This is a genomic window from Terriglobia bacterium (assembly GCA_020073185.1).
Classification (GTDB): Bacteria; Acidobacteriota; Terriglobia; order Terriglobales; family Acidobacteriaceae; genus JAIQGF01.
In genome coordinates, this window is the sequence record JAIQFT010000009.1 from 1 (window position 1) to 57,671 (window position 57,671).

The window sequence follows — 57,671 nt, forward strand, 5'->3', positions numbered from 1 at the left end:
GTAGGGGCGAGAACGACGCGCCTCGGCTTGGGCGAGCGGATCAAGGGATCAGAAAACCCTGAGAGTCACTGGAATTCCTCTGAACCACTTGCTTTCAGCTCAGCATCTGCCCAGAAAGCGGCGCTTATTCAGAGATTCCTTAGGGCCAAGCGGTTCAGGTAAGACCACGCTGCTGACGTCCATCTGCTGTATCAACGAGCCGACGCACGGCCGGATCGAGCTGGATGGCGTCTGCGTTTTTGACGAGGGCTGGACGAACGTTGACGTGCGCGCCGTCCGCCGCGAGAAAATGGGGGTGATTTTCCGGGCGTATAACCTCATCCCATTCCTGACGGTACTGGAGAATGTCGAGCTTATCCTCACGCTCAATCAGGTGCCGCGCGAGGAGGCGCAGGCCCGCGCAATAGAATTGCTAGAATACCTGGAAATCGCTCATCGCTGGCATCACTATCCCGCCGAGATTTCCGGTGGCGAGCAGCAGCGCGTGGCAATTGCCCGTGCGCTCGCAAATAATCCCAAGGTCCTTCTTGCCGACGAACCCACGGCGGCTCTGGATACCGGGCGCGGAAAGATTGTCATGGGTTTACTGCGCAAGTTGAGCAGGGAGAAGAATGCAGCCGTTATCGTGGTTACGCACGATGTCCGAATGGTAGAGGGCTTCGATCGGGTCTACCACATCGCCGACGGCAGAATTCAAAACTGAGCTGCTGAGGGCTAACTGGGCGTTCAAAAGCTGTACTTGAATTGCCCAAACAAATTTCTGCCCGGTTCCGGGACTTTGACGCCGGAGCTAAACGGGTCTCGATAGTAAGAAAGATGCTCGTAATAGAAGCGGTTGAGCAGGTTGTCCACCGCCAGGCTGACGTTCAGCTTTCGGTACGTCACACCCAACTTCAGGTTCATCAGCCCGTATCCCGCTGTCGGGGTTTCCTTCAGGTCGCGGTCCACCAGGCTCTGCCGGGCGACTCCGGTTCCGCCCACCTCGGCGAAGAGATATTTGTAAGCGTAACGCAGCGCAGCCCAGGTGCGCAGCGGCGGCATTTCGGGGAGGTTGGTTGACATCACGCCCGCCTCGGGTTTGCGGTCGTTCATTCCCCTTGAATACGAACCTCCACCAGTCTTAGAGAATCCAACAGGCAGGCCGAGGGCATAGCTCAGTTCGCCTCCGTAAATGCGTGCATCGACGTTCGTGTAGGACCGTGCTGTTGCGGGACCCATAGCCATCGATAATCGCGGTTGGTTGTTCACCAGAATGTAGTCACTGACATTCGAATAAAACAGCGTGGGCTTCACATAAGAAGAGCCGTGATGGAAAACCAGACCCACTGTTCGCTCGGTGTTGCGGACGATCGGCAGGTTCGGGTTGCCGACGTTCACACTGTTCATCAAGGCACGGTTGATATACCGCTCCTCAGCGTCGGGTACGCGGCCCGTGGTGCCAATCCCGGCGAACAGTTCAACGTGTTTCGGCAACGTGTACGCCAAGTGGAGGTTGCCGGAGGCGTAATTGTCGGCCGTGCTGGTGCTGCGGGTGCCCTGGTAAGTGAAGTAGGCATTGGTGTTCAGATTCGCCGTATTCGCCCCCATGGAGTCGTGGTCGAAACGTAAGCCACCACTGAGCTTCAGACGGTCGGTAATCGCGTGGTGATAATCGGCGAAAACGCCAAGCGCGGTGGTCCCCACGTCGGGCAGCGACAGCTTGGCCGAGAGCATGCCCGCCATCCTCATGTAGCCCATCATGTTCCAATTGCGGTAGTAGCTCTCAAAGCCGAAAGTAAAATCTTTTCCCGCGTCCGCTTCAATGCGTCCTCCAATCGCCCGCGAGTAAGCATTGGCGGCCATCATCCAGGAGCCCGGGCACGGCGCAGGCATGGGCAGAGAGCAAGGGGATGAATGATTTTCCGTTCAGCCCGATCTTTGCCATGCCGCGATCCGCAATCACAGCAGCGCGCGCCAGATAGCCGGAGTCCTCCAGGATTCCGATGGCCAGAAACAGAAACATAATCTGTGGCAGGAACACGAGCACCGCCGCCGTCCCATTCCATGCGCCATCGAACAGAATGGACTTCATCATCCCATCCGGGAACGCGGCCGCCGCGAGTCCACCTAAGTAATGCAGAACGCGCTGCAGAAGCCCCGACAATGGCTGTCCGACAAGGAAGATCGATTGAAAGAGCGTGAAAATGGTGAGCAAGAAAAGAACCGGTCCCCAGACGCGGTGCAGCAGCACGCTATCTAGACGTCGAGTCCAGCGCGAAGGCAGAGGGCGTCGGTATCCAGCGGACTCGCCGACTCGCCCAGCCCAGCGCTGACACGCCGGAATGTCCTGCAAAATCGGCAAACTGAGCGGTGCCGGAGCGGCGGCTGGAGAGGACAGAAACCGCAGAATCGCGGTCATGCCCTCACCGGTCGCCGCACTTGCCAACACGACCGGTGTGCCAAGTTCTTTCGCCAATGCCAAGGGATCGACATGGCCGCCCTGCGAGCGAAGAGAATCCGCCATGTTCAGAATCACCAATGTGGGCAGACCGAGGCCAATAATGTGGGCAGCCAAGGAGAGCTGGCGTCCGAGGTTGGTGGCGTCCAACTCCAGCAGAACGCTGTCGGGTTCTGGTACACCGGGAAAACGGCCGTGCAGCACCTCAATCGTGGTGCGGGTATCCTCCGAACGGGGCGAGAGGCTGTATACGCCAGGTAGATCAATGAGTGTGAGTTTTTCGCCGGAGTCTGTCGTCACATACCCACGGTGCTGCTCAACTGTTACGCCCGGGTAGTTGGCGACCTTCTGGCGCAGGCCCGTCAGACGATTGAAAAGCGTCGTCTTGCCCGAGTTGGGCGCGCCAACCAGGGCCACCACGCGGGACGGTGCCGCTGTTGTCTCGGGCACGGCATGTGGCCCGGAGTGCACCGACACCGTCATGCGTCATTCCTCTTCTTGTTTCCCCGCAATTCTCACCTCGATCTGGTAAGCCGCCTCGCGCCGTAACGCCACCAAGCTTCCTTCCAACCGATAGACACGAGGATCTCCGCCCAGTCCGCTGTATGCAGGCGTCACATGCGCCCCGGGAATGAATCCCAAGTCCATCAGCTCCGCGGCGGACGCGTTCACAACGGCAATTACACCGGAACTGCCGGTAAGTATCCTCCGGCAGAGCCGGAGGCTTTACGGGTCGCGGGCCCCTCAAAGGGGCCTGATCGCGACCCAAAGTCAAAACCGCTCGCTCCAGGCAGTACGGGTGAAAGCTGTGCGCTTGCAAAACCGCCACGCACATCCCGGAACTGTCAAACTTTGGGAGCCTCCCCGGCAGAGCCGGGGGAACTCCTAGTTGCATTAGGGAGATCGGCGAGAGGTATGAGAGTGGTATTCACGGCCCTGACCGAGGCGCCTCGCATCGAAGCGGAAATCCAGCGAGAGCGCGGGTTCAGGATAGCGCTCGCGCATCACGCACCGTCAGTACGATGGTCACATGGCCATGTGATCGCTTGCGGGCTCCTGCGGTGAAAACGGGAGACCGTGCGTCATGCCGAATCGCTGTCTGAATCGCCGATACTGAATTCCCAAGCACAAAATTCGCCGTCGGCGGCATCTGGCGGACAGCGCAAGCAGGTTGTCCGGATGCGAGGATCAACAGTGCGCGCAAACGTATGGAATTCGACCATGCCGACTGTCTTGCACGGAAAATCGGGCAGACCTTTACGACGGCGCGTCTCCTGGACGCGGCACACGTCCATGTAAAAACGCAACCGGCTTCTGTCCCCTGACCACTCAATGTGTTGGGCGTTGATTACGCTGTACATTCGGAGTCCAAGGGCCTTCTCTAGGGCCGACAGCCCGCCGCCGGTCGCGATCTGAAAGGCGTCCATGATGCGGCGAGCCTCGGCGGCTGCGAACCGCTTCCAGGCACCTGCGTCGAGTTGGATGGCCGCTTCTATGCCAAGCCGTTCCTCGGCGGCCAGGAACCAGGAACCGTCATGTGCCAGCCAATTCTTCGCGAACATGACCAATGCGCGCATGAGTTCTTCACGGTCCATCAGCTCAAAAGGACTTGGTGTACACATCGTCAGTGCGCCTCATATTTGATTCAGGGTATCTGTAGCTGACCATCGTGCGGGCTTGCCACTTGCGCCAGCTCGATCGATGGCTCCAGCACAATCTCCGACTGAATCGAGCGCGAGATCAGGCAGGATTGAGGTTTTCCCACCCATGTCGCCCCGGGGTTGGCGCAACAGGGTAAGGCATTGCTGTCATGCGTTCCTCCCTGGCGGCGGGCAACTTCAGGATTTAGAGGCCTATCTGCCCGGCGTCCGCTGCATGGCGGCTCGTAGCCTATACCCGGTCAGATAGGCCGCGTCGGCCTTCTCCGTCATGCCCTTGGCCTGATACGCATTGGCCAGCCAGATCCACGCCTCGGCATCGCGCGGCGCCAGTTTCGTCTCGCGGGTGAACGCCTCCACCGCATCGTCGTAGCGTTTCAGGTTCATCGCAGCCAGCCCAAAGTTGAACCATGTCACCCGCTGGTTAGGCGCCAGCGATGTCGCGTTGCGGAAACTGGCCAGCGCGGCCTCGCGGTCGCCGAGTTCTGCCTGCACGAAGCCCAGCTTCAACTGTACATCAGCATCCTTCGGACTCAGTTGCGCCAGTCTCTGGTAGGTCGCCCTCGCCGACTCGTAACGCTTGCTGCGCAGGTAGAGTAATCCCAGTTGCTTCCACGCTACTGGATTGTCCGGCTGCAACTGCGCTGCACGCTGGAACGCGCCTTCCGCCTTGTCCGCCTCGCGATTGTGCGCGTACACCGTCCCCATCAGCGCCCACGCCGCGGCGTACTTCGGGCGCGCCTTTAGCACCTGGTTCAACTCGCGCATGGCAGCCGCGTTGTCACCGTTGCGCAAGTCCTGCTCCGCCTTGTCCAGCCGCACTACCGGCATGTGAACGTAGCGCACACCAAGGATGGCAACCAGCAGCAGCGCGGCAAAGGCGGGGAAGAGCATCGGCCTGCTGGCTGACGATCTCGGCGCCGGCCGCGGAAAATCCTTGCTCAACGCCGCTCCCAACAGGAGTCCTGAAACCAGCCCGCCGACGTGTGCGGCATTATCAATGCCGCCCTTGAAAAATCCATAGACAAGACTATAGCCGGCGAACACGATGAGACTGATCAGGCCCCATCGCAGTGCGGAGCGTGGGGTCGGAAGATGGGCCAAGTAGAGGGTTGCAATCAACGCGCCGGCAAGCCCGAAGATTGCGCCCGAGGCCCCCGCCCCCACCACCAGCGGATTCCGCCCTATGCTTACGACGCTCGCCGCCACTCCGGAAACCAGGTACAACGCCAGGAACGTCTTGGGGCCGTAAAGATATTCCGCGAGCATCCCCAGGTTCCATAGCGCCCACATGTTCAGCGCCAGGTGCGTGATGCCGATGTGCACGAACATCGCCGTCAGCAGACGCCACCACTGGCCCTGCAGCGTGAGCGAGCCGGAATTGGCGCCCCAACGAAGAAGCTGATCGGAGGTGGGCTGGGTCAGCGACACACCCTTCACTACCATCGCAATGAAGAGGAAAACGTTGATCCCCACCAGCAGCAGCGTGATCGGGACCGGCATGCGCGGGGTGAGAACAGGTCCGGCAGTACTCGGTTCCGCCGAAGGAGGTGCAATGGCGGCGCATTCTGGGCAGATGCTTGCTGCAGCGGCGCGAGACGGCTCCAGTTCCCGTCCGCATTGTGCGCAAACCGTCATTCGTGAAGGTGGGCCGGAGTCAAAGCTAACACAGGAGAGAAACTCGGGCGTGAACCAAGCGGGAACGACCATTGACGAATTGAAGAATTCACGAATTGTTCCGGCTCAGCGATGCAATACGAAAAATCGTAAATTCTTCAGTTCGCCAATTATTCCGGCTCCGTCATCCGCACGGTCAGCACCGGACACGGCGACTCGCCCACCACCTCGTACGCGGTCGCCCACTTCAGCCGGCGCACGAACCCTACCGGCTGCCGCACTCCCAGCACGATCAGCCCGGCCTTGCGCTGCTTGGCGGCTTGCAGGATGCGCTCCGCCGCCACCCCGAATTCCACAATCGTCTCTGGCGACGCCGCCAGTTGCGTGCCCGGCGGGATCAACGATCGCAGCCGCTGGTGAGCTTGCTGCGCAATCTGCTGCTGCTCCTGCTCCGGCACGGACGTTTCCTTGCTCACGTGCATGAGCAGCAACTGCGATCCCTGGTGCTGCGCCAGCGACAGCGCATAGCCTCCGGCCTTCAGCGAGTGCGCGCTGAACCCAGTGCAAAACAGGATGGGCTGGTCCGGCGTGCGCTCGCTGACGTGCCGCGCCCGCGGACCCACCATCAGCACCGGACAGGTCGCCTGACGAAAAATCGTCTCCGCCACCGAACCCAGGAGGAGCTTCCCCACGCGCCCTCTGGCGTGCGTTCCGATCACCAGAAGGCTGATGGACAGCTCTTCGATTCGCCGCGACAGCACTTCCCACACGTCGCCCTGCTCCACCAGCACCTGGTGATCCACGCCTTCCAGATGTCCGGCGATCAGCAAGTTGGTCATGTGGCGCTGCGCGGTGCGCCACGCATCTTCCAGCGCGCGCTGACGGGCATCGGGAGCCAGAAAATTGAACGGCTCGGGGGCCACCACGTGCATGAGGTAGATCTTGGAACCGTACCAGCGCGCAATCGCCAGCGAGTAAAGCAGGGCCGCCTCCGACACGGGATCGAAGTCGGTGGCCAGCATGATTCGCTGCATGGCAATGGGGGTGGAAGCGTCCAGGGTGGGCACGGCGGCAGGGAGATGGAGCGGCTTATCGGCCATGAGCGTCGCCCGCGAAGCCCTTAACCATAACACCGCAACTGAAGCCACTCAAGTGCGCCGCGCCGGTGCTGCTGGCCTGAATATGCCAGACGGGGGATGTCCCCCCGGCACGGCTGCAATCAGTACTGACTAACGTGCTCTTCGAGCCAAGCCGCGTGGGCGATTCGAAAGAGTCCACCAACAGCTCGGCGCGATCCAGTCGGCCGCGCCCTCTTCATTTGTACCGCGACACGGCTCGGGGTCGCCGACGACGAAAAACCTCATGCCGATTCCAGTTGCTCGTGGTTGGGCGGAGCGGCGATACCCAAGAAGACCAGAACTGCGCGATTCAGCCGCACCGTGTCCTCGTCAGCAAGCCTGCCGACACGCGCGCCGATCTTCGCCTTCGGAACGGTCGTGATCTTATCTACCATCAAGCGGCAGGCAGTACGCAGGCCGTTGTCCTCGCTGGGTTCGATAGGCAGCCGAAACAGAGGAGCATCAGTTGGGTCGGTAGTGAATGCGCACACTGTGACCGAATCCGTCATGTCGAAACGGTCGTCTTGAAGAATCACAACGGGACGGGGCTTGCCCGCGTAGTCCTTACCACCTGCAACAGTGCAAATCTCGCCGCGCTTCACATCCCGCCCCAATCGGAGACAGCATCGATAAAGTCCTGATCCTTCTTGGCGCGAGGACTCTTGGCGACCGCGAGGGACTGCCGGTGTGCCTCGGTCACAAAAGCAGGCGACCGCATGTCAGGTACCCAAATCTGGATCGGCCGCAAGCCCAGTTGGCGCAGCCGCTTGCGATGCGCTCTGACCTTATCTCGAGACGACTTGGATGGAGTCCGTGCTCTCAATTCCCACCTCAACGATAGGTTACATGTAACCTATCACAACTTCCTGTCGACATCCAGTCGTGCCCTGGCCCGTACCCCTGAAGCGTCTGACCGGGAAGTCCGGACCACCCGGTGGAACCCGCCCCTGCCACCCGCCGCTTCGGCGGGTGGCCGTCTTGCCGCTAGGCTCGCTGTGGTGTTCACTCGACTGGTGTTGGACCTGCCGGAACGAAAAATCGTGCCGCAGGTGCCCTCAATCCGCGGCGGCGACCTGGTATTGCTCCAGCTTGCCGTCGGGCATTTCGAAGGTCCAGGCGCGCAGCGCCTTGTCGGCGAATTTCACCTGGTAAACGCGCAGCATCATGCCGCCGCGCAGCGATTGGTTGGTCTGGGTGAATTCCTTGGGCGCGCCCAGCGGGCCGAGGCTGGAGGCAAAGTCCTTCAGCGCCTGCTCGCTGAAGTAGCTGTTGGCATTGTCGGTAAAGAGCGCGCGATTGATGGTCCCCTTCTGCAGCCCGGCAAAGATCTGTTGCGCCTGCTCCAGCTTGCGGGCAGTGTCGGCGTCCTGAAGCGCGAGCGTGGCCAGCTTCTTGGCAATGGTGCCGGATGCATTGGCCGCGTCCTGGTTGGTGAGCACGACGACGGCAACGCGATCGTCGGGAAAGACAGTGTTGGTGGCGGTGAAGCCGGAAACCTCGCCGCCGTGGGTGAGCGCGCGATGTCCGGACTCGGAACGCACGAAGACGCCCAGCCCGTACTGCGTGCCCAGGCCGTTGGCGAGCACGGTTTCGGTTTCGAACTGCTGGTACGACGCGGGGCTCATGATCTTGCGCTCGATGAGCGCGATGTCCCACCTGGCGAGATCCTCGGCGGTCATGGCGAGCTCGCCGGCGGCAAACATCCAGCCGGCGCCTTCGGCCGGCGCAACGCGCGCCGGGCCGAGTCCATAGCGCAGGTAGCCGGTGGGATCGGTCGGGGCAACGCCGTGCTGGTCGAAGTCAGCCACGCTGGTCATGTTCAGGGGCGTGAAGATGTGGTCGCGCAGGAATTGGAAGTAGGGCTTGCCGGTGACTTTCTCGATGATGGCGCCGGCGATGACGTAGCCGGTGTTGCTGTACTGCCAGCGCGTGCCGGGCTCGAAGTCGAGCGGCTTGCGCGCCCAGGTGTCCATGATCTGGGCGGCGGTGGTCGGCTTGAGCATCATCGGCATGACGTAGTCCTGCGGCCAGAAGTCCGAGTAGCCGGAAGTATGCGTGAGTACCTGGCGGATGGTGACGTCGCGGGCGCGGGTGAGGTTGGGGAGGAACTTGCCGACGGGATCGTCGAGCGAGAGCTTGCCTTGCTCCTGCAACAGAAGAAGCGCGACCGCGGTGAACTGCTTGCTGATGGAGCCGATGCTATAGCGCATGTCGGGACGCACGGGAGTGCGCGGCTCCAGGCGCGACTCGCCGTAGGTCTGGAGGTAAGCCATGCGGCCATCCTTGACTACCGCGATGGAAGCGCTGGGCACGCCGGTGTCGCGGAGAGTCTGGACGGCGGCGACGTCCATCTGGTAGCGGACATCGTTGGGAAACAGCGAGCGCGGCTGCTGGGCGTGGGCGGCGAGAGAGACGAGGAGGGTGAAAACGGCGATGCGTACGCGCATGGCGTGGCTCCGAAGAAACACGGCAGTGTAACAAAGTTGCGAGTTGGGAGCTGCGGGTTGGGAGCGAACCACAAAAGCGTAATTCGAAACTGCAATTCCAACAGCAACACTGAAACTGAAACCGAAACTAATGCGTTCCGGTAGGGCGTACGGGAGCGGCGTGGGAGGCAGGTTCGGCGGGAGGGCCGTGGCGGAGGCTGACGACGCGCCCGCTGGGGCCAAGGCGGTAGAGTTCGCCGCGCCAGGTGATAGTGCGTCCGGTGAAGCTGGCGAGCCAGAACAAAAATCCGAGCAGGTCACGGAGCGGGTAGTACCAGAGGAAGCGCCAGACTTCGGGATCGCGCGCCACGCCCCATCCGACGACTAAGGCCTGCAGCCAGCGGTTGACGATGCCCCAGGCAAGCAGCGCGAAGGCGAGCGTCCAGTGTCCCCAGACGGCGGCGACGAGGAAGCCGAGCAATGCGAACGGCGTGGCGAAGGTAAGGCCGTTGCCGATGTGACCGGCAGGACGCGAGGAGCGGGTGCAGCGCATCCAGCGGACCTGGCGGCTGATCATGGCGCGGTTGAGGGTGACGTGGTCGATGACGACGTGCGAGAGCAGGACGCGGTAGCCGGCGGCGTCCACCTGGCGTCCGATCTCGTAGTCTTCGGAGTGATAGTCGGCGAGCACGCCGAGGCCGCCGATCTGCGCCAGCACATCCTTGCGGGTGGCGGTGGTGGGGCCGAGAGCGAACTTCATGCCCTCGAGTAAGTCGGCAACCAGCACGCCGGAAGCGAATTCCACGGAGAAGCCGGCGGCTTCCAGGCGCGACCAAACGCCTCCGCTGGGCCGGCCGCGATACATGCAGGTGACCAGCCCGACGCGCGGGTCACGCAGGGGAGCGATGATGCTGCGCAGGTAGTTGCGGGGAACGCGCACGTCGCTGTCGCCCATGACGATGTAGTCGTGCCGGGCGGCGGCCAGCATCTTGTGTTCGGAGTACACGCGCGGGTTCGGCCAGGTGGGCTCGCCGGAGAAAATGCAGCGAGCCTTGACGTTGGGATAGCGATCGCGAAGCTGGTTGATCACGGCGATCGCGGGATCGTCGGGCGTGCGCGCGCCAAAGATCAGCTCGAAGGTGGGGTAGTCCTGCCGGAAAAAGCTTTCCAGATTTTCCGCCAGCATGGGTTCCAGGCCGCAGACGGGCTTGAGCACGCTGACCGGAGGAAAGTCGGTATCGCTGAACGCGGCGGCTGCAGCGGCGGCACTGCGCGCGCGCCTGCGGAAACGGCGCGCCGCCACCATCACCAGCAGGAGAAAGCCGGTCGAACTAACCAGCCCCAATAGCGCGACCAACAGCAGAAACTGAGGCATCGATGTCTATCCTAAGCCCATGCAAACCCGGCAGCAACGAAAAGGATTCTGAGAGTAACGGGGAAATTGTAAAGTTTTGTATGCACGCGAGGTTTCATGACCCGTTCAGTTTGGTGCGGCTGCTTGTTCGTTCGCTTGAACAGGGCGGACGATTTTGTTGTAGATCCACAATAGCATGGCGGTCGCGAGGCCGACGGCGGTCACGGCAAACCAGAAACGGTTGGGCTGGTGCGTGACTTCGCCGTAGTGGTGGGCGAGGCGTCCACCAAACCATCCGCCGATGAGTGACCCGATCCCGATGGGCAGGAAGGCGAAGCCCATATAGGTGCCTTGCTGGCCGGGCGGGGCAAGGCGGGAGATGTACTCGTAATAGCGCGGCGACTGGATGATCTCGCCCAGCGCGAGCACAAACAACGACAGCACCGCGCCCCACACGGTCGGGCGAAGGGCTAGGATCACCCAGGCCAGCGATGTGATCACCGTACCCACGATGACGGCATGGAACGCGGGAATTTTGCGCGTCGCGTAATTCACCGCCAGGGTGAGTGCGATGACGGTGAGGCCGTCGGTGATCAGGATCAGTTCGACATCGGCGTTGGCGTTGATGTAGCGGTGGATGTATCCCGGCAAGCTGATGTACTGCTGCCAGAAAACCACCCAGTATCCGGTGAACAGCACCAGGAACCACATGAAGCGGCTGATGCCGGCCAGCACCAGCACCAGCAGCGCGGTCCAGAGCCACCAGGGAATGGTGACACCCCACGGCAGGAAGAGTGAAAGAACGCCGAGGAGCAGGGCGACAAGCAATGCCGGCAAAACCAGCTTGTAGTTACCGAGGACGACGCAGAAATTGCCCGCGACTTCGGCAATGGAGGGTGGTGGCGCGTCGCCGGCTTTTCGTGGCTCGCGGAAAAAGATCAGCACGACGAAGAACATGGCGAAGACGCTGAGGGCGGCAACGCGATAGACGTTTTCCACGCCAAGGTGACGATGCGCCCAGGATGCGACATAGGGGCCGGCGGCGCCGCCGATATTCACCATCGTGTAGTAAATCGAGTAGCCGATGGAGCGCACGTTGTCCTTCGACGCGCGCGCCGTAGTACCGACCACACAGGGCTTCACCAGCGAGACGCCCAGCGCGGGAAGAATCAGGATGAAGCCGACGAACAGGCCGAGGGGCACGGCGTCACGCGCCGGCGCCAGCCAGGGCGCACCGATGGAGCCGATCAGGAAATATGCAGTCGCCAGAATAAAGTAGGCGATGGAGAGGGCGCGGCGGAATCCGAGGCGGTCGGCGGTAGCGCCGCCGAAGATGGCGAGAAACCAGACCATGCCGCCGAAAATGCCGGTGAGCGTGCCGGTCTGCTGGGTCGAAAAATTGAGTTTCTCCTGCAGGTAGAGGGCGAGCGAGGAGAAGGCGCCGTAGTAGGAAAGGCGCTCGAAAATTTCGGTGATGTTGGCGACCCAGAAGGGGCGCTCGAAGCCGGTGCGAATCTCGCGCAGGCGCTGCGCAAAGCTCAAGGGTGCTACCTCAGTTGCGAGTTGTGAGTTGTGAGTTGCGAGCCAAAGCGGCTGCTCGCAACCGTGACTCACGACTAAAGTGTTTACCTCAGGGGCTAAAGTGTATGCCTGAGAACTTCAATCGTGCCTACGGCACTGAGAAATCCTTCCCACTATGCCCCGCCACTGAAGTGGCGGGCTATTCTCAATCGCCCCGCTGGGGCTGCGATGTCGCGGTTACGTGCCACCGGCAGTCATGCGAGACCAGTTCTCACGCAGACACTAAAGCCCAATTTTTCTTGAGGCTGAAACGGCACGGCCCAAGCCTCTGCCCTTCCGAAGATTCTGAAATCAGTTTCACGCACTTGCCGGCAAAGCGCGGCGCAAGCGCGCTCCAACCTCGGCGGCGCTCACCCCGGCAATGCGAATCAGTTTATTACGACTGGATTGGCCCGCGGCTATGGTAATCGAGGAACGCGGCAGCTTCAAAAGATCGGCGAGAAATTCGATGCAGGCGTCGTTGGCGCGGCCCTCGACCGGCAGCGCAGTGAGGGAGATTTTGAGGGCGTCGCCGAGCGAGCCGGTGATGGCGTTCTTCTTGGCGCGCGGGTGGAGGCGGACAGCGAAGGTGGCACCGTGCGGGGTGTCGCTAATTTTCAACATTCCAGTTCACCACGGAGGCACGGAGAAAGCGAACAATCAATCCGGTCGCGGGGACGATGCCGAGTCTCTCATTTTCAACCGTCCTACCGGACTGACTGAGATTTGGGATCCACGTACCCAGCGATGAATCGCTGGGCTGCCATCAAGCGTCCTTGCGGGACGCGCGATCAAGTTGAGATAGCTACAAGTTACTGACTTAACCAAATTCCTAAATCCCTTCATGGACTCCGTGTCTCGGTGGTTATTTGGTAGTTCGTTCGCCAAAGATCGCGGTGCCTAGGCGGACGCAGGTGGAGCCTTCTTCGATGGCGACTCCGAAGTCGTGCGACATGCCCATGGAGAGCGTATCGAGGCGGATGGCGGGAAGATTGCGGCGGGCAATGTTGTCGCGGATTTCGCGCAGGCGGCGGAAGTAGGGGCGCGCGGCTTGGGGATCCTGAGAGAAGGGTGGAATCGTCATCAAGCCATGGAAAACGAGGTGTGTTAGGCACGGCACGGCTTCGAGCAATGCTCCGAATTCCTGCGATACGGGCGCGACACCGCTCTTCGACTCTTCTCCGCCGAGGTTGAGCTCGATCAGCACGGGAACGCTCTTGCCGAGTTTTTCGGCGGCGGCGTTGAGTTTTTCCGCCAGCTTCAGCGAATCCACCGAATCTACGGCGGAGAAAACTTCAACTGCTTTGGCGGCCTTGTTGGTTTGCAGGTGGCCGATCATGTGGAAGTCGGCGTCGGTGACATCGCGCAGCGCATCGACCTTACCGGCGAATTCCTGGACGCGGTTTTCGCCGAAGAGGCGCTGGCCGGCGTCGTAGGCGGCGCGGATGGCGTCGGGACCGAAAGTCTTGGTGACCGCCATGAGCGCGATGTCGCCGGGCGAACGCGAGGCACGGCGGGCGGCGGCGGCGATGCGCTCGCGGACCTCAGCGAGATTTTCGGCGATGGACATACGGAACGAAAAACACAGAGACGCAGAGGCACAAAGGCACAGGGCACAGAGGCCACAGAGAATAGCAGATCGAAAAAGCCTCTGTGTCTCTGTGGTTCTATGTTCGTCAGTTCTACATAATTGCCGTGGGCGGCGCGGGCTCGTCGGGGCTGCCGGCGTTGGCCAGCGGCAGCTTGATCATGACCGCGACCAGGATTGCCAGGCCGATCAAGCCGCTGATCCAGGCATTGCCGATCTTGATGTCGGGCATATTGTGACCGGTACCGACGATAGCGGCGATCACCAGCCCACAAAGCGCTTCGCCGGCGATCAGGCCGGAGGCGGTAAGTACACCGGCGTTTTCGACGCGCGCTTTCTGCGCGTCATTGAGGCCGCGGCGGTCACGCATGCCGTCGGTGATCCAGCGAATGACGCCGCCGACGAAAATGGCGAACGTGGTCTGCAGCGGCAGATACATGCCCACGGCAAACAGCATGGGGCTTTTGACTTGCACCATGATGAGCGCGAATCCCATGAAGATTCCGACCACCACCAGCGGCCACGCCATGTTGCCGCCAACGATGCCTTGGCCGAGCATGGCCATCAGTCCGGCTTGCGGCGCGGGCAAGGCAGCGCTGCCGAAGTGGTACGCCTTGTCGAGAATCATCAGCGGAAAGAAGAGCACGAGCGAGGCGACGATGACGCCGAACATGTCGCCGATCTGCATTCGTGAGGGTGTGCCACCAAGGATGTGCCCAACCTTGAGGTCCTGCAGCATTTCGCCGGCGACCGCGGATGAAACGCAGACCACGGCGGCGACGCCCAGCACCGCTGCGACTCCGCCGGCGCCGCCAACGCCGAGTGCGACCATCATGAGCGCGGCAACCACCAGCGTGCACAGCGTCAGGCCGGAGACAGGATTGTTAGACGAGCCGATCATGCCGCAAAGGTTTCCGGAAACGGCGGCGAAGAAAAAGCCGAGCACGATCATCACGGCGGCGGCGACCACCGCGCCGGTGATGATTTTGCCGCCTGGCATACTGCCCGCGCCGGAGATAAAGAAATAGTAGAGTGCGATCATGGCAAGCAGCACGACGGCGACGCCGAGGAAGACGACTTTGGCGCTAAGGTCTTTTTCGGTGCGGTCGGTGACTTCATGCGCTGCGGCGGACTTCTTCAGGTCGGAAACGGCGCGGCTCATGCCGACGCCGAGCTGCTTGCGCATGCGAAACAGCGTGAATCCCGCGCCCACCAACATGCCGCCGACGGCGATCGGTCGCACGATGGCAAACCACATGTTGTTGGCCAAGCCGGCCCAGTCCATGGTGGCGCCGGCAGGCAGGCTGGCCTGGATGCCAGGCCCGAGAAAATAAACTAGCAGCGGAACCAGCAGGCCCCAGGCGACCACGCCGCCGGCGAAATTCAGCGCCGCGAGGCGCGGCCCGATGATGTAGCCGACACCGAGATAGGCAGGGCTGATGGCGGGCGTGTCAAAGGTGGTCATGCCGCCTGTGGCGACCACGGGTGCGGTAGCGGAGCGGCCGACGCGCAGGCCGGCGGACATAGTGGGGATCTTCACTAGGATGGTGCGCACGTACCAGAACAGGTTGATCTGGCTGAGGAAGTACATGACGGCGCCGAATCCCATGTTGGCGAAGAGAACTTTCGCGGCCTTGGCGCCCTGCTGTCCCGCCTTGTGAATTTCCGAGGCAGCGACGGATTCGGGAAAGGGCAGCTCGGGGTCCTCGACCATCACCCGGCGCAGCAGGGTGACGAACAGAATTCCGAGCAGGCCGCCGATGATCATGAGTGCGACCGATTGCCAGTATTTGTCGGTGCCGAGTTCGGGCTTACCGGCATCATTGCGCCACAGGCCCGCCATCACGAAGGCCGGGATGGTGAACACCGCGCCAGCCGCGACGGATTCGCCGATGGAACCGACCGTACGGGCGATGTTTTCCTCGAGTATGGAGCCCTTCATCAGGCGAAGAATGGCCATGCTGATGACGGCCGCGGGATAAGTGGCGGCGATGGTCATGCCGGCGCGCAGGCCGAGATAAGCGTTGGCCGCGCCCAGAATGCCGGTCATGAGCAAGCCGAGTAAGACGGCGCGAAAGGTAAACTCGGACATCTGCATGGTGGGCGGTACGAAGGGCCGGAACTTTTTCGGCGGCGCCTGGTTGCTGGTCATGGTGCTCATGACATGAGTCCTCGATTCAGATTTCCAGCTTTAATCCCGCTTCATGAAGACCGCGCAAAGTAGCACGGCAGGGTTGTAATGACAACCCGAACGGTGATTTTACGCTGGCAGACTGGCGGGTGGGAAGCGCGCGGGGCGCATCAATGGCAGGGCTGCGTCTGGGGCGTTGATGGCTGAGGAGTAAGTGGCTATACTAAAAAGGCGATCAGGTGGCCGGCCCTGGGCCTCGGGTCGCGAGGAGGGTCGTCTTCAGCAGTAGCGGAGACCCAACCCGGTCGGTAGAGGATCCCGCCCACCGAGGGCATTCTTTTGTCTCGCGCGCAGCCGACGGATTGTTGTCGGTACTGTTTCCATCGTATTGCAGGCTGTGCCAGACGCCGCTGACGCGCCTATCGCGAGCGCCGGTGTGCGAGGCGTGCGTCGAGGCCATTCGGCCGATCATGGGACCGCGCTGCGCGGCCTGCGGCGAGCGGTTGATGAGTTCCCACCTAACGTCGGAGCGGGATGAGTCACCTTTGTGCCTGATGTGCATGCAGGACGAGCCGGCGTTTGCGCGCGCCTCGGCGTATGGCAGCTATGACGGCGGCCTGCGCGAGATGGTCCACCTGCTAAAGTACGACCGGGTGCGTCCGGCGGCAAATGTGCTGGGACGAATGCTGGCCGAGGTGGTCGCCGATCTGGCGGAAGCTTTCAGGCCGGCTCCGCCGGTGGTGATGGCGGTGCCGCTGCATGTCTCGAAGCTGCGGCAACGCGGGTTCAACCAGTCGGAGCTAATTGCGCGCGCCATGCTCAAGCTGAAGCTGGCGGCGCTGCACGTCAAGCTGAACACCACGGCGCTGGCACGACAACGGGCGACGGAATCGCAAACCGGATTGACCTCGCCGCAGCGGCGGGAAAACATGCGCGGAGCATTCAGAGTCCTGCGCAGCGACCAGATTGCCGGGCGCGACATCTTATTGATCGACGACGTGTTCACCACCGGGACAACGGTGTCGGAATGCGCGCGCGTGTTGCGCCGCGCAGGCGCAAACAGGGTGTTCGTGGCGACGGTAGCAAGAGTGTTGAAGCCGGAAGCGCAGCGGGTGGAGCCGGAGATTGAAGAGTCGCGAGTGATGGTGGCACATGCATGCGAGTCGGTCAGTCCATCAGTCTTTCGGTCGTCATGGTTTCGTGCTCACTGACTGATCGACTGACAGACTGATCGACTAAGAGACTAAGCAAGTTATGTCAGGCGGAAAGGGACACATACCGGGACATGCGCATCGCAAGCCGATGGTCGAGACGGCGCCTGTCCACGAGGGCAATAGTCATGGCGTGATGCACGCGCCGGTGCTGGTGCTGAACGCGTCGTACGAGCCGATCAACGTGTGCGCGGCGCGGCGGGCCATCGTGCTGGTGCTGAAGGGCGTCGCCATGACCGAGGAAGAAAACGGGCACTTCCTGCACGCGGCGCGCATTACCATCCGCGTGCCGTCGGTGATCCGGCTGCTGGAGTACCGGCGGATTCCGCACCAGACGCGGGCGCTGTCGCGCAAGAACATCCTGCTGCGCGACCGCAGCAGTTGCCAGTATTGCGGCGCGGTGCTGGGCTCCAGCGAGCTCACGCTGGACCATGTGGTGCCGCGCTCGCGCGGAGGACTGTCCACCTGGGAAAACCTGGTGGCGTGCTGCCATGGCTGCAACCGGAGCAAGGGCAACCAGCTTCCGATGGAGGCCAACATGAAGCTGATCCGCGAGCCGAGGGCATTCAATCTGCATACCAGCCGGCACATCATGCGGCTGCTGGGACATTCGGACGCGAAGTGGAGGAAGTACCTGTTCTACTGAAACAGGACTCTGCTTCAGCACGGATCAAGCCGTGCCCTTCCCGACGATGTAACGTCGCCTGCGTTCCGCCAGGCCTCTCAGGTCCGGCGACTAGAAACCAGAAACTCGAAACTGGGAACTAATTCTTCGGCGGCTTCTGTTGCTGCGCCTGCGGTTGCTGCTGGCCCGGCTGCGCCTCGCCCTGATTCTTGGGTAGTTCCTGGCCTTCGTAGGTGATCTTCACGTTGGCGCCGAAGCGCTTGTAGTTGGTGTACTTCACGATCTCGCGGATGTGCACGTCGCCGCCGGAAAAGTGAAGGTCATCGTCGGCCTTGGTGTAGGTCGGGAACCAGTAGCGGCCGTCCACCTGCTCACGCCAAGTGGTGAAGGCGGGGAACAGGTTTTCTTCGTTTTTCTTTTTACGGATGTCGGGCACGGTCTTGCCGTGGGTCTTGACGATCTGGAAATCGCGATCGTCCACCCAGATGCGGCCCTGGAAGTACCGCCTGTTGTTCTCGATGCGTTTGGGCGCGACGTCGAAAACGTAGCAGTGGAGTTCGTCTTCCTGCTGCTGGCCGACGTACAGGATGTCGTACTCGGGAATTTCGTCGGAGGTGAGCACGAAAGGCAGGCGGTGCTGGATGTCGTCGATGTCCTCCCGCGTCATCTGCACGCGCTGGAGCGAGGACTGCGGCGCGAAGACCACGTGCTCCTGGCGGCGACCCTTGTCGTCGAAGGTGACCTCCACCACTTGGTGATACTCGCCGTCCACCGTATTGCCGTCCACGGTCTGCACCTTTACGTCCTGGCGGTAGGTGTAGTTGTCGCGCGCCTGTTTGAATTCCTTTTCCTTGGCGGCAAAGCGCTGGATGATCTGGTCCACGGAGATGCCCTTGGGCTCGGCGGGATTGAGCGGGCCTTCCTGGGCGAGCGCGGGCAGGACAAGGGCAAGAGTGAGCAATGCGAGAACGGAATTTCGTTTCATATCGATGAGGAAAACCCAAGGGTAAACGGAAAAGTTGCGTTGGTATTCCGCTGAATTAGATGCGCGGGAGCGGCGCGGGGCGCGAAAAAGCTGTCGACGAGCCATGGCCGAAGTCCACGAGGTGAGCGGCAGCCGCGTGTGGCTGCCGTCACCATGACGAATCTAATGGACCGAGGCCAGAGTCTGCTGGAAGTTCTGGTTAATCGACTGGATGTAGGCGTCCCTCGGCATCAAGTCGCGGCTGACAATTTGCTGCGCTCTATCCGAAATGATGCCGTCGTGCACCAGTTGCCGGCCGGCTTCGCGGGCAGCGTCCAGCACGTCCTGCACGGGAGCGCCCATTTCCAGCATGGCGGCCAGCAGCGGGCCGGCGGGACGCAGCAGGGCCCCGGCAAATTCAAAGCCGATGACGCGGCATAGGGTTTGCAGTTGCGCCAGCACGGGATCGAAGTTGTCCATCTCCCAGAAGCCGCAGTTGGAGACGAGCACGATCTTGGCGCGCTTGGTGTCCGGGCGTAGCGGATGCGAGCAGTGGCCGTCGTTAATGGTGATGAACGGTTCGATCAGCGGAATTATGCGGTCCATCAGGTTCTTGAGCGGGCCGCTGACGCCCCAGACGTAAACCGGCGTGGCGAAGACCCAGGCGTCGGCTTCGCGCAGCTTGGGATGGACGAGCTGCATGTCGTCCTGCTGGTGGCATTTGCCCGGCGACTTGAGCCAGCAGTTGAAGTCGCCCTGGCAGGGGTTGATTTTGAGATTGCTGGTGTAGAGCAGCTCGACATCGGCGCCGGCGCTGCGCGCGCCGTCGAGAAAAGGCTCGAGGATGAGGGCGGTGTTGCCCTTGTGCATTTTGGGGCTTCCGTTAAAGGCGAGGACTTTCATAACTGCCTCCCGTACGCGGCAAGTGTGGGAGCGCGGCGCAGCGGTGTCAATGCGGCGTGGCGCCTGGTGAGGCGAATGTTTGCGCCGCCGGACCGGAATGGGAATCGAGGAAATCCCGCCCCGGTCAACACCGGGCTGGGACGGGGCACACGGTGAGGGTCTAGACTTGTCCGTTTTGTCGGGAGGCGAGGCAATGATTCGTCGCGTGATCGTCTTTCTACTCGTGGTTGCCTGCATGGGCTGGGCGCAGGGCAAGCATCCGTTCACCTTTGAAGACATGATGGCGCTAAAGCGGGTGGGCGAGCCGGTGGTCTCGCCCAACGGCAAGTGGGTAGCGTTCAGCGTGGTCGAGGTCAACTTGGAACAGAACAAGAAGACGCCGCACCTGTGGGTGGTTCCGCTGGCGGGCGGCGAGGCGAAGCAGATTTCGAACGATCCGGCGGGCGAGGACCGGCCACGGTGGTCGCCGGATGGAAAGAAGATCGCGTTTATCTCGGCGAAAGAGGGCGGATCGCAGGTGTGGGTGGCGGATTTCGATGCGGCAGCGGTGGCGCTGGGCACGCCGCAGAAGCTGACCAACATTTCGACTGAGGCGGCGGGCGAGCTGTGGTCGCCGGATGGGAAGTGGATTCTGTTTACGTCCGAGGTCTATCCCGATTGCCCGGATGATGCGTGCAACAAGGCTCGCGACGAGCAGAAGAAACAGTCAGCGGTGAAAGCATCGATCTTTCGCGGGCTGTTCTTCCGGCATTGGTCGAGCTACACGGGTGACAAGCGCACGCACATCTTCATTCAGGCGGTGGAACCCACATCTCGCAAAAGCGGCGAGATGTGGGACACCACCACCGCGAGAGACCTGACGCCGGGCGAGCACGACGCGCCGCCATTTTCGCTTGGCGGGCAGGACATGTACGCCTTCTCGCCCGACTCGCAGGAGGTGGCGTTCACCAGCAACATTGACGAGGTGGAGGCGACCAGCACCAACAACGAGATTTTCGTGGTGCCGGTCACGGGCGGAACGCCGAGGAAGATTTCCACCTCGCCGGGTTCGGATTCGACGCCGCTGTATTCACCGGATGGAAAGTACATCGCGTGGCGGATGCAGGAGACGCCGGGGTACGAGAGTGATCGCTTCCAGTTGGTGCTCTACGACCGCAAGTCGGGGCAGATTCGGTCGCTGACGAAGGATTTTGACCGGTGGGTGGAGAGCTTCGTGTGGGCGCCGGATTCGCAAGAAATTTATTTCACTGCAGAGGACAAAGGAGAATCGCCGATCTATTTGGTCGCCTGGAAAACGACGCATCAAAGCGAACGCGGTTACGACATTTCGCTGACAGAAACAAACATCAACATCAACGAGATCTTACGGGGCCACAACGACGATCTGGCACTCACCCGGGACGGCGGTTCCCTGGTGTTCACCTGCATGACGGTGCAGGCACCCAACGAGATTTATTACCTCGAAGGGAGACAGCTGTCTATGCGAGCTACGCGGCACGACACCTTAACAGGGTCGGCGCCAGATACGGCAACTCCCGTAGGTGGAACGTGTGAACCGCGCTCTGCGTACAGCCGCACAGTCGATCAAGAAGCTTACTTTAGCCGAGCGGGAAAACTTACTCATCTGAACGACAGCCTCGTCTCGCAAGTCTCGATGCAACGACTCGAATCGTTCTGGTTCACCGGCGCGGCGAATCAGAAAGTGCAAGGCTTCCTGGTCAAGCCGCCGAACTTCGATGCCTCGAAAAAATATCCCGTCAAGTTCCTCATCCACGGCGGGCCGGAGGGGGCGTTCGGGGATTCGTGGTCGTATCGCTGGAACACCGAGTTGATGGCGGCCAGCGGCTACGTCGTGGTGACGATCAACTTCACCGGCTCGACCGGCTACGGGCAAAAGTTCACGCAGGCCATCCAGGGCGATTGGGGCGGGCGTCCGTACCAGGACCTGATGCTTGGCTTGGATTACGTCGAGAAGACCTATCCGTTCATCGACAAAGACCGGGAGTGCGCGCTGGGCGCCAGTTTCGGCGGCTACATGGCGAACTGGATTCTGGGCCACACCACGCGCTTCAAGTGCATCGTGTCGCACGACGGGACGTTCAACACCACGTCGGCGTATGGCACCACCGAGGAGCTGTGGTTTCCGGAATGGGAGTTTAAGGGCACGCCGTGGAGCAACCGCGCCATGTACGACAAGTGGTCGCCGCACCTGTTCACGCAGAATTTCAAGACACCCACACTGGTGGTGCACGGCCAGCGCGATTACCGGCTCGACGTCTCGCAGGGATTCGACCTGTACACCACGTTGCAGCGTCTGAAGGTGCCGTCGAAGATGCTGTACTTCTCCGACGAAGGGCACTGGGTGCTTAAGCCGCAGAATTCGCAGCTCTGGTACAAGACAGTCGGGGAATGGGTGGATTCGTATTTGAAGAAGTGATCGGGTGTTGGAAGGCGGTAGCTGGCCGCTCGCAGTTGGTAATCGGTAGTCGGTAGTCTTCGGTCAGCACCTTTCTGCCTTTGTCAAGAGCGGCGTTGCACTCATCCCCCACATTAATCATCAGTGCGCTGAACCAGGGCTCATGTACATCGCGCGCTAGTCGGACATCCTGCTGACGCAAGGCGCGTCGCGCCACTGCAGTTCCAACGCCGGATTGGGTAGAGCTTAATCGGTCCCGCCGCATGCGCGACAAATAAAATCGCAACGGCGAATGGCAGCATGACACGTCGGCCGCGACGGTCTCGAATCGGAGGTTGCATAGACGAGAGACTCTCATTCACCAAAGACCCAAACAGATCGACCGCGCCAATGAATCGCGGGAGCTTTGCGCCGGCGAAAAAGGGGGCTTGAAATTTGAGGCTTCCAAGTGATTGCCGGTGAAATTATTGCGGCCCATCCGATTCAAAGGTCGCCGAGGAAGCGTCACAGCGGGGCGTGATGGTGGTCACAGCCGCGCCGCTCCTACAACGGTAGGCTTTCCTGATCGAACGTTCGTTCGAATGGGGAGGACGATGGCTGCCGTCCGGGCTATGCAACCGGGTTGTGCCGCGCCCGACGTCGTTCAAGGTCTGGCTTTAGTCGCTCCAGAAAAGTTCGGTCGCGTCGAGGCAGTGCCGCCGGACCTTGCTGCGGATGATGTTCTTATCGAGGTTGCCGGCTGCGGCGTCTGCCACACCGACATCGGATTCGCCTACGATGGCGTGCCCACCCGCCATGGCCTGCCGCTGATCCTGGGGCACGAGATCTCCGGGCGCGTCGTGCTCGCGGGAGAACAGGCCAAGCGTTGGCTGGGGCGCGCGGTCATCGTGCCCGCCGTGATTCCTTGCGGCACTTGCGACGCCTGTAGCTGCGGCCATCCCACCATCTGCCGCAAGCAGTTCATGCCGGGCAACGATGGCGATGGTGGTTTCGCCACGCACGTGCGCGTGCCAGCGCGAGGCCTCTGCCCGGTACCCGACCCGCTGTCCGGCAGCATCACGCTGGAGATGCTGTCGGTGGTGGCCGACGCGGTCACTACTCCTTACGAAGCCATTCGCCGCTCCGGCGTCGGCGCGGACAACGTCGCCGTCTTCGTCGGCGTCGGCGGAATCGGGGGATTCGGCGTGCAAATCGCGGCCGCAATGGGCGCGGCCGTGGTTGCCATTGATGTAGATGCGGGGCGATTGGATCTTGCTGCTGCGCATGGCGCCACGCACACGATCAACGCCCGCGAGTGTCCCGACGCACGCTCCGCGGTGCGCGCCTTCGCCAAGCAGAGCGGCCGGCGCGGCATTGGCCTCAAGATCTTTGAAACCAGCGGCACCACCGCTGGCCAGCAGACCGCGTTCAGCCTGCTGGATCCCGGCGCCCATCTCGCGGTGGTCGGCTATACCGCGCACAAGGTCGAATTGCGACTCTCCAGCCTAATGGCCTTCGACGCCACCGCGCAGGGCAACTGGGGCTGCCCGCCTGACCAGTACCCGCCCGCACTCGCGCTGGTGCTCGAGGGCAAGGTCCAGGTTGCTCCCTTCGTCGAACTGCACCCCCTGGAGGAAGGGCCGCGGGTGCTGGAAGCCGCCCACCATCATCAACTCCGACGCCGTGCCGTGCTGGTGCCGCAGCAAGGATCGAAATCATGAAGGACCACAATCTGGTCGAGAAATTTTGCCCGAACGAAATCCTCATCGAGCGCAAGCCGGCGCGCGATCGTGACGGCAAGCTCGCTGACGGGCTGCACAATGTGTGGATCATCCTGAACAACCCGCGCGAGTTGAATAGCTACACCACCACGATGATCAAAGAGGTCATCCTCGCACTCCGCCAGGCCAGCAACGATCGCGCCGCTGTGGCCGTCGTGCTGACTGGTGCGGGCACGCAGGCCTTCTGCACGGGCGGCAACACACGCGAGTACGCCGAGGTCTACGCCGGCGCGCCGGGCGAATACCGTCAATACATGCGGCTGTTCAACGACATGGTTACCGCCATCCTGCACTGCGACAAGCCCGTCATCTGCCGCGTGAACGGCATGCGCGTCGGCGGCGGGCAGGAAATCGGCATGGCGTGCGACTTTTCCGTGGCCAGCGATCTTGCGATGTTCGGGCAGGCCGGGCCGCGGCACGGTTCGGCGCCCGACGGCGGCAGCACCGATTTCCTGCCGCTGTTCGTCGGGATCGAACACGCGATGTACAGCGCCACGCTGTGTGAGCCCTGGAGCGCGCATCGTTTCTATCGTCTTGGCGGGCTGACGCAGATCGTGCCCGCGCTCATGGTGGACAGTAAATACGTTTCCAACCCGCTGGTGGTGACCGACCGCGAGTACGACGAGTTTGGCCGCCGCGTATTCGGAGACTGGAAAATCGGTGACGCCCGCGAAGCCGGCAAGGCCGTGATGTCCAGGGGCGCGATTGATCTCGCGCTGCTCGATGACGCCGTTGAGCAGCTCTGCACCAAGCTGCTGCACACCATGCCGGACTGCCTCACCAAGACCCTCGAAAGCGTGCGCAAGCACAAGTTGGAACACTGGGACCGCAACCGCGAAACCAACCGCGCATGGCTCGCGCTGAACATGATGACCGAGGGCAACGCCGGCTTCCGCGCATTCCACTACGGTCCTAAACAGCAGCGCGAGGTGGACTTTGTGCGCCTGCGCCAGCGTCTGGCGGAAGGTGTGCGCTGGAATGAGGAGTTGATCGCGGAGATTACGCCGGGCATGAAGAAAAAGGAAACGACTCCGTGAACCGGGAACTGGAAGCCATTCTCGTCCGCGCGCAGGCACTGTACGAGGATATTGACTTCAAGTCGGTTGCGGAATGGAAGTCCGCCGCACCCGGGCGGAAGGCTGTCGGCTACATGCCGATGTATGTCCCGCGGGAATTGATTCACGCGACTGGGATGCTGCCGGTTGGCATCTTCGGCGGCGGCGACCGCCTGGAGATCATCCGTGGCGACGCCTACTTCCAGAGCTACATCTGCCATATCCCTCGCAGCACGATTGAGCTTGCGCTTTCGGGACGCTTGGATGCGCTCGAGGGCATGTTATTCCCATCCATTTGCGATGTGATCCGCAATCTGAGTGGCATGTGGAACATGCTTTTTCCCAGTCGCTATGTGCGGTATGTGGACCTTCCCCAGAATTACGACGTTAGCGTCGGAGGCGAATTCTGGCGGCGGGAATTGGCGGCGTTGCGCGACGACATGGTTCGACTGGCCGGCCGGCCGATATCCGATGAAGATCTCCGAAGCAGCATTCAGGCGTACAACCAGAACCGCCGAGTCATCCGGGAACTCTACCAGGTGCGCAGCCAAACGCCGTGGCTCTACCCCATCGCGCACGTTTATGCGGTGTTGCGAGCGGGCAGTGTGCTGCCGCCGGAGGAGCACACCATAATGATGCGCCGCTACATCGATCTGGCTTCGCAAGAGTCGAGCCAGCCCGATGATCGCAGCCGCATTGTGCTGGCCGGCATGTTCTGCGAGCAGCCCCCGAAGGCACTGCTCATGAGCCTGGAACGCGCCGGTTGCTGGGTCGTAGACGACGACCTGCTGCTAGGTCTGCGCTGGTTCACCGACGAGGTTCCTGACGATGGCGATCCGCTCGCCAATCTCGCACACGCTTACCTGACGCAGAGCGTGTCCACGGCATCGTGCTATGCGGCGGACGGCCATCGCGGGCAATGGCTGGTCGAGTCGGTCCGCCGCAATCGCGCCGATGGCGTCATCTTCTGTGCGCCGAGTTTCTGCGACCCCGCGCTGCTGGAGCAGCCCATGCTCGTCGCCGCGCTGCAGCGCGAGCGCATTCCGCATACGCAATTCAAGTATTCCGAGGATACGGGGCAGTTCGCCGTCATCCGCGAACAGGCCGGGACTTTTTCCGATTCCATCCGCCTGTGGAGCGAGGCATGAGCGACGTTCAGGACTTTGCGCAGAAAGAGCGCAGTATGCTCCTGCAGAAGGAGCTGATCGCGAATTATTACGATTCGCTCGGCCGCGCGCGCGAGGTCGGGCAGCGGGTCGTCTCCACGTTCGTTCCCGGCAATCTCACCGAACTGCTGCGCTCCTTCGACCTGCTGCCGGTCCTTCCCGAAATCAATGCCCTGCAATCCGGCATGCGCAAGCGTTCCGCCAACTTCATTGCGGAAGCGGAGAAACAGGGCCACAGCGAAGATGTCTGCACCTACGTGAAGTGCGACATCGGAATGCTGAAATCCGGCAACGTCGGTCCAACTGGCGTCACGCTTCCTAACCCTGACTTGCTGCTGCTGTCCTACACCGGCTGCTTCACGTTTTTGAAGTGGTTCGAACTGCTGCGGCAGGAATATCAATGCCCGGTCGCGATGCTGCACGTCCCGTACCTGGCCAACGGCCGCATCGAACCGCACCAGGTGGATTACGTCGTGCAGCAACTCCGCACCGAGGTGATCCCCAAGCTGGAGCAAGTCAGCGGGCGCCGCTACGACGAAGCGCGCCTCGCCGAGATGCTGGCCCTGTCCGCGCAGGCGGAAGACGACCTCGTCTCGGTATTGGAGAGCGCCAAGCACGACCCTTCGCCGATTGACGCCTACTTCGGCGGCGTCTACTACATTGGCCCGATGTTCACCGCCTTCCGCGGGACGCCCCAAGGCGTCGAGTATTACCGCGTGCTGCGCGAAGAAGTCGCCGAGCGCATTCGCCTCGGTCTCGGCCCCATCACCCCCGAGGGCACCATGGAACGCCAGCGCTACCGCCTGGTGGTCGAAGGCCCTCCGAACTGGACCAGCTTCCGCGAGTTCTGGAAGATGTTTTACGACGAAGGCGCCGTTGTGGTCGCCAGCACTTATACCAAGGTGGGCGGGCTCTACGACCGCGGATTCCGCCATGATCCCAACCGTCCGCTGGAAAGCCTGGCCGAATACTGCCTCGGCTGTTACACCAATCTCGGCCTGCCCGCGCGCGTTGACCTGCTCGAGCGCTACATCCGCGAGTACCGCGCCGACGGCTTCATCATCAACAGTGTCAAGAGCTGCAACTCCTTTAGCGTCGGCCAACTGCTGATGCTGCGCCAACTCGAGCAGCGCACCGGCGTACCCGGCGGCTTTATCGAAAGCGACCTGGTGGACCCGCGCTACTTCTCCTCCGCCAACATCAAGAACCGCATCGAGAGCTACGTTCAGATGCTCGAGCAGAGGCGGGCGGTGCACGCGTGAGCGCCGTCGACATTCTTCTCGGCATTGACCTCGGCTCCACCACGACGAAAGCGGTTGCTCTCGACTGCGCGGGCCGCGTGATCGGCCGCGGCATTACCAACACCCGCAGCAACTACGAAGTTGCGGCGCAGATCGTGCGCGAAGAAGCCCTGGTGCAATCGCGATTCGAACTCCTCCGCCAGGGTCTCGCTGCCGATCCCGAACTGGCGGGCATCGAAAACAAGTTCCTCGCACCTCTGGCGCGCCATTTCCGCCGGCAACAGCACGTCGAGCAATTCGAGCGGCTTGAGTCAGCGCTTCACCGCTGCGCCGGAGCGCCCCGCTATGCCACGACGCGAGACGACATTCACCACGCGCTCGATCGCATCTGCGACTCCATGCGATTCCGCGTTGCGGCGCATTTCAACGAACTGTCCGTGCGCAAGAGCGACTTCTTCCGCGACCTTGCCGCCGCCGACTACATGCACTTCGCCGAGCAGTTCAAGGACCCCAAGCGCATTCCTTTCGACGTGCTGTGTGGTCTGTTCGACGCCGCCATCCTGCAAGTGGAAAACGCGGCCATGTCGGGCGGGTTCGAGCGCCACGCCGGAGCCGCCCTTGGGGAAACCATCGCGACGGCGCCGCCGGCGATCCAGGATATCGCACCGCGCCTCCGCACTGCGGTCACCTCCGTTCTCTCGCTCCAATTCCGCGTGCTGCGCATGGTGGGCACAGGCTACGGCCGCCAGCGCCTTCCCTTCCCCAAGGAAGACATCCGCAGCGAAATCCTCTGCCACGGCCTTGGCGCGCACGCCATGTTTCCGCTCACCCGCACCGTGCTCGATATTGGCGGCCAGGACACGAAAGCCATCCAGGTGGATGCCCATGGGATCGTCACCAGTTTTCAGATGAACGACCGCTGCGCCGCCGGGTGCGGCCGCTATCTCGGCTACATCGCCGACGAAATGAATCTCGGCCTGCACGAGCTCGGCACGCTCGCCCAGGAGAGCACCTGCGCGGTGAAGATCAACAGCACGTGCACGGTTTTTGCCGGCGCCGAACTACGCGACCGTTTGTCGCTCGGGCAGAAGCGGCCCGACATTCTCGCCGGCCTGCACCGCGCCATCATGTTGCGCGCCATGTCGTTGCTGGCGCGCTCCGGAGGAATCTCCGACGAATTCACCTTTGCCGGCGGCGTGGCGCGCAATCCCGCCGCCGTGGCCGCGCTCGCGGATCTGGTGCGCCAGAACTACGGCGAGCGCACGCTCAATATTTCCAACGAGTCCATCTACACCGGCGCGCTCGGTGCCGCGTTGTTCGCGCTGCGCGCTGCCGAAGGAAGAAGCGCGGCATGAGCGCCTCCACCATCATAGCCGCCGGCGTGGACGTCGGCTCCAGCGCCGCCAAGTTCGCGCTCGTTGAGGTGGACGCACACGGCCCCGCGACAATTCTCGCCCTGCACAACGAGCGCATTCGCCGCCGCGAACTGCGCAAAGTGATTCGCGACGGCTACGACGTCGCGCTGCAAACCGCCGGGGTACAGCTGAAGGACGTCGCCTACACCGCCAGCACCGGTGAAGGCGAACTTGTGGATTTCCGCAGCGGACATTTTTACGGCATGACCACGCACGCGCGCGGCGCCGTGTTTCTCATGCCCGGAGCTACCGCCGTCATCGATATCGGCGCCCTGCACACGCGCGCCATATGCATTGACGAGCGTAGCCGCGTGTTGAACTATCGTATGACCAACCAGTGCGCCTCCGGCTCGGGACAGTTTCTGGAAAATGTTGCGCGCTATCTCGGTATCCTGCTCGAGGACGTTGGGCCGCTGTCCTGCGAAGCGAAGAATCCCGAGCCGGTCAGCAGCATTTGCGCAGTGCTGGCGGAGACCGACGTGATCAACATGGTGAGCCGCGGCATTGCGCGTAACGACATTCTCAAAGGCATTCATCTTTCTATGGCGGGGCGCTGCACCAAGTTGCTGCGCGCCATCGGCGCATCCGGCGACGTGGCGATCACCGGCGGCCTGGCCTCCGACGTCGGCCTCACTCGCGCGCTGGAAGAGAAGATCGCTGAAGAAAAGCTCGCCATGGGGGTCCGCACTCACCCCGATTCGATCTACGCCGGCGCGCTCGGCGCGGCTCTGTGGGGTGCGTACCGCCATCGCATTCTCGTACGGCGCACCGAGGTGGTGGCGTGAGCGGCACTCTCGACGGTAAAGTCGCGGTCGTCACCGGCGGTTCCGGCGCAATCGGCTCCGCCATCATCGCCGAACTTGAGGAGCAAGGCGCGCGAGCAGTGTCGCTCGACTTGGCGCGGCCGGCCGCAAGCGCCGCGCTCTACCAGGCCTGCGACGTCGGCGACGATTCTTCAGTTTCTTCTGCCATAGAAGCGGTGCGGCGCGAACACGGCCGCCTCGACTTGGTCGTGCACGCCGCGGGCATCTCGCGCGAGGGCGTGGTGTGGAAACTCGCCGTCGAGGACTGGGACGTAGTACAACGCGTCAACCTGCGCGGGGCGTTTCTATTGCTGCGTCACGCCATTCCGGCGATGCGTGCGGGCGACGGCGGACGCATCGTGCTCATCGGGTCGATCAACGGCTCGCGCGGCAAGTTCGGCACGTCGGCGTATTCGGCAAGCAAGGCGGGCCTGATCGCGCTGGCCAAATCGGTTGCGCGAGAGGTGGCGCGCTTCGGCATCCTTGTTAACGTGGTTGAGCCTGGCTGGGTTCTCACGCCATTGACGAAGTTCCTTCCAAAGGCGATTCTTGACGCCGCGCTGGCGGAAAGCCTTGTGGGCCGCTTCGTCGAACCCGCCGACGTCGCCGCCGCGGTCACGTTTCTTTGCGGGCCGGAGGCACGGCAGATCACCGGGCAGATTCTTCGCGTGGATGGCGGTCAATTTCTAGGCAGCAGTTGAACGGGAGAGAGCAATGAATCCGAAACCTGTGGGCGAACCCGGAATGCTGGAGACGGACAGCATCCCCGTCCGCGTGATGGATAAAGGTGACTTCGAGGCCGTTGTCTCGATCGACGCTGCCGCCACGGGGCGTCGTCGTCCGCGTTACTTTGAGCTGATGTTGGAGCGCGCCGTGACGCGGGCGGCGCTGCAGGTGTCGCTCGCCGCCGAACTCGACGGCCGAGTCGTGGGCTTCGCTATAGCCTCGCTCTATTACGGCGAGTACGGCGTTGTCGAGCCAACTGCCTCGCTCGACGCTATCGGCGTCCTTCCTGCCTACCGCGGCCAGCACGTCGCCAAGGCTTTGCTTCGACAACTGCGCGTGAACCTTTCCGCACTTCGCGTGACAACCTTGCGGACCGAAGTCTCATGGGACGACTTCGATCTACTCGCTTTTTTCAAGTGCGAAGGCTTCGCCCCGGCCCGCCGTCTCTGCCTCGACTGCGCACTCGATCCCACGCACATCGACTGACCCGAACGGGCTCCTCGTAGCGCGCTACTACTGCTCCCAAAACCGGCCAAAACCGGCCGAACGCCGAGCCGGTTTCTTGTACATCCTCTTGGGCTTACTTGGTTGGTGTTGTGCTGTGTTGGAGGCGGAATCCCCCTGTTAACCGGAGGGTTGTGGGTTCGAGTCCTACCTGAGGAGCCATTTTTTCCAGAGCTTGGCTGCGCCTGGAGCTGCCCCGATGTTCGCCGTCACCGCGACCGAACGCGATGGCAACAGGTCTTCATCAATCTTCGGCAAGGGCAGCGGATTTTTTCGCGAGCAGAGCATTCACCTTGCTGATGACGGCGAAGGCGTCGGCGACATAGACCACGTCGGCCTTGCCACGCGCCCAGCCGCAGTTGGGGTCGAGGTTGATCGCCCGTCGTTCGGTGATGAAGCGCCAGCCGACCACGTGCGGCTCCTCGCCGTGGCAGCAGGTGGAGAGTCCTTTGGGATGGCGCGGCGTGGCCCCGGTCTGGCCCACCTGGTTGAGGTGGGTCATGAAGCGCAGGGTGGCCTGGTTCTCACCGCTCTGCTCCACCAGCGACTTGCTGCCACCGAGCGATGCCTGCGATTCGCGCAGGAACCCGAGGATCAACCGCTCTGCGTCGGCGGAGTGCACCTGGCCGTCGGATTGCTTCTTCGTCCATCCCGCACCGGCGACGAACAGCAGCTTGGCGTCCGGACGGATCGTCTGCTCGCCAGCCTTGGGCGCGCGGATGCCAGTCACGACGGTGCGAATCGGCGGAGGCGTCACAGCGACGGTTCCGACGTTGGCGCTTGCGGCTGGGCCTTGCCACGCCGGACGGCAGCCGCTCTCGACCAGCATCAGCCACGGGCGCGCCGTGCGCTGGAGCGAGGCTTCGATGCGCTGGCGATAGAACCAGCGCGTCGCCACCGGTGCGGTATCGGTGACAGCGACGCTAGTGACGTGGGTGTCCACGACGCCGTTGAGCCGTTGCGCCACGCCGGCAAGAACGCGCGCCAGACGCGAGGTCGCCGGAGCGAGAACGATGGTGGCATTCGCAACGCGGCAGAGAGCTTCGCAGGCGGCAGCATCGGTGGCGTAACGCGGTTGTGCGAACTCCGCGCCGGAGACGCCGAGGAAACGCGCCGCGCCGCAGGTGGCGATGGAGTTTGCCGCCGTCTGGACATCGGCGCCGATGAGCGCAACCGTGAGCGGCGCAGCGAGGTTGGCGGCGAACTCGATCGCAGTGGTCAACGATTCGAGCGCGATTCTTGGGAGCGCGTTGGCGTCGTCGGCGTGAGCGAGAAAGAGAATGTTTTCCATAGTTTCAGTTTCAGCTCCGCACACGCGAGGGCGCGTGTGCCACACGCTATTATTCCCCGCCGATCCACTCGACGATTTCGGCGGCGATGGCGTCGGGAGAGAGGTCTTTCACAATGCGCGTTTCGCGCTGCTGCCTGGGCAGCGCCACGTTGAGGTATCGCAGGCCGTCACTGGCCACGGGCGCGGCTTTGGCGCGTTGCAACGCAGGCATCACGGTGCGCATGTTGGTCATGCCGACCTGCGGGTTGTTGCGCGGCTCGGGCAAGTTGCCGGTCGCCCAGCCGAGCACGGCAGGCGGAGCCGCCAGCGTCGAAACCTGGTGACGTCCGCCCTCGATGCGCTCCAGGATTTCAAAGGAACCGTCGGCGTTGACGCTCAACTGGTCCGCGCCCTGGAACTGGTCGGTGATGCCGAGCAGTTCGCCGACAATTTGCAGCGTCGCTCCGGCGCCTCGGCTGGCAGATTCCCAGCCGCCGAACACGAGCAGGTGAGCGGGATCGAGTCCAGGAATTGCCTTGATAGCGGCGGCGAGCGTGGCGGCGGTGGCGTGTGCGTCGGTGAAGCCGCCGGCGGGACCGTCGAGCGCAATCAAGTCGAACGGAACTTTTTGTGCGACCGTCATCATCACCTGCTGCAGCTTTGCCTTCGGGCCCAGGCTCAGCAGCGTGACCTTGCTGCCAGGATTCTTGGCGGCCAGATTCGCGGCTTCGTACAGCGCGTGTCCGGCCCAGGGGTCGAGCACCGCGGGCAGCATCATTTCGTTCTTCAGCGCGGGGCCGTTCGGCGTTGTGACCGGCTCCAGGGTTTGCAGCGGATCAGGGACAACGCTGCCGAGGACGACGATTTGGAAAGGCATAGTTTCAGTTTCGAGTATCAGCTCAGCGTTAACAAGCGATCAGTGATCAGTGCCAGAAGAGGCTGGACGTACTGGCCACTGATCACTTCAGTTTAGCGCTGAATGCAGGCCGCCGGCGCCGGCGCGGAACTCGATATTGGCGGTTTCGTCGCCGTTGAGCGCTTGCACGCAGTTCCACAGGCAGGCGCCGCAGTGGACGCACTTTTCGCGATCGAAGACAGGCAATCCACCGTCGCCGGGCGCGATGGCCTGGCCGGAGCACATCTCGATGCAGAGCCTGGCTTCGCACGCCTGGCAGACCTCGGGGAAATGAAACGCCACATGGTCGGCGTAGCCCGGCGGCGCCTGCACTTTGCCGCCGAGCAGCAGCGCGTCCTGGTGTGACACCAGCAGCCTGCCGTCGAAGGGAATTTGCGGCCAGCCGCAGCGGTCCATTAATGCATCGTGGAGCGATGTGTTGGTCTGGACACAGCGGCTGCGGATCTCCTCGATCTCGGCGCGCGGAATGCGTCCGGCAAAGTAGTGCTCCAGGGTGCTGACGCGGTCGTTGACCGAGGCGGGCTCGTGGCCGAGCGAAAAGCGGCCCTTGGTCAATCCGGCGAGCGTCATCCCGAGCACTCCGGTGACGACGCCGCGCTGGAAGCCGTCGCGGGCTCTTTCGGCGATGCGGCCTTCGCTTTCGACCCAACTGGTGCGGCGGCGGGCAACGTAGGCGCGTTCCAGGTTTTCGCGGGTGAACGGCGCGCGCGCGCGCAGCAGTTCAATGACGCCCTCGGCCAGCAGCGTGCCGGTGGTCCAGGCTTCGTCCACGCCCGAGCCGGTGAGGACATTGGTGCTGCCGGAGCCTTCGCCGATGCGCGCGTAACCGTTGCCGGCCAGCACGGGCTCGCCGCGCTTGCCGGATTCCTGCAGCGACTTAGCGCCCCAGGAGCGCAGCGTCCCGCCCTCAAGGTAGCGCCACAGGTACGGGTGCATCATGAAGTGCTGCAGGTAGCGATAGGCGGTCCGCACCGGGCTGCCGAACCAGGAGGGCACGAAGATGCCGACGGAGGCGAGGCGGTCAGGATGGACATAGAAGAAGCCGAAGATTTCCGGCTCGGGGAAACCGAAGGTGTGTAAGACGGTGCCGGGCGCGAGGTCAACACCTTCACGCAATTCGACGACCAACTTCATGCCGAGGGCCCACTCGCGGCGATGGTTGCCGTCAGGCATCCCGAATTGCTGGTCGAGCTGGCGGCCGACGGGACCGACCGGACCATCGGCTACGACGGTGAGATCAGCGCGGACGTCCATGCCGGGCATGAACGCGCCTTCGGGATTGCCGGCTTTGTCGGTACCTTGGTCAACCAGGCGGATGCCGGTCACGCGGTCGTTTTCAATCAGCGCCTGTGCCACCGGCATTCCGGGCCAGATTTGTACCATGCCGCTGGCCGCGATTTGCGAGCCCACCCACTGGTTGAACTGGCCGACGGAGAGCACGAAGCCGTCGTGCTTCTGCAGGAAGTCAGGAACGTAGGGCAGTTCGAGCGCGTGATCTTTGATCGGCAGCGCGAAGCGGAGCGCGCGCATCAAAGCGTCGGCGGAACGCAGGGCGAACGAGCGGCGGCTGGCGCCCACCGGATCGAGGAGATAAAGCATCTTCTCGCTGGTGACGCGCGCGGCCATGGGAATCTGCGCGGGATCAAGATCGGGGAAGCTGGCGCGAATGCCGCGGGCACGCGTGACCACGCCGGATACACCCACTCCGAGGTCGTCGGCGCGTTCGTAGCAGATGACCTGCCGAGGAAGTCCGCTGGAGCTCTGCAGGGAACCGTCGGCGAGGACGCGCGAAAGCGTGGTGAGGAAGCCTCCCATGGCCGGGCCGAACCCGACGCAGGCAATGTCCACGGCGACGGATTCGCGCTCGATCATCTCCGCTTGTGCTTCCGGACACACTTCCATGTGAGCACTCATGCCGGATAATCCAGCGCCTCCGGGATCATCACGCGGGCCACGGCTTCGGCGGCCCGATCTTTGGCCAGGCGCGCGCCGGTAAGGCAGGTGTCGAGCTTCTGCCGCAGGTGAAGGAACTGCGCGGCGTTGCCGGAGCAGCCAGCGCACGGGCCCGCCTTCGCTGGATGCGAGCCGTCGGCGGCGATGACGTCGGTGGCGCAGGCGGCAATGCCGGGAATGAGGCCTTCGAGCGAATCGAGGTCCTCGGCCTGGAAGCATCCGCGGTAGCCTTCCTGGTCCCACGCGGGATGGCGGTTGAAGCCGAAGACCAGCTCGGCGCAAATGCGTCCGACTTCCCCGCAGGCGCGCGCCGATTCGAGGTGGCAGAGGTCGGTGAAAAAATTGACGACGCCGGGCAGACTTTCGGCGAGGGCGGAGTTTGTCACGCCGGCCTTTTCGAGCTCGAGCACGTCGAGGATCTGCTGGCGGACAGCAAGCAGCCAGCAGAGCGCGTCGGCAAGGGGGAAAGTGACGCCCTGGCGCGGGCCGTGGTAGAGCTTGGCGCCGTCGGCATCGGTGGAGACCTGCAGGTAGTCGAGCGACCACAGCCACATCATCATGGCGGTGGCCAGCGTGCACGCGCCGGTGCCGGGATGCGTGGAGGCGATCTGGCGCATGTCCTTGATCCAGTTGCGGAACTGGGCGAGGAAGACGTGGTTGATCATGGTTACGGAGAGCTGGCGGCGCTGCACGCACTCGGGGCCTTCGTAGGTGGCCTCGAGTTGCGCGTCCATCCATTTGTGGCCGAGGAAGCCCGGGCAATCCTCGGTGATGCCGTAGCCACCCATGAGAGAGACAGCCTCGCGCATCATGTTGGCGCCGTGGCCGGTGTTCCACAGCTTGGCGGCGGGGCAGAGGACGCCGGCTTCGCTGTCGAGAATGGCGAAGCGAACGAGCGGGTCGGACTCGAGCTGGAGGCGGGCCTCACTGCCAACGGGGAACGACAGCGCTTCGAGGGCAAGCTCTTCGGCGGCGCGCATGGCTTTCATCTGCGCGCGACCGCCGGTGATGTTGCGAAGCTGGAGTATGGAATCCTTTTCGTGCTCGACGGGATCCAGGACGTCGAAGGCACGGGCGGCGGCGAAGGCGAGCGAGGCGCTGGCTTCTCCGGTGGCCCAGACGTCCACCAGGCGCTGGAGCGCATCTTCGCGCTGCTGCAGGCCGAGCTCGTAGCGGACGGTGCCGGGGGTGGCCTGCTCGGCGCCGCGGAAACGTCCGCGCTGGTAACGGATGACGGGTTCGACGGCGGAGAGCAGCTTGGCCGCGGTCATGACGCCGACGGTGACGCGGGTGCGGCGGAAGACGGCCTCGATGATCTCGCTGTGGCTGTGGTTGGGAACGATGACGCCGCCTTTGACAGTGTAGCCGCCGATGATGCGTGAGGCGGGAATCTTCAGGCTGAAAATCGGATCGCCGGTGGAGGAGAGCTGGTGAACCAGTTTCCTGGTCGGGGTACCGCGGTCGAAGATGCCGGGATCATTTTCTTCCAGGATGACCATGCAGGAGCCCTTGATGCGCGGGTCGGCGGAGTCCACGGCGGCGGTAACGAAATTGGCGTAGGCGATGTTGGTGATAAAGCGGCCGCGCTTGTCCACTTGGAGCACGGGCTCTTTGCCTTCCTCCCACTCCGCGATGCGCAGCTTGCCGTTCAACATGCCGGTGTCCACGCCGACGTAGGGAATGGGCTCGGTGAGACAGAAGGCGCCGCGCCAGTGCGGCCGATCTTCGCCGAGAGCGGGCGGCGAGGCGAGGCGCATGTAGTGTTCGATCTGCTCGTAGGTGCCGCGCTCGTGAATGGGCGCCAGCGCCAGACACCCGGCGAGGGAGGCGGTAGCGGCGCCACCGTCAACCCAGGCGAGTTCAAAGGCCACCAGCGCCAGCGCCAGGTTCTTGGGGCCAGTGATGAAGCCGCCGTGCTCGGGGTCCATAAAGACGGCTGTGATGCCGGCGGTGTCGTAGGCCTGCAGCAGTTCGGACTTGCGCTGGGTCCATTCGTGAGAGTGGCGTTCGCCGGCGGCGACCAACTGGGCGACGGGGCCGCGGGCGACCGAGCGCGAAGACTGCACCAGCATCTGCAGGTCGTAGCGGTCGGCGAAGCGCCACAAAAGCTGGCGAACGTCGTCACCGGGAAGGGTGCGCAGGGTTTCCGGCTTGGGCTTCACGGCGGAGGTAGCCATGTGCGGTCCTTTCGCGAGCCTTCCCATTCTGAAATCTGATCTCACTTGCGTCTGTGAGGTAGGGCACAGGTTGGAGTGACATGCGAACCACTAAGGGACGCTGATGGCCGATTGAGCCGGGCGCAGGGGCCCTAAGCCGGCTAAGGTTACCGGCCGCAAGGTGAGTCTTTCATCACTTCAGTGGCCGATGTTTGAACGTCCGTTCGCCGGAGTTGTAACTTGCCACGGTGTGCCCGTTGCCGGCCAGTTGGTATTTGTAGGTGGTAAGCCCTTCTACTCCGACGGGTCCGCGAGCGTGCAGCTTTCCGGTGCTGATGCCCAACTCCGCACCCAGTCCGTAGCGGAAGCCATCGGCGAACCGCGTGGAAACGTTCTGATACACGCCGGCCGCGTCTACGCGCAGCATAAACTCCGCAGCCGCCTTGGCATCCTCGGTTACGATGGACTCGGTGTGTTTTGAGCCCCATCGATTGACGTGCTCAACCGCTTCCTCGAAGCTGTCCACGATTTTGATGGAGATGGTCAGATCGGAGTACTCGGTGGACCAGTCGGCTTGGGTTGCGGGCAAGACACGGCGGCCGCCGCTCAGCGCCTGGGTGCGCGGGCAGCCACGCACCTCGACGCCGGCAGCTTCAAACCGCGCCAGCATCTCGGGCAAGAATGCTGCCGCAACGTCCTGGTGGATCAACAGGGTCTCGGCAGCGTTGCACGCCGCCGGATACTGCACCTTGGAGTCGAACGTCACGTCCACCGCCTTCCTCGGATCGGCGGCAGCATCGACATACACATGGCAGATTCCTGCGCCGTGGCCCAGCACCGGGACGCGGCTGTGCGCCTTGATGTAGCGCACGAATTGCTCCGAGCCGCGCGGAATCATCAGGTCAATCCCCTCCTCCAACCGCAGCAACTCCTCAATGTCCTGGCGGGTGTGCAGCAAGGTGATGACGTGGGCGGGAATTTCCGGGAATGGCGCCAGCGCGTCGCACCAGATCGCCGCCAGCGCCGTGTTGGTCTGCTCGGCTTCGCGTCCGCCTTTCAGCAGCACGGCGTTGCCGGAGCGCAGCGCCAGCGCCGCCACCTGCGGGATGACGTCCGGTCGCGATTCGAAGATGATGGCCACCACGCCCAGCGGGCAAGTGACCTTGCGCAGCGTGAGATCGTCATCTAGGGCGGTGATCCCCAGTTCGCGGCCGAGGGGATCGGGCAGGGCAGCCACTGCGCGCACCTGCTCCGCCATGGCCTCCACGGCGCGTTTGCTTACCTGGAGACGCTTGAACATTGCGGGTGACAGCGGTTGTCGATCCGTCAGTTGCCCCGCACAATCGCGCTCATTGGCCGCCAAGATCTCCGGCGAGCGGCGCTGCAGTGCGTCCGCCGCCGCCAGCAAGGCAGCCCGACGCAGATCGTCGGACAGTACCGCCAGCCGCAAGGCCGCCGTGCGTGCCCTCGCGGCTGCTTCGGCCACAGTCAGCGCCGTCTTGGGGATTGCGCTCATCGGTGGAGCAGTCGGCACCGGACTCGCCTTCTCGCGTCACCAGCACCGCTGCCTTGCGGGAACCCTGGCCGGGGTTGCGTGTACCGTTTTCCACGCTGCTGTGGTTGGCAATGCCGCGCGCGAATTCTCGACCATGGACATCGGCAATGCTGATCACGTCCTGGGGCTTGAACGCCCGCTCGATTTTCACCACGCCCGACCACAGCAGGCTGGCTTTACCGCGCAAAAGGGCGGCGCGAGCCCCAGCATTGACCACAATTCGGCCCCGTACGTCGGCGGCGTAAGCGATCCAGCGCCGCTTTCCCGCCATGGGCGCCGCCGGCAAAAAGGCCGTCCCTACCAGCTCGCCGCGGAACACGCGATCCAGGTTGTCGGGCTTGGCGCCGTCGGCGATGACCGCGATGGCGCCGGCTCGCATGGCAATTTCGGCGGCTTCCAGCTTGGTCAGCATGCCACCGCGACCGCCCGGCGATGGACCGGAAGCCAGCGCCTTCAGCTCGGGCGAGATCTCGGTGATCAGCGGAATCACGGAGTCGGGTTTCTGCGGATGGCGCAGCAAGCCTGCGACATTGCTGAGCAGCACCAGCGCATGGGCGTCGAGTTCGCTGGTCACCAGCGCCGCCAGGCGATCGTTGTCGCTGAAGATGCGAGTCCGCGTGCCCTCGCCCAGGTATTCCAGTTCGGCGGTCGAGACCGTGTCGTTTTCATTGACGATCGGCACCACGCCGAACTTCAGCAACTTCTCCATGGTGTGGCGCAGATTGGAAGAGCGGCGCCGGTCGGCAAAATCATCCTCGGTCAGCAGCACCTGCGCGATCTTCACGCCATGACGGCTGAACAGCCGTTCATACAAGTACATGAGCCGCACCTGGCCCACCGCGGCGCATGCCTGGCGCGTGATGAGGTCGTGGGTACGCGCGCGATGCACATCCAGCCAGCCTCGCCCCAAGCCAACCGCGCCCGAGGAAACCAGTACCATCTGACGGCCCGCGGTTTTCAGGTGTGCAACCGCGGCTACCAGCGGTTCCAGCCGCTCGGCGCAAACACTGCCATCGGTTTCCGCGACCACGTTGGTGCCCAGCTTGACCACCACACGGCGCGCGTTCAGCAAAAGCTTCCTGCGCTCACCGGCCTCGCCGCCATGCTGGGTAAGCTTTTGACCGATCACTTCGCCGGAATTCATCAAGGATTGGAGTGCGTGAAGGCGGTTATCGTCGCAGAAGATGAGCACCAACCGAGCCGGTAGACTTTCCAAATTCTTCCGGCAAACTCGCTGTCCTTCAAAATTAGCGGCTGCGCTCAGGCTGCCTGGTGCCAGAACATGCTTTACACTGCTCCGTCATGAGATCACCAGGTTGAGGGTAGCTGGTGACATGCACCGTGGAGGAGAGATGCTATGAAGGCAGCCGTGAAGGTCGCGCCGACGGCATCGGCTGATGCTGAAAAGCAGCTCAATAGTTTCATCGACAAATTCGAGCCAAAGAACCAGGCCTTGATTCGTGCGGTGCGGAAAGCGCTACGGAAGCGGCTGCCTACCGCGAACGAACTGGCCTACGACAACTACAACTTCTTCGCTCTGGGTTACTGTTCGACCGAACGCCCCTCCGATTCCATCGTCTCCATCGCTGCCGGAGCGAACGGAGTGGGACTGTGCTTCATCCGCGGCGCCAGTCTGCCCGATCCAAAGAAGATCCTGCTCGGCTTGGGTAATCAAACTCGTTTCATCCGTCTCGGATCGGCGGAGATATTGGCCCGTCCCGAGGTCGAGGCACTCATCACCGCTGCCGTTGCTAAGGCCAAAGCGCCTCTGCCGGCTAGCGGCAAAGGAAAACTCATTATCCGATCTATTTCGGCGAAGCAGAGGCCGCGACGTAAGTCCGCGAAGTAACCGGCCTTCGTCAAACCCAGAAGCGACATCTCAGGTAGGATGGAGCGGGGACGAACGATGGCAGGTTCGGCGCGGCCGCGCGCGGTTTGTTAGAATTTTGGGGAGAGGGCCATGAGCATTAAGCGTAGTCTCCCGCTGGCATTCCTCGCGGCGCTGCTGATGTGGGCCGGTTGCGGGGGTCACGATTTCTGGAATCCGGCTCCGCCCAACCCCAGTGGAGCGGTCCCCAAATTCGCCTATGCCGCCAATTTCGCCAATGGGGGCACCGGCTCCGTTTCCGCCTACACCATAAATTCTTCCAGCGGCGCGCTCGGCGCGGTCAGCAGTTCACCCTTCGCGGCGGGAACCGGCACCGTCGCCGCCGGCGCCGACTCCGCCGGCAAGTTCGTCTATGCCGCCAACCAGGACGGAACCCTCTCCGCTTATGCCATCAACCGCAACGACGGCACACTTACCCAGGTCAGCGGCTCTCCGTATGTCGCCGGCACCACACCGGTTTGGGTGGCGGTGGACCCGGGTGGACGCTTTGTGTACGTCGCCAACGGTGGCTCCAGCAACATCTCGGCTTTCGCGATCAACACCAGCACCGGCACGCTCACCTCCGTGAGTTCGGCAGTCGCTCTGGCCACTACGCCGGTGCGCGCCAGGGTTGACCCCGGCGGACGGTTCCTTTACGTCGCGCTGGGCACGGGCGGAACCGCCGTATTCAAGATCAACGGCGACGGGACCCTGACGGCGGGAGTGCGCACGGTGCCAGCGGCCCCCTGTGCCGCCTCCGAGGACATCGCCATCGACGCCAACAGCCGCTTCGCCTTCGTCGCCGACGGCGCCACCGGAATTTGCAATTACGCGGTCAACGCCAACAGCGGCGACCTCACGCTGATCAACAATACCGTGATCTCAGCCGGCGCCAAGCCGGTTGGCGTGGCCTCCGGCGGCGCAGGAAAATTCCTGTTTGCCGCCAACCAGGATTCGAACAATGTATCCGGATTCACGGTCAACGGCGATGGAACTCTGGCCGCGATGTCAGGCTCGCCGTTCGCCGCCGGAACCTCGCCCGCGGACGTCAATGTGGACCCCTCCGGTGCTTTCGTGTACGTCGTCAACTTCGACGACAACACCATTTCCATTTTCAAGATCGGCGGCAGCACGCTGACCTCGGTGGGCAAGATAGCAACGGGAGCCAACCCAAATTCTATCGTCACGACGCAGTAGAACCGGCGAGATGGGGTATCGCGAAGGGACTGGCGTCTGTTTCGGCGACTGAGTCGGGCAGCCAGTAATTCGGAGTCTGGCGGTTCGTGATTGGCTGCTCAGACCGGATTTCCCAGCTACCAACTACCAGCTACTTTTTGAATAGGTTCTCAAAAGCCTTGCGGGCATCGTCGGCGCGCACGCCTCCCGTAGAGGTTTCGCGCTCGACCGTGGTGCGGATGGCAAACAGCGCACAGCCGTTGCGGGTGTCCTTGCGCGCGATGCGTTCCGGCACCGGCTGCCGGCACTCGAACCGCACGGCCGGATCGAAATGAGTGCACTGCTTGCAGGAGTGCAGCTCGAAGCCGCACTTCGGGCACTGGCCGACGGGCTCGGTGATCATCGTCAGCACGGTCCCGCATTGCGCGCAGCGCGAAAGGGTGCGCGCTCCGGGCAGGTTAAGCGGGCGCGGCCCGAAGGTCTCGTCCTTCTTCAGCCGTGGCTGGCCAGGAGCGCGGGCCTCGGGCTTGTCGCCGCGGTCCATGTATCCGTGCTGCCGGTATTTCCTGTCTGACATGCCGACCTCCTGTCGGACACGCCTGCCGGCGTAATCGCGAAATGGGGATTGCTACGGGGACTGTAAGCGCCAGTGTAGCGCGACCGGTGGGGAAATTCACCTTTCCAGGACGCAAAGACCCCGGCGGTGTTCGGTGCCCGTGGGGCAAGCGCGGCCAGGGTCCTCGCGCACACGAAGTGACAACTGCCAGCTTACGCAACCGGCTCGCGGGCTGCACGCGTCAACAAGCGTCAGAGGGTGGCAACTTGCGCGCCGGATGGGAAATGTACTGTGCAAAAAAAAACGTGCGCGCCGAGATATGTGGGGTGAGGATGGCAACGGCGCGCACGCATTCAGTTGTAGGTGCAGAGTAACAGCAGGGCGGGGGCGCCGCTAGTTCGTACGTCATGCATCAGTGTGACCGGCGTCACATCCGAATGTTCATCGCGGCGGGCGGCCGAAGCGCTATCGCGCCGGCAAGTCGGCGCCTTTCACCTGGAACTTCGAGGAGGGTGTGCAGACGCTGTATCCCACCGGCACGGTGACGTCGGAATCGCGGCTCGCACGCGCGTAGAAATAGCTGCGCACGGTGTAACAGACGTTGTCTTCTTCAGCAGGCACCGGTCGGACTCGCCGAGCCCCAACGAATGGCACATTGAACCTGCGCATCTTGGGAGGCGGCTGGGTTGCGAACGTCGGATTCTGCGGCCATTGGAACTGGAAGCGCGGCGTGTCCGGCTTGGCGGGAAGGGTAAACCTGCGAGCGTAGACGCTTAGCGGAACACCAGAGCGTTGGGCTACTCCGGAGATTGCGGCAACGACGACAAACAGAACGAGGGCCACACTTCTGGCGGCGCGCATCGCACACCTCCGCACGCCCATTCTAACTCCGCCGCGGCCATTGGGCGCACGAATCCTACCACCTTCGTGTAGTATTTCATGCGCAACATGTTGGGAGGTTTTTGTATGCGTTCCACGCGGTTTCTTGTTCCCGCTCTCATAATGTCCATGGTCATTTCCGCTGCGGCCCAGAATTCGTCGCAGACGCCAACGTTCAAAAGCCGCACCGATCTGGTGCTGGTTCCGGTGGTGGTCCACGACAAAGAGGGCAAACACGTTTCCGGTCTGAAGGCAGACGACTTCATCTTGGAGGACAACGGCGGCCGGCAGAAGATTGCTGCCCTGGAGGAGATCACATCCGACAAGTCCGTTCCCGAACCGCCTCCCGATCTTGCCTCGGATGTAAAACGCGGGATCGTCTTCACCAACCAACTTGCGAACCCGAGCCAACCCAAGGAACTGCTGATTTTCGTTATTGACCTGGTGAACGCTCCGTTCGTCGATACCGAACAGGGGCGGCGGGCGATACTCGGTTTTGTGGCGTCCCACATGAGTCCGAACCGCACCATGGCGCTGGTGGCCGTGGAGTCGGGAGGCGTGCGACTGCTGCACTCGTTCACCACTTCGCCGACTGTATTGAGCTCCGCCCTGCAAAATGTGACTGCGCTCGCGAGCGCGCCGGCAACGCAACGGCCGATTGAGGCACAACAGTCAGCGCTGAAGGACCAGCGGATATTCAATCAGACCGCGAATCTGCTGGCGAGCGACGGCCTCAGCCCAAACCAGGCCGCCATGATCCTGATGGCGAATTTCATCTCCGGTGCGCGCGTGCAGATGTCCCAGTCTTACCTGGCAGCGACGGCGGGTCGCACCGACCAGAACATCGCAACCGCGCTGGAATCCCTGCGCCAGATTGCGAGCTGGGTAGCCGGCGTTCCGGACGCAAGGTGCTGGTGTGGCTCACCGGCGACATCCCATTCGTATCCGGGCAGGGGACGATGGCATTGGGCAGGCTGGGCATGGAGGAGTATGAGCGCACCATGAAAGCGCTGGCCGACGCCAACGTGGCGATCTATCCGGTGGATGTACGCGGTGTCGTGCCTTCGACGATGTACGTAAAGGGCTATGTGGATCCCACCCGGCAGCAGCAACAAACGATCGCCGAATCCTTGGATGCTTCGCCCACCGGCATCGCCCGCCGCAGCCAGTCGCTGCAAGTCGGGGTCACGCACATGGAGGACGCGCATGAGGCCATGAATTACTTCGCCGGCCTGACCGGGGGCAGGGCCTACTACAACCGCAACGACATTCCCCGCGTGCTGGACGATGCGGCCACCGACTCCTCACGCTACTACATGCTCAGCTACTACCTCGACCGCAACCACGCCAAGCCGGGATGGCATAAGCTGAAGGTGAGCGTCCACCACCAAGACGCCACGGTGCACGCCCGCAACGGCTTTTTTGTGGACAAACCGGCCCAGGATTCTTCGTCCACCAAGCAGCAGGATGAAGTCACGGCGCTTTCCTCGCCCTTCGAATACACCGCTTTGCCGGTCAACCTGAAATGGATGGATACAACCGCCCGCGGCGATAAGCGCCATGTACGCTTTGAGGTTTATATTCCCGCTTCCTCCGAACTCATCGGCAAGGACCTCAACACTTTGGACTTGGATGTGATTGCGACCGCTTTTGGTGGCGGCCGCGATGTGGCCGGGCAATCCTCTAAAAGCATCAAGTCGCAACTGAAGCCGCAAGCGCAGGAACAAATCCAGAAATTCGGGCTAACTTACGTGAGCGATCTCGACCTGAAGCCCGGCGAGTACGCGGTGCGCCTGGTGGTGCGCGACAACCTCACCGGACGGCTGGGGAGCATCACCGCGCCGCTGAAGGTCGCGCCGTAAGCAGGCTTGCTTTGCTTGCAGGCTGGAGGGTTCGGGACCTGGGTGTCCCTGGGCGCCTGAGGACAGCCTCGATTCCCGCTTCGGTTCCAATCTGCAATCTTTGCGATTTTTTCTGGCCGGAACAGCAGTGCGCTGTGTGTACTATGTAAGCAGATACTTACTTAGCGTTCCCCCGACGCGGCCTCTCGGCTAGTACGGCTGCGCAATCTCTGTGGAGGCGCCCAATGCGCAACGCACTCTCCTGCTTCGCGCTCGCCGCTTGCCTGATTACCACCTGCCACCAGGCGCCTGCACAACAGCAGCCCACCACACCAACCTTCAAGAGCCGCGCCGACCTGGTCCTGGTGCCAGCGATTGTGCGCGACAAGCATGGGTCGCATGTCAGCGGTTTGACCGCGTCCGATTTCACGCTGATGGACAACGGCGCGCGGCAGAAGATCGCGTCGGTGGAGGAAATCGGTCCGGCAGCGAATCCAGCGCGCCCAGAAACTGTGGACGCGCAGTCCGCAGGGGCGGCGGAATTCACCAACTTTGCCGGCCGGACGACGCGCGCACCGCAGCCGACCGGAGTCATCATCATTGCCTTGGACCTGGTTAACACGCCGATGCTGGACTTGGTCACGGCTCGCCGCGCCGTCGTCCAGTTCCTGAGCACGCAAATCAAGAACAGCCAGCCAGTGGGATTGGTGACCATCGAACCCGGACAGGTGCGCATGCTGCACGCCTTCACCACCTCGACTGCCATTTTGAACGCGGCGCTGCAGCGCGTCACCGCGGTCGGCGCAGTCGCGGAAACCGCAGTCCCGACAACCAATGACCAGGTCACGCCCAGGGATGCCGCTTCCATCCAGGCTGAGAGCGCCGCTCTGAGCCACTTCATCGATCCCCAGGCAGCAGCGGCGATGCAGGACCTGAGGGACGCGACCACGGCGATGAACCGGGCGCGGCAGGCGCAGGGCGTAGGGACGACGCTGGACGCACTCCGACAGATCGCCTCTTGGGTGGCGGGGCTTCCCGGACGCAAGGTGCTGATCTGGGCGACGGGACAAATCCCGTTTATTACCGAGCAAGGCCAGATGGGGCTGGGCAAATTGGGCGCTGAAGATTACCAGCGCACCATGAAAGCGCTGGCCGACGCCAATGTCGCCATCTATCCGATGGATGTGCGCGGAATTTTCAATGCCGACTTCGCCGCTAACAGCAGCTTGTACATGGGCCCGGGCTCGGATGTATTTGACGAAATGATCGCGAGGCCGACCCGCGGTAGCAGGGGTGTGCAAAGGGCAAGTGGCATGCTGCAACGCGGCGTATCGCACCTGCCGGAGAATCATTTCGCCATGAACGACCTTGCCAAGGCCACCGGCGGGCAGGCCTTCTATAACCGCAACGACATTCCTAAGATGTTCGACGCGGCGGTCGCGGACTCCGCGCACTACTACATGCTGAGCTACTACCTGGATCACGCCCACAGCAAACCCGGCTGGCACAAGTTGCAAGTCAGCGTGAGCCGTCCGGAGGTAGTGACGCGCGCGCGCACGGGATTTTTTGTCTCCCACGCTGCCGACAACAAAGCTTCGTTGCGCGAAGCGGATGAGAACACTGCCCTGGCTTCGCCGTTCGAGTACACCGCGCTTCCCATCACGCTGAAGTGGAAAGACACGCAGGCGGGAAGCCGCAAAGTGCAATTCGAGGTCAACCTCCCGCCGGCGGCCGGCGTGGTGGATGCGGAGAACAATTCCGTGGACCTGGACTTCCTGGCAGTCGCGACTGCTGCCAACGCGGAAGTAGCCGGTCGCTCGACACGGAATTTTCACGCGACTCTCGGATCTGCCGCTTTACAACAGATCACGACGTACGGCGTCACCTATCTGAGCGATCTCGACCTGAAGCCCGGTGAGTACGCCGTGCGCCTGGTGGTGCGCGACAACCTCACCGGACGACTGGGAAGCATCACGGCGCCGCTGACCGTCGCCAAGTGAATGCTTCTGTAGCCGCATAGCACATCAGCAGCAGCATGAGCGGCTCCAGCACGTGCCGGTAGCGCACCTGGCTGTATGTGAGGTAATACGGCAGCGGATACAGGAGAATCGCGGCAAAAAACAAGGGCCAGGCATGGAGCTGCCGCCGGTGCGCGACCAGCATCGCCGGCAGCAGCAGGAAACTGAGCGCGGCGAAGCTCCACGGCAGCCAGTACCAGGCAATTGCCGGCCGGTAGCCGATGGCGCTGCCGTCCCAGAAGTACACCACGCGGCGCGCTGTCAGCCTGAGGAAGTCCCGCTTCGAGGTGCGCACCCACGCCAGCGCCTGGTGCAACTTCGCGCTCACGTACGCCGGCTCGCCCATCGCCTGGTAGCGGGCGAGTTCGGCGGCGTTGCCCGCCGGATGCTGGCCGATCCAGCCTCGCCCGACGCTGTAGCTCGTATTTCCCAGGAAGAATTCCAACCCGAAGTTGCTGCGCAGGAACGTCCATTGGCCGAATACCACCCGGTTGCGTACCAGCCACGGCGATATCACGACCAAGCATGCCGCCAAACTCAGCATCGCGGGCTTGACCCATTCGTTCCCTCGCCGATGCAGTTGGAATCCGCGCCACACCAGCGATGCCGGCAAAAGCGGAAGCAGCGCCGGATTCACCAGCAGCGCGAATCCCCAGAGCGCGCCGAAGCCGACCCACATCATGCGGCTGGCGGGTTCAGCCAGGCGCAGCGCGTACCAGAATAGGCAGGCAAACAGGAGCGTGCTGAGGCTGATCTCCCATACCCAGCTTACCGCCCACTTGCTGAACCATGGGAACACCGCCCACAGCAGCGCGGCGGCGATTGCCGCGCGGCGTCCGACCGTGCGCTCCCCAATGCCCAAGATGGGGATGCAGGTCAACGCCGAGAAAAGACTTTGCAGCGTCAGCAGCGCTGCCGCCGCCTTCGTACTCAGCACGCCAAAGCCGGCAAAGAAAATTGCGCACAGGTACGGATACACCGGCGCCACCCACGATGTCGGACCCGTGTATGCCGGGCTGAATGGCGAACTGAAGCCGCGTCCTTCGGCGATGGAGCGCGCGATGGAAGTGGTCTCGTTGAGGTAAGAGTAGTCGTCCACCCGATAGCTGGCGAACAGGTAGGTATGCGCCGCCAGCATGAAGCCAATGCGCACCGCGAAGGCGAGCACGACCAGCCAGAAGATCGCGCGTGCTTGCCGGCCGCGCACGCGCACTGCGACGTCGCGGTGAGCGTTGGAGCGAGGGGTCTCGACGGATGGGGTTGGTGCGCTCATTCCGGGTGCGTGCGGGCAGCCTACCACGGAACTGCAGCGCGTCAGAACCAGGTGTTGCGCTTGTAGGCGCGATATTCCTCGCCGAAGCGCTCTTCCAGCACGCGCTCTTCCCGTCGTGCCCGCACTACTTGCAGAGGTATCACAAGCACCAGCAGGACAAGAAGTTTGGGCATGTCGAGATACAGGAACAATCCCGCGATGCCGATAGCGCTGAATACGTACACCGGGTGGCGAATGCGGCTATATATCCCATGGGTCACCAGGATGTTCGCCTGCGGCGTGATGGAGAACGCGTTGCCAAGCTGAACGCGAGCAATCGTCAGCAGGGCAAAGCCAAACACAGCGAGCACGCCCCCTGCCAGCCGCATGGGCGTCCACGGCGACCTCGCCCCGACGATCATGACCGCCGCAATGGCGGCCATCGGAACAATTGTGACGAATTTTGCGCTGCGTTTCACTTGGGCATTCTAACGACGGGCGATCAGGCCGACGCGGTCGCGCCAATCTATCAACGGGCGCTTTCGCCTAGCCGGCGCGGGCGCGCTCGTAGGCGTGCGCCAGGCGGATGACGGTGCCCTCGTCAAAGTGGCGTCCGAGAATCTGCAACCCGATCGGCAGGCCCGCCTTCGACTCACCGCAGGGCAGGCTGATTCCCGGCACACCGGCAAGGTCGGCGGTCACGGTGTAGATGTCGGCGAGATACATGGAAAGCGGATCGTCGCACTTTTCGCCCAGCTTGAATGCAGGCGTGGGCGAGGTGGGCGTGACAATAGCGTCCACGCACTGGAAGGCCGCTTCGAAGTCGCGCGTCAGCAGGGTGCGCACCCGCTGCGCTTTCAGGTAGTAGGCATCGTAGTAGCCGGCGCTGAGCACGTATGTGCCCAGCATGATGCGCCGCTTGACCTCGGCGCCAAAGCCCCGATCGCGCGAGCGGCGGTACATCTCGGAAAGCGTGCGCGCCTGCGGCGAGCGATAGCCGTAGCGCACGCCGTCGAAGCGCGCCAGGTTCGACGACGCTTCCGCGGTGGCGATCACGTAATAAGTGGGAATCGCGTAGCGCGTGTGCGGCAGTGAGATGGGCACGACCTCGCAGCCGATCTCCGCCATCTTCTGAATCGCCGCTTCCACCGCGGCGCGAACTTCGGGATCGAGCCCCTCGGCGAAATATTCCTTTGGAACGCCGAGCCTGAGCCCGCGTACCGGCTTTTCGATGTCCTGCTCGTAATCCGGCACCGGCACTTCAGCCGAGGTGGAATCCAACGGGTCGCGCCCGGCGATATGCTTCATCAGGATGGCCGCATCTTTGACCGTCTTGGTGAGCGGCCCAATGTGGTCGAGCGACGAAGCGAACGCGATCAGGCCATAACGCGAAACCCGTCCGTAGGTTGGCATCAGGCCGACCACGCCGCAGAAGGAAGCGGGCTGGCGAATCGAGCCGCCCGTGTCGGACCCGAGCGCCGCAACCGCCATGCCGGCCGCTACCGCCGCCGCCGAGCCGCCCGAGGACCCTCCGGGCACGCGCGACAGATCGCGCGGGTTGTGCGCCGGGTAATAGCCGGAGTTCTCGTTGGACGAGCCCATGGCGAACTCGTCGCAGTTGGTCTTGCCCAGCACCACCGCGCCTGCGGCTTCCAGGCGCGCCACCGCGGTGCAGTCGTATGGAGAAACAAAATCGCTGAGGATTTTGGAGCCGGCGGTGGAGCGCACGCCGCGCAGCACCATCACGTCTTTGACGGCGATGGGCACGCCGGCCAGCGGCGGCAGCGGATCGCCCTTGTCGGCAATGGCGTCGATGCGTGCCGCTTTCTCCAGGGCGCGCTCGCGGGTGAGCGTGAGATAGGCGCCAATCTTCTTGTCGGTGGCTTCGATTTTCTTGTAGAAGCTCTCCGCAAGCGCAACCGCGCTGGTCTGCCGCTCGAGGACGGCGGTGCGCGCGGATTGTACCGTCAGAATTTCGAGATCCATTTGCGTTTGATGCCATTGGCTCTTGGCCATTGACCGTTGGCAAATGCTTGGGATCGGTTCCTACCAATGGCCAACGGCTATCTTTCAATCACCCGTGGCACTTTGAAGAACGCTCCATCCGTCTCCGGCGCGTTCTCCATCACCACTTCGCGCGGCAGCGATGGCCCGGTCTTGTCTTCGCGCATCGCATACGCAAAGCGCGCCGTACCGGCTTTGCTCTCGTCAATACCGTAGCGATCGGAGGTCTGCGCCATGGGTTCGACGTTGGAAGTGTCAAGCTCGTTCAGGCGATCCACATAATCCAGGATGGAATTCAAGTCCTTAACCATGCGCGCGCGTTCGTCGTCGGTGAGTTCCAGGTTGGCCAGCTCGGCGACGTAGAGGACATCTTTCTCGGTTATCGGTTGTCGGTTATCGGTCATCGGGTTAGCTGCCGGTGCGCTGGGCGCCGCCGGATTCTTGGGCGGTCACGAACTCGATGCGCCTGACGTTGGCAAACTGGTTGAGCGTGGAAAGGTAACGCGGAACCAGTGCGAGCAGCTCGCGACGCCACTGCGCGTCCGGCACCTCGACGTGCAGCACGCCTTCGCTGTAGCCGAGTGCACGGGTACGGGCGGCCACCGTGGCGCCGCAGGCCAGAGGCCAGCCATGCAGCGGCGCTTCCGCCGCCGGTCCACGCCGTATGGCATCGACCACGATCTTCTGCAATCCGTCGCGCGCGCTCCGCACCCACCCTCCTCGCGAGACTGGGATTCTACCACTGGTCACCTGGGCGCGATTACTGGCGTAATTTGCAAGTTTTTCCGCCCGCTGTAGGATGCGTTTCGGGATGAATCCATGAAGAACACGCACAAGCCAAGGACATGGGCAGAAGCCGCGGACACTCGTGTGTGGGATCTCCTTACCTTCGGCCTGATCCTGAGTCTTTCGGCGCTGGCGTACCTCTGGTTCGTTCCCCGTTAGGTCCTAGGTTGGATCACTTGACCGCCGGGCTGCGCCGCAACTTGGGGGAGGGGCGGCGCAGAGTCGGCGGCAAACTTTGGAAACGATGGGCACGGCGCGAGCTGTGCCCTTTTAGTTGCCATTTCGTTCCACTTCGACGGTTACCTCGGGGCAAGGCCGGCTGACGGGTACAGTGGCCGGAGGTAAGGTTGTCACCGGGGCAGGCTTGGGACACCATCTGCGTGGGGGTAGCTTATGCCGATCGTTGATTCGCGCACGCCGCTCAACGAAACTCGGGTCTGGGATTACATCAGCTTTGCGATCCTGGTGCTGCTGTCCGTGCTGGCCTATACCTGGCTGGTCCCCCACTAGCTAGGCACGGCGCTCCAGGGGATATTCGCGCCGGACCAACTCGATTGCCTGTTCGCGCGTGGTGACGCGTCCCTCGAGCTGCGCGTCTTCCACCGCGGCGAGGATCTCCCGAAACAACGGCCCGGCCCGGTAGTCCATGGCAAGCAGGTCGTGGCCGGTGATCAGCGGGCGGGGACGGATCTCCTCCGGCGGGGTCTCCGCCAACCGCTGCCGCAGAGATTCGTAAATGGAAAGATCGCCGTGGCTGGCGAGGCAGTCAATGCGGTGCATCTCCAGGTGCTCGGCAAACTGCGGTTGGCGCATGAAGCGTTTCAGGGTCGAAGGGTTCATTTTCAGCGCGTCGGCAAAGCGCATGTGCTGGCCGACGAGCGCGGCAATCTGGTGCGTGTCGTCGTTCGACATGCACAGGCGGCGCGCAATGCCCCCCGCCATCGCCACTCCAACCTCCACATGATGATCGAAGCGGATGCGGTCGGGCGCGACGCGAAACGTGGGCGGCTTGCCGACATCATGCAGCAACGCGCCCCAGGCGAGCGTGCGCGAAGCGCCCGACGGCAGCATTTCCAGCATGAGCAACGTGTGCACCCAGACGTCGCCCTCGGGATGGAACTGTGGCGGCTGCTCCACACCCTTCATCTTCTCAACTTCCGGCAGGACCTCGTGCAGCAGGCCGGGTTCATCCAGCAGTTCGAAGGCGCGCCGCGCATGGCCTTCGGTGAGCATCTTGGTGAGCTCGTCGCGCACGCGCTCGCGGCTGACCTGCGCGATTTGGGGCGCGACCTGCCGGATGGCGCGCATGGTTTCCGGTTCGATTTTGTAGCCGAAGCGCGCCGCGAAGCGCACCGCGCGCAACAGGCGCAGCTTGTCTTCGTCGAAGCGCTTCTCGGGGGAACCAATCGTCCGGATGATCTGGTGATGCAGATCGCCGAGCCCGCCGACGTAGTCGAGCACCTGGTTGGTTGTTGGGTCGAGCAGCAGGCCGTTGATGGTAAAGTCGCGCCGCTGCACGTCCTCGCGCGGGTCTTGGGAGTAGGTGACCTGGTCGGGGTGGCGGCCGTCGGTGTAGAGACCGTCGGAGCGGAAGGTGGCCACCTCAATTGATCTGGTGATCGGATGATCGGACGATCTGGCGATCGATTCGTTTGCTGCAGCGTCTTCTAGATCACCCGATCGCCCGATCGCCCGATCGCCCGACTCCACCGGCACCAGCACCACGCCGAACTGCGCTCCCACCGCCCAGGTTTCGGGAAAAATGCGCATCACGTCTTCCGGATGGGCATTGGTCGAGACGTCGTAGTCGGCGGGTTCGCGTCCGAGCACCAGGTCGCGCACACATCCGCCCACCAGGTACGCCTGGTAGCCGCGCTCGCGCAGCGTGCGCACGATTTCGATGGCGGCGGGTTTGGCGGAGTCAGACATCAGCGCGTCGTTGCAATCGATGCTCGTGACCTAACTACTCGGCATCGGAAGCGATTCGGTTTCCAGCGTCCTTAAATCCAAGCTCTGCGACGCGTGTTGAATATCAATACCGACAACCCGGCCGTCGGCGTCGAAATCTACGACCAATCCGTCCGCGATCTCGCGTGAATCGACACTCGGTCTCGCATTCAGGTCGATGTAGAGCGAGTCAGTTTCGGGATAGTAGTGTAGCTTCATCCAATGCTCCTATCGCCGGTCCGGTCCTAACCGGAAATTACGGTCGGGAAATGCATTGTGGATTGTCTGCCCATCCTCGAGCGTCACCACCCGCAAGACCCGGCCCTCCAACTCCGGCACTGGACCCCAATATCGAATCCTGCCGTCCGGCTGTACTTCGCGTGCGAGCGGCTTGCTGACTATCCGTTCACACCACTCAACCTTCAAATACGTCCGCTTCCGTAGCACTTGCTCACGAAAGTAGCGCGTCGTTTTCATCCGAACCGGAACCGCTGCAGCCAAGCAAGCGTCTGCAGCTATTGCTAGTATAGAGACATGCCCGACACCTACATCCTGGGAATCGAGAGCTCCTGCGACGAGACCGCGGCAGCCGTCGTCCGCTCCGGCGAGGAGGTCATCTCCAATGTCGTGCTTTCCCAGATTGCCACCCACCGGCCTTATGGCGGCGTGGTGCCGGAGCTGGCGTCGCGCGAGCACTTGCGGGCCGTTATTCCCGTGGTGCGCACCGCGCTGGCCGAGGCGGAGCGCAGTTACGAAACCGTGGATGCCATCGCCGTCACCCGCGGCCCCGGCCTGCCGGGCGCGTTGCTGGTGGGCATCAGCTTCGCCAAGGCGCTGGCCTATGCGCTGGACAAGCCGCTGATTGCCGTCAATCACCTCGAAGGCCACATCCACGCCGTGCTCCTGGAGGAGCGGCAAAAAGGGAACCGCGACATGCGGTTTCCGTTGCTCGCGCTGGTGGTTTCGGGCGGGCACACGCACCTGTATCTGGCCGAGCAGCGCAGCCAGAGCTGGACGTACCAGAACATCGGCCACACCCGTGACGATGCCGCCGGCGAAGCTTTCGACAAGGTCGCCAAGCTGCTCGGGCTTGGTTATCCCGGCGGGCCAATCATCAACCAGCTAGCGGCGCACGGCAATCCCCAGGCGGTGAAGTTCACCTTCGCGCAGATCAAGCACCGCGACCGCAAGGATCGCGGCACTGCCGCGGACGAGCGCCCGCACTTTGATTTTTCCTTCAGCGGCATCAAGACTGCCGTTCTGCGCTATGCCGAAACCCACCACATGCAGCGCGTCATTGACGCCCGCCGCGCCGCCCTCGCCCAGATTCCCAAGCCCACCACCGAAGAGGTGTTACGTTTCTCCGATCCGATGACGCTCGATCTTGTCGCGTCGTTCCAGCACGCGGTGATTGGCGACCTTGCCGAAAAAACGCTGGCCGCAGCGCGCGCCTACGATGCCGCCACGCTGTTCGTGACCGGCGGGGTTGCCGCTAACAGCGAACTGCGGCACCGCTTCCAAGAGAAGGCTGCGCAGGAAGGGCTGCCGGTGTTCTTCCCTTCCCGGCCGCTCTCCACCGACAACGCCGCCATGATCGCCGCCGCGGCGTATCCGAAATTTCTGTCGCATGATTTTGCCGAACCCGAGCTTTCGGCCGAGGCAGGTCTGCAACTGCGCTGACTAACTTACGGTCGCGGATTGGCCGAGCGTGATCGCCAGCCCCTTGGCGAGCTGCTCTTCGATGTCAATGTCCTTGTAAATCACGTAATCGGCACGGCCTTCCGGCTTCATTGCGCGCGCGCTGCTCCGGCCCGCCAGCACCAAGACGGGAACGCGCGCCGTTACGGGATTCTTCTTGACCGCGGTAATCAGTTCGCTGCCTGTCATCTTGGGCATCATCAGGTCGGTGACGATGAGGTCGGGCAGGACGCTGTCGAGGATCTGTATCGCCTCCAGGCCATTGGTTGCCGACGCCACCGCGAAGCCGCGCTGCTCCAGAAAGCGACAGACGGCATGCCGGATCAGCATGGAATCATCCACCACGAGTGCGATTTGTTGCGGCATAGTCGGCTGTCTGGCCTCGTAAACGCGTAACTGCGCGCCTGGCGGCGATGTATCCTGGGGGCTAGTCCGGAAAGTATCAAACGGGCTAGCCAGCAACAAGATAACAACCCGGATGCGGGCATTACTTTAGTACTAGACCGCGACCCCAATTCGAAAGGGTCAATCCCCCGTGCCTTCCACGACCGGCAGTTCGGTTGCGGGAACCTCAACCCCGGCCTTCGACCTCACCTTCGCGCTGGTGACCAGCGCCACCGCGCCCACGATGATCACCGACCCAGCGAGAATGTAGCGGTCCACCGTTTCGCGTAACACCAGCCAACCCAGGAATACTGCCACCACCGGATTGACGTAGGCATAGGTCGCTACCTTCGGCATGGGGACGTTCTGCAGCAGCCAGATGTAGGCGCTGTATCCCACCCACGAGCCGAACACGATCAGGTAGGCAATGGCTCCGATGCCCGACAGCGTCCAGTGCGCCCGCCACGGATCTCCCAAAGCCAGCGCCAGGCAGAGATTCAGCCCGCCGGCAATGGCCATCTGCCAACCCGTGGCGGCAAAGGCGTCAATGCCCTCCTGCCAGCGCTTCGAGAGCGCGGAGCCCAGCGCCCAGGAAAACGAGGCCAGCGGCAAGGTGAGCGCGGCCAGCAGCACGCGCCGGTCCAAGGGGCTGGACGACATAGCGCGCAACTTGGGCCACAGTAACACCACAATTCCGGCAATCCCCAGAAACAGGCCGATCGTCCCACGGCGAGAAACGTGGTCGCCCCGGAACATCCAAGTGTCAATCAACAGAAACCACAGCGGCGTCATGGAAACAATCAGCGCCGCCAGGCCGGTGGGCACGACTTCCTCGGCGCGCGCCAGGACAGGATTGGCCACCGAGAGCAACAGCGCGCCAATGATGCCCAGCCGCACCAGTTCGGCCAGCGTCACCCGGATCTTTCGGCCCGTGATCGCGCACCAGGCCAGCATCAGCAGGCCGGCAATCAGAAAGCGCGTGCCGGTCATCAGCAGCGGCGGGATGTGCTCCACGGCGATGCCGATGCCCAGGTACGTCGAGCCCCAAAACACGTACACCAGCGCAAACGCAAAGGCGACTCGGAGGCGGTGCTGGCGCTCGTGCGGCATGATGGGGTGAAAAAGTTACGATACCAGATCATCACTTTCGTAACCCCCGCCGCTCCTACTCTGAGGGGTTACGCCGCCGCAGCCCCGGGTCTATAATGACGCCGGGGGTTGTATGTCCCGCTACGCCAAGCATCACGGCAAAATCGAGGCTGCTCCACCCTGCGGTCTGCGCCTCATCCTGACCCGACCGCGCACCGGGCTGAACCTGGTTCCTTCTAACTCCCGCCCCAATTTGTTTGGCGGCGACTAGGCAGATTTCCTCCGCGCCCGGTACTCCGAACCAGTCCGGACTCAGCGTCACGGCCTGGTTGCAGAACTTGTCCCAGCAACACAGAAGACGGGAGGAAATCATGCCAAGCACAATTACGATCCCGGCCGGGCCCCATATTCGCACCGACCTGCCCGGTCCTAATGCCCGGCGCGTACTGGAAGGCGACAAGACGTACGTTTCGCCCTCCTACACGCGTTCTTATCCCTTGGTCGCCAAGCGCGGCCGCGGCGTTGTCGTCGAGGACGTTGACGGCAACGAGTTTCTGGACTTTTCCGCCGGGATCGCCGTGGTCTCTACCGGTCACTGCCATCCCGAGGTGGTCGCTGCCATCCAAAAGCAGGCGGCGGAATTGATCCACATGTCGGGCACGGATTTCTATTACGAGAACATGATCACGCTGGCCGAGCGGCTTTCGGCGGTCGCGCCCATGAAAGGCCCGCACCGCTTCTACTACGGCAACTCCGGCGCGGAGGCGGTCGAGGCGGCCATCAAGGTGGCGCGCTACCACACCCGGCGCCAGAACATCATCGCCTTCTACGGAGCGTTCCACGGCCGCACCATGGGCGCGCTGTCGTTGACCTCATCGAAGGTGCAGCAGCGCCGCCGCTTTTTCCCGCTCATGCCCGGCGTCACGCACGTCCCGTATCCCAACGTTTACCGCTGTCCCAAGGGCACTGATCCGGTGGAGTACGCGGTGGAGTGCGCGCGCTTCATCGAGCAGAAAGTACTGAAGACCACGCTTCCGCCGGAGGAAGTGGCGGCCATTTTCGTGGAACCCATCCAGGGCGAAGGCGGCTACGTCGTCGCCCCACCGGAATTCCTGGTCGAACTGCGCCGCATCTGCGACCGGCACGGCATCCTTCTCGTCGCCGACGAAGTGCAGTGCGGCTCCGGGCGCAGCGGCAAGTGGTGGGCGATCCAGCACGCCGGGGTTGAGCCCGACATCGTCTGCATCGCCAAGGGCATCGCCTCCGGCATGCCGCTGGGCGTGACCATCACGAAGAAAGACATCATGGACTGGGTGCCCGGCTCGCATGCCTCCACCTTTGGCGGCAATCCGGTTTGCATTGCTGCGGCTCTGGCGACGATCAACGTTCTCGAGCGCGAGGCGATCGCTAACGCCGAGACCATCGGCCGTCACATCATGCAGCGCATCAGCGCGTGGCCGCAGAAGTACGAGCTTGTGGGCGACGTGCGCGGTCGCGGCCTGATGATCGGCGTGGAACTGGTCACCGATAAGCAGAGCAAGGCGCCCGCCGGACCGGCTCGCGACAAGGTCGTCGAAATGGCCTTCGCGAAGGGCTGCCTGTTCCTCGGGGCCGGAGAGAACTCCGTCCGCATCTGCCCGCCGCTC

At 62.8% G+C, this 57,671-nt stretch carries 52 protein-coding genes (1 of these 52 running past the window's edge); 20 read left to right on the forward strand and 32 right to left on the reverse strand.

Annotation, left to right across the window (positions count from 1 at the left end; all coding sequences use genetic code 11):
- The first annotated feature begins 58 nt into the window (after positions 1-58).
- Positions 59-703, forward strand: coding sequence for an ABC transporter ATP-binding protein (locus LAN64_04170; protein ID MBZ5567029.1), 645 nt, complete (start codon positions 59-61; stop codon positions 701-703).
- 23 nt (positions 704-726) lie between these two features.
- On the opposite strand, the gene LAN64_04175 is transcribed toward LAN64_04170, so the two are convergent.
- The 14 genes from LAN64_04175 to LAN64_04240 all read right to left on the reverse strand — a co-directional run bounded on the left by LAN64_04175 (position 727) and on the right by LAN64_04240 (position 15,910).
- Positions 727-1,872, reverse strand: a complete 1,146-nt coding sequence (locus tag LAN64_04175) for a TonB-dependent receptor (GenBank protein MBZ5567030.1) — start codon at positions 1,870-1,872, stop codon at positions 727-729.
- Positions 1,799-2,920: a 50S ribosome-binding GTPase gene (locus LAN64_04180; GenBank protein ID MBZ5567031.1), complete on the reverse strand. Its 1,122-nt coding sequence runs from the start codon at positions 2,918-2,920 to the stop codon at positions 1,799-1,801. Before LAN64_04180 ends, LAN64_04175 begins: the two co-directional genes overlap by 74 nt.
- Positions 2,921-2,923: 3 nt before the next feature.
- Positions 2,924-3,109 (reverse strand): ferrous iron transport protein A, encoded by a 186-nt coding sequence (locus LAN64_04185; protein MBZ5567032.1) that lies wholly within the window; start codon positions 3,107-3,109, stop codon positions 2,924-2,926.
- A 410-nt stretch (positions 3,110-3,519) separates the two neighbouring features.
- Complete coding sequence (locus tag LAN64_04190) at positions 3,520-4,059, reverse strand: DUF6125 family protein (protein ID MBZ5567033.1); 540 nt, start codon at positions 4,057-4,059, stop codon at positions 3,520-3,522.
- 231 nt (positions 4,060-4,290) lie between these two features.
- A complete protein-coding gene (locus LAN64_04195) occupies positions 4,291-5,598 on the reverse strand; it encodes a rhomboid family intramembrane serine protease (protein ID MBZ5567034.1) in 1,308 nt (435 codons plus the stop codon).
- A 284-nt stretch (positions 5,599-5,882) separates the two neighbouring features.
- Positions 5,883-6,812 (reverse strand): universal stress protein, encoded by a 930-nt coding sequence (locus LAN64_04200; GenBank protein MBZ5567035.1) that lies wholly within the window; start codon positions 6,810-6,812, stop codon positions 5,883-5,885.
- A 260-nt stretch (positions 6,813-7,072) separates the two neighbouring features.
- Positions 7,073-7,432 (reverse strand): type II toxin-antitoxin system PemK/MazF family toxin, encoded by a 360-nt coding sequence (locus LAN64_04205; GenBank protein ID MBZ5567036.1) that lies wholly within the window; start codon positions 7,430-7,432, stop codon positions 7,073-7,075.
- Positions 7,429-7,653, reverse strand: a complete 225-nt coding sequence (locus LAN64_04210) for an antitoxin MazE family protein (GenBank protein MBZ5567037.1) — start codon at positions 7,651-7,653, stop codon at positions 7,429-7,431. Before LAN64_04210 ends, LAN64_04205 begins: the two co-directional genes overlap by 4 nt.
- A gap of 232 nt (positions 7,654-7,885) precedes the next feature.
- Positions 7,886-9,277 carry a beta-lactamase family protein gene (locus LAN64_04215; protein ID MBZ5567038.1) on the reverse strand — a complete coding sequence of 464 codons (1,392 nt, stop codon included), beginning with the start codon at positions 9,275-9,277 and terminating at the stop codon, positions 7,886-7,888.
- A gap of 127 nt (positions 9,278-9,404) precedes the next feature.
- Positions 9,405-10,631, reverse strand: a complete 1,227-nt coding sequence (gene hpnI / locus LAN64_04220; GenBank protein ID MBZ5567039.1) for a bacteriohopanetetrol glucosamine biosynthesis glycosyltransferase HpnI — start codon at positions 10,629-10,631, stop codon at positions 9,405-9,407.
- 105 nt (positions 10,632-10,736) lie between these two features.
- Positions 10,737-12,152: an MFS transporter gene (locus LAN64_04225; protein MBZ5567040.1), complete on the reverse strand. Its 1,416-nt coding sequence runs from the start codon at positions 12,150-12,152 to the stop codon at positions 10,737-10,739.
- Between the two features lie 336 nt (positions 12,153-12,488).
- A complete protein-coding gene (locus LAN64_04230) occupies positions 12,489-12,794 on the reverse strand; it encodes a DUF167 domain-containing protein (protein ID MBZ5567041.1) in 306 nt (101 codons plus the stop codon).
- A 241-nt stretch (positions 12,795-13,035) separates the two neighbouring features.
- Positions 13,036-13,740: a YggS family pyridoxal phosphate-dependent enzyme gene (locus LAN64_04235; GenBank protein MBZ5567042.1), complete on the reverse strand. Its 705-nt coding sequence runs from the start codon at positions 13,738-13,740 to the stop codon at positions 13,036-13,038.
- Between the two features lie 112 nt (positions 13,741-13,852).
- Positions 13,853-15,910: an oligopeptide transporter, OPT family gene (locus tag LAN64_04240; protein MBZ5567043.1), complete on the reverse strand. Its 2,058-nt coding sequence runs from the start codon at positions 15,908-15,910 to the stop codon at positions 13,853-13,855.
- Between the two features lie 344 nt (positions 15,911-16,254).
- On the opposite strand from LAN64_04240, the gene LAN64_04245 reads away from it, so the two are divergent.
- Positions 16,255-17,100, forward strand: coding sequence for a ComF family protein (locus tag LAN64_04245; GenBank protein ID MBZ5567044.1), 846 nt, complete (start codon positions 16,255-16,257; stop codon positions 17,098-17,100).
- A 136-nt stretch (positions 17,101-17,236) separates the two neighbouring features.
- On the forward strand, positions 17,237-17,746 hold the full coding sequence (locus tag LAN64_04250; GenBank protein ID MBZ5567045.1) for an HNH endonuclease: 510 nt from the start codon (positions 17,237-17,239) through the stop codon (positions 17,744-17,746).
- 118 nt (positions 17,747-17,864) lie between these two features.
- Here the strand turns inward: LAN64_04250 and LAN64_04255 are convergent, their stop codons facing one another.
- Positions 17,865-18,710: a hypothetical protein gene (locus tag LAN64_04255; protein ID MBZ5567046.1), complete on the reverse strand. Its 846-nt coding sequence runs from the start codon at positions 18,708-18,710 to the stop codon at positions 17,865-17,867.
- A gap of 162 nt (positions 18,711-18,872) precedes the next feature.
- On the reverse strand, positions 18,873-19,592 hold the full coding sequence (locus tag LAN64_04260) for a flavodoxin family protein (GenBank protein MBZ5567047.1): 720 nt from the start codon (positions 19,590-19,592) through the stop codon (positions 18,873-18,875).
- Positions 19,593-19,785: 193 nt separating this feature from the next.
- On the opposite strand from LAN64_04260, the gene LAN64_04265 reads away from it, so the two are divergent.
- The 9 genes from LAN64_04265 (at position 19,786) to LAN64_04305 (ending at position 30,660) form a co-directional block, all read left to right on the forward strand.
- A complete protein-coding gene (locus tag LAN64_04265; protein ID MBZ5567048.1) occupies positions 19,786-22,029 on the forward strand; it encodes a S9 family peptidase in 2,244 nt (747 codons plus the stop codon).
- A gap of 590 nt (positions 22,030-22,619) precedes the next feature.
- Entirely contained in the window at positions 22,620-23,708 is a 1,089-nt protein-coding gene (had, locus tag LAN64_04270; protein ID MBZ5567049.1) for a 6-hydroxycyclohex-1-ene-1-carbonyl-CoA dehydrogenase, read from the forward strand.
- The gene (oah, locus tag LAN64_04275) at positions 23,705-24,805 is read left to right on the forward strand and encodes a 6-oxocyclohex-1-ene-1-carbonyl-CoA hydratase (protein ID MBZ5567050.1); all 1,101 of its coding nucleotides are present in this window, start codon (positions 23,705-23,707) and stop codon (positions 24,803-24,805) included. The genes had and oah overlap by 4 nt, the downstream gene beginning before the upstream one ends.
- The gene (gene bcrC, locus LAN64_04280) at positions 24,802-25,971 is read left to right on the forward strand and encodes a benzoyl-CoA reductase subunit C (GenBank protein MBZ5567051.1); all 1,170 of its coding nucleotides are present in this window, start codon (positions 24,802-24,804) and stop codon (positions 25,969-25,971) included. The genes oah and bcrC overlap by 4 nt, the downstream gene beginning before the upstream one ends.
- Positions 25,968-27,251: a benzoyl-CoA reductase subunit B gene (bcrB, locus tag LAN64_04285; GenBank protein ID MBZ5567052.1), complete on the forward strand. Its 1,284-nt coding sequence runs from the start codon at positions 25,968-25,970 to the stop codon at positions 27,249-27,251. Before bcrC ends, bcrB begins: the two co-directional genes overlap by 4 nt.
- Complete coding sequence (locus LAN64_04290; protein ID MBZ5567053.1) at positions 27,248-28,585, forward strand: acyl-CoA dehydratase activase; 1,338 nt, start codon at positions 27,248-27,250, stop codon at positions 28,583-28,585. The genes bcrB and LAN64_04290 overlap by 4 nt, the downstream gene beginning before the upstream one ends.
- Complete coding sequence (gene bcrD, locus LAN64_04295) at positions 28,582-29,430, forward strand: benzoyl-CoA reductase subunit D (GenBank protein ID MBZ5567054.1); 849 nt, start codon at positions 28,582-28,584, stop codon at positions 29,428-29,430. The genes LAN64_04290 and bcrD overlap by 4 nt, the downstream gene beginning before the upstream one ends.
- Complete coding sequence (locus tag LAN64_04300; protein MBZ5567055.1) at positions 29,427-30,149, forward strand: SDR family oxidoreductase; 723 nt, start codon at positions 29,427-29,429, stop codon at positions 30,147-30,149. Before bcrD ends, LAN64_04300 begins: the two co-directional genes overlap by 4 nt.
- Positions 30,150-30,162: 13 nt before the next feature.
- Positions 30,163-30,660, forward strand: a complete 498-nt coding sequence (locus tag LAN64_04305) for a GNAT family N-acetyltransferase (GenBank protein ID MBZ5567056.1) — start codon at positions 30,163-30,165, stop codon at positions 30,658-30,660.
- A 262-nt stretch (positions 30,661-30,922) separates the two neighbouring features.
- Here LAN64_04305 and LAN64_04310 read toward each other — a convergent pair whose 3' ends face one another.
- From LAN64_04310 to LAN64_04330, 5 genes are all read right to left on the reverse strand, one after another.
- Positions 30,923-31,969 (reverse strand): electron transfer flavoprotein subunit alpha, encoded by a 1,047-nt coding sequence (locus LAN64_04310; GenBank protein ID MBZ5567057.1) that lies wholly within the window; start codon positions 31,967-31,969, stop codon positions 30,923-30,925.
- A 49-nt stretch (positions 31,970-32,018) separates the two neighbouring features.
- Entirely contained in the window at positions 32,019-32,825 is an 807-nt protein-coding gene (locus tag LAN64_04315; protein ID MBZ5567058.1) for an electron transfer flavoprotein subunit beta, read from the reverse strand.
- A gap of 87 nt (positions 32,826-32,912) precedes the next feature.
- Positions 32,913-34,736, reverse strand: coding sequence for a 4Fe-4S ferredoxin (locus LAN64_04320; protein MBZ5567059.1), 1,824 nt, complete (start codon positions 34,734-34,736; stop codon positions 32,913-32,915).
- 38 nt (positions 34,737-34,774) lie between these two features.
- Entirely contained in the window at positions 34,775-36,994 is a 2,220-nt protein-coding gene (locus LAN64_04325; protein MBZ5567060.1) for an acyl-CoA/acyl-ACP dehydrogenase, read from the reverse strand.
- 172 nt (positions 36,995-37,166) lie between these two features.
- Positions 37,167-38,489: a glutamate-5-semialdehyde dehydrogenase gene (locus tag LAN64_04330; GenBank protein MBZ5567061.1), complete on the reverse strand. Its 1,323-nt coding sequence runs from the start codon at positions 38,487-38,489 to the stop codon at positions 37,167-37,169.
- Between the two features lie 1,396 nt (positions 38,490-39,885).
- Between LAN64_04330 and LAN64_04335 the strand changes: the two genes are divergently transcribed.
- Together LAN64_04335 and LAN64_04340 are read left to right on the forward strand one after the other, a co-directional pair.
- Complete coding sequence (locus LAN64_04335) at positions 39,886-40,377, forward strand: DUF1801 domain-containing protein (protein ID MBZ5567062.1); 492 nt, start codon at positions 39,886-39,888, stop codon at positions 40,375-40,377.
- A gap of 111 nt (positions 40,378-40,488) precedes the next feature.
- Positions 40,489-41,592 (forward strand): lactonase family protein, encoded by a 1,104-nt coding sequence (locus LAN64_04340; GenBank protein ID MBZ5567063.1) that lies wholly within the window; start codon positions 40,489-40,491, stop codon positions 41,590-41,592.
- A gap of 130 nt (positions 41,593-41,722) precedes the next feature.
- Here the strand turns inward: LAN64_04340 and LAN64_04345 are convergent, their stop codons facing one another.
- Positions 41,723-42,148 carry a hypothetical protein gene (locus tag LAN64_04345; GenBank protein MBZ5567064.1) on the reverse strand — a complete coding sequence of 142 codons (426 nt, stop codon included), beginning with the start codon at positions 42,146-42,148 and terminating at the stop codon, positions 41,723-41,725.
- A gap of 444 nt (positions 42,149-42,592) precedes the next feature.
- Positions 42,593-42,748, reverse strand: a complete 156-nt coding sequence (locus tag LAN64_04350; GenBank protein ID MBZ5567065.1) for a hypothetical protein — start codon at positions 42,746-42,748, stop codon at positions 42,593-42,595.
- A 345-nt stretch (positions 42,749-43,093) separates the two neighbouring features.
- On the opposite strand from LAN64_04350, the gene LAN64_04355 reads away from it, so the two are divergent.
- The 3 genes from LAN64_04355 (at position 43,094) to LAN64_04365 (ending at position 46,847) form a co-directional block, all read left to right on the forward strand.
- Complete coding sequence (locus LAN64_04355) at positions 43,094-44,011, forward strand: VWA domain-containing protein (protein ID MBZ5567066.1); 918 nt, start codon at positions 43,094-43,096, stop codon at positions 44,009-44,011.
- Entirely contained in the window at positions 43,915-44,868 is a 954-nt protein-coding gene (locus tag LAN64_04360; protein ID MBZ5567067.1) for a VWA domain-containing protein, read from the forward strand. The genes LAN64_04355 and LAN64_04360 overlap by 97 nt, the downstream gene beginning before the upstream one ends.
- Before the next feature lie 224 nt (positions 44,869-45,092).
- The gene (locus LAN64_04365; protein ID MBZ5567068.1) at positions 45,093-46,847 is read left to right on the forward strand and encodes a VWA domain-containing protein; all 1,755 of its coding nucleotides are present in this window, start codon (positions 45,093-45,095) and stop codon (positions 46,845-46,847) included.
- Here the strand turns inward: LAN64_04365 and LAN64_04370 are convergent.
- The 7 genes from LAN64_04370 to LAN64_04400 all read right to left on the reverse strand — a co-directional run bounded on the left by LAN64_04370 (position 46,819) and on the right by LAN64_04400 (position 53,073).
- Positions 46,819-48,138 carry a glycosyltransferase family 39 protein gene (locus LAN64_04370; GenBank protein ID MBZ5567069.1) on the reverse strand — a complete coding sequence of 440 codons (1,320 nt, stop codon included), beginning with the start codon at positions 48,136-48,138 and terminating at the stop codon, positions 46,819-46,821. The two genes, LAN64_04365 and LAN64_04370, sit on opposite strands and share 29 nt — an antisense overlap.
- Positions 48,139-48,179: 41 nt before the next feature.
- Entirely contained in the window at positions 48,180-48,596 is a 417-nt protein-coding gene (locus LAN64_04375) for a DUF1295 domain-containing protein (GenBank protein ID MBZ5567070.1), read from the reverse strand.
- Between the two features lie 67 nt (positions 48,597-48,663).
- On the reverse strand, positions 48,664-50,103 hold the full coding sequence (gene gatA / locus LAN64_04380) for an Asp-tRNA(Asn)/Glu-tRNA(Gln) amidotransferase subunit GatA (protein MBZ5567071.1): 1,440 nt from the start codon (positions 50,101-50,103) through the stop codon (positions 48,664-48,666).
- A gap of 77 nt (positions 50,104-50,180) precedes the next feature.
- Entirely contained in the window at positions 50,181-50,525 is a 345-nt protein-coding gene (gene gatC / locus LAN64_04385; protein ID MBZ5567072.1) for an Asp-tRNA(Asn)/Glu-tRNA(Gln) amidotransferase subunit GatC, read from the reverse strand.
- A gap of 4 nt (positions 50,526-50,529) precedes the next feature.
- Positions 50,530-50,799, reverse strand: coding sequence for a DUF721 domain-containing protein (locus LAN64_04390; GenBank protein MBZ5567073.1), 270 nt, complete (start codon positions 50,797-50,799; stop codon positions 50,530-50,532).
- 618 nt (positions 50,800-51,417) lie between these two features.
- Positions 51,418-52,836, reverse strand: coding sequence for a CCA tRNA nucleotidyltransferase (locus tag LAN64_04395; GenBank protein MBZ5567074.1), 1,419 nt, complete (start codon positions 52,834-52,836; stop codon positions 51,418-51,420).
- Between the two features lie 30 nt (positions 52,837-52,866).
- A complete protein-coding gene (locus LAN64_04400; protein ID MBZ5567075.1) occupies positions 52,867-53,073 on the reverse strand; it encodes a DUF2283 domain-containing protein in 207 nt (68 codons plus the stop codon).
- Between the two features lie 315 nt (positions 53,074-53,388).
- Here LAN64_04400 and tsaD point away from each other — a divergent pair, with 315 nt between their 5' ends.
- On the forward strand, positions 53,389-54,534 hold the full coding sequence (tsaD, locus tag LAN64_04405; protein ID MBZ5567076.1) for a tRNA (adenosine(37)-N6)-threonylcarbamoyltransferase complex transferase subunit TsaD: 1,146 nt from the start codon (positions 53,389-53,391) through the stop codon (positions 54,532-54,534).
- On the opposite strand, the gene LAN64_04410 is transcribed toward tsaD, so the two are convergent.
- Positions 54,535-54,918 carry a response regulator gene (locus LAN64_04410; GenBank protein MBZ5567077.1) on the reverse strand — a complete coding sequence of 128 codons (384 nt, stop codon included), beginning with the start codon at positions 54,916-54,918 and terminating at the stop codon, positions 54,535-54,537.
- A 159-nt stretch (positions 54,919-55,077) separates the two neighbouring features.
- Positions 55,078-56,046: an EamA family transporter gene (locus tag LAN64_04415; GenBank protein MBZ5567078.1), complete on the reverse strand. Its 969-nt coding sequence runs from the start codon at positions 56,044-56,046 to the stop codon at positions 55,078-55,080.
- Between the two features lie 112 nt (positions 56,047-56,158).
- Here LAN64_04415 and LAN64_04420 point away from each other — a divergent pair, with 112 nt between their 5' ends.
- Both LAN64_04420 and LAN64_04425 read left to right on the forward strand, forming a co-directional pair.
- Positions 56,159-56,296: a hypothetical protein gene (locus tag LAN64_04420; GenBank protein ID MBZ5567079.1), complete on the forward strand. Its 138-nt coding sequence runs from the start codon at positions 56,159-56,161 to the stop codon at positions 56,294-56,296.
- Positions 56,297-56,396: 100 nt separating this feature from the next.
- On the forward strand, positions 56,397-57,671 hold the 5' portion of the coding sequence (locus LAN64_04425; protein ID MBZ5567080.1) for an acetyl ornithine aminotransferase family protein. 102 nt of this gene lie beyond the right edge of the window; the window shows 1,275 of its 1,377 coding nt (coding positions 1-1,275); its start codon is at positions 56,397-56,399; its stop codon lies off the right edge, out of view.

What these genes read in the sequence shown, in the direction of transcription:
- LAN64_04230 (MBZ5567041.1), bottom strand. Translation starts at nt 12,794, where the DNA reads ATGTTGAAAATTAGCGACACCCCGCACGGTGCCACCTTCGCTGTCCGC.
- LAN64_04395 (MBZ5567074.1), bottom strand. Translation starts at nt 52,836, where the DNA reads ATGTCTGACTCCGCCAAACCCGCCGCCATCGAAATCGTGCGCACGCTG.
- LAN64_04215 (MBZ5567038.1), bottom strand. Translation starts at nt 9,277, where the DNA reads ATGCGCGTACGCATCGCCGTTTTCACCCTCCTCGTCTCTCTCGCCGCC.
- LAN64_04255 (MBZ5567046.1), bottom strand. Translation starts at nt 18,710, where the DNA reads ATGAAACGAAATTCCGTTCTCGCATTGCTCACTCTTGCCCTTGTCCTG.
- LAN64_04190 (MBZ5567033.1), bottom strand. Translation starts at nt 4,059, where the DNA reads ATGTGTACACCAAGTCCTTTTGAGCTGATGGACCGTGAAGAACTCATG.
- LAN64_04355 (MBZ5567066.1), top strand. Translation starts at nt 43,094, where the DNA reads ATGCGTTCCACGCGGTTTCTTGTTCCCGCTCTCATAATGTCCATGGTC.
- LAN64_04305 (MBZ5567056.1), top strand. Translation starts at nt 30,163, where the DNA reads ATGAATCCGAAACCTGTGGGCGAACCCGGAATGCTGGAGACGGACAGC.
- LAN64_04180 (MBZ5567031.1), bottom strand. Translation starts at nt 2,920, where the DNA reads ATGACGGTGTCGGTGCACTCCGGGCCACATGCCGTGCCCGAGACAACA.
- LAN64_04370 (MBZ5567069.1), bottom strand. Translation starts at nt 48,138, where the DNA reads ATGAGCGCACCAACCCCATCCGTCGAGACCCCTCGCTCCAACGCTCAC.
- tsaD (MBZ5567076.1), top strand. Translation starts at nt 53,389, where the DNA reads ATGCCCGACACCTACATCCTGGGAATCGAGAGCTCCTGCGACGAGACC.
- LAN64_04400 (MBZ5567075.1), bottom strand. Translation starts at nt 53,073, where the DNA reads ATGAAGCTACACTACTATCCCGAAACTGACTCGCTCTACATCGACCTG.
- LAN64_04315 (MBZ5567058.1), bottom strand. Translation starts at nt 32,825, where the DNA reads ATGCCTTTCCAAATCGTCGTCCTCGGCAGCGTTGTCCCTGATCCGCTG.
- LAN64_04325 (MBZ5567060.1), bottom strand. Translation starts at nt 36,994, where the DNA reads ATGGCTACCTCCGCCGTGAAGCCCAAGCCGGAAACCCTGCGCACCCTT.
- LAN64_04340 (MBZ5567063.1), top strand. Translation starts at nt 40,489, where the DNA reads ATGAGCATTAAGCGTAGTCTCCCGCTGGCATTCCTCGCGGCGCTGCTG.
- LAN64_04410 (MBZ5567077.1), bottom strand. Translation starts at nt 54,918, where the DNA reads ATGCCGCAACAAATCGCACTCGTGGTGGATGATTCCATGCTGATCCGG.
- LAN64_04250 (MBZ5567045.1), top strand. Translation starts at nt 17,237, where the DNA reads ATGCACGCGCCGGTGCTGGTGCTGAACGCGTCGTACGAGCCGATCAAC.
- bcrB (MBZ5567052.1), top strand. Translation starts at nt 25,968, where the DNA reads ATGAGCGACGTTCAGGACTTTGCGCAGAAAGAGCGCAGTATGCTCCTG.
- LAN64_04345 (MBZ5567064.1), bottom strand. Translation starts at nt 42,148, where the DNA reads ATGTCAGACAGGAAATACCGGCAGCACGGATACATGGACCGCGGCGAC.
- LAN64_04265 (MBZ5567048.1), top strand. Translation starts at nt 19,786, where the DNA reads ATGATTCGTCGCGTGATCGTCTTTCTACTCGTGGTTGCCTGCATGGGC.
- had (MBZ5567049.1), top strand. Translation starts at nt 22,620, where the DNA reads ATGCAACCGGGTTGTGCCGCGCCCGACGTCGTTCAAGGTCTGGCTTTA.
- oah (MBZ5567050.1), top strand. Translation starts at nt 23,705, where the DNA reads ATGAAGGACCACAATCTGGTCGAGAAATTTTGCCCGAACGAAATCCTC.
- LAN64_04415 (MBZ5567078.1), bottom strand. Translation starts at nt 56,046, where the DNA reads ATGCCGCACGAGCGCCAGCACCGCCTCCGAGTCGCCTTTGCGTTTGCG.
- gatC (MBZ5567072.1), bottom strand. Translation starts at nt 50,525, where the DNA reads ATGACCGATAACCGACAACCGATAACCGAGAAAGATGTCCTCTACGTC.
- LAN64_04310 (MBZ5567057.1), bottom strand. Translation starts at nt 31,969, where the DNA reads ATGGAAAACATTCTCTTTCTCGCTCACGCCGACGACGCCAACGCGCTC.
- LAN64_04335 (MBZ5567062.1), top strand. Translation starts at nt 39,886, where the DNA reads ATGAAGGCAGCCGTGAAGGTCGCGCCGACGGCATCGGCTGATGCTGAA.
- LAN64_04235 (MBZ5567042.1), bottom strand. Translation starts at nt 13,740, where the DNA reads ATGTCCATCGCCGAAAATCTCGCTGAGGTCCGCGAGCGCATCGCCGCC.
- LAN64_04365 (MBZ5567068.1), top strand. Translation starts at nt 45,093, where the DNA reads ATGCGCAACGCACTCTCCTGCTTCGCGCTCGCCGCTTGCCTGATTACC.
- LAN64_04240 (MBZ5567043.1), bottom strand. Translation starts at nt 15,910, where the DNA reads ATGACCAGCAACCAGGCGCCGCCGAAAAAGTTCCGGCCCTTCGTACCG.
- LAN64_04320 (MBZ5567059.1), bottom strand. Translation starts at nt 34,736, where the DNA reads ATGATCGAGCGCGAATCCGTCGCCGTGGACATTGCCTGCGTCGGGTTC.
- gatA (MBZ5567071.1), bottom strand. Translation starts at nt 50,103, where the DNA reads ATGGATCTCGAAATTCTGACGGTACAATCCGCGCGCACCGCCGTCCTC.
- LAN64_04330 (MBZ5567061.1), bottom strand. Translation starts at nt 38,489, where the DNA reads ATGAGCGCAATCCCCAAGACGGCGCTGACTGTGGCCGAAGCAGCCGCG.
- hpnI (MBZ5567039.1), bottom strand. Translation starts at nt 10,631, where the DNA reads ATGCCTCAGTTTCTGCTGTTGGTCGCGCTATTGGGGCTGGTTAGTTCG.
- bcrD (MBZ5567054.1), top strand. Translation starts at nt 28,582, where the DNA reads ATGAGCGCCTCCACCATCATAGCCGCCGGCGTGGACGTCGGCTCCAGC.
- LAN64_04195 (MBZ5567034.1), bottom strand. Translation starts at nt 5,598, where the DNA reads ATGCCGGTCCCGATCACGCTGCTGCTGGTGGGGATCAACGTTTTCCTC.
- LAN64_04420 (MBZ5567079.1), top strand. Translation starts at nt 56,159, where the DNA reads ATGTCCCGCTACGCCAAGCATCACGGCAAAATCGAGGCTGCTCCACCC.
- LAN64_04200 (MBZ5567035.1), bottom strand. Translation starts at nt 6,812, where the DNA reads ATGGCCGATAAGCCGCTCCATCTCCCTGCCGCCGTGCCCACCCTGGAC.
- LAN64_04260 (MBZ5567047.1), bottom strand. Translation starts at nt 19,592, where the DNA reads ATGAAAGTCCTCGCCTTTAACGGAAGCCCCAAAATGCACAAGGGCAAC.
- LAN64_04175 (MBZ5567030.1), bottom strand. Translation starts at nt 1,872, where the DNA reads ATGCCTGCGCCGTGCCCGGGCTCCTGGATGATGGCCGCCAATGCTTAC.